Here is a 53,084-nt window from a genome sequence, read left to right as displayed (position 1 = left end):
TCACCGGCGGCTATCGCCCTTTCGTAGAGGGACTTCGCGTATTCCGGGTCGTCCTCCTCCACCAAGAGGGCGAGGCCGTTCGTGGCGTAGCGTTCGTCCCCGGCTGCAATCGCTTGTTCGTAGAGCGATTGCGCGTACTCGGGGTCGTCCCGCTTCACCAAGTTCGCGAGGTTGTTCGCGGCGTCGCGTTTGTTGCCCGCGGCAATCGCCTGCTCGTAGAGCCGTTCGGCTCGTTCCGGGTCGTCCTCCTCCACCAAGAGGGCGAGGTTGAAGGTCGCCCAACGCTCGTCACCGGCGGCTATCGCCCTTTCGTAGAGGGACTTCGCGTATTCCGGGTCGTCCTCCTCCACCAAGGCGACAAGGGCATTAATCGCTGGGAGACCTATTCCTGCAGCGATCGCCCTCTCGTAAAGGGATTTGGCAAAGCAGGGATCACTTGTTTCGGTCAAGCTAGCGAGAGTGTACGAAGCGTAGCCTTCTCCAGTTTTGTCTACTAATTGTTCGAATAATTGCTTCGATTTCTCCGGGTCGCTTGAATGAAGAAGAGCCGCAAGTCTCTCTAATGCATGGGGATGGCCCGCTTTCAAGGCTCGCTCGTAGTACAATGCGGACTGTCGAGGGTCTCTATCCCATAAAAGGTTTCCAAGCGAAAAGGTCGATCCGCGCTCATCGCCGGCGTCTGCTGCCATCTTGAATAGCTCGATTGCGCGTTGCGGGTCATCGATTTTCAGCATTTGACCAAGATAATAAGGAGCGAGACGCGTATTTCCTAGCTCGATGGCCCGCGAGTAGGCCTCTTTTGCTTTCTCGGGGTCTGAACCCTTTACGAGGTCCGCAAGCAGCATTGCGGCCTGCGGATCGCCCGCATTCATGCATTGCTCAAATAAAATTGCGGCGTGCTTCGGGTGGCTTTGCTGAATTGAAAAGGCGATATAATATGCCATCGAGTCATTGCGACCCGTCGCGATCGCAATCTTGGCCTTCTCGAAAATCAACTCATCCAGATTCTCTTTCGATAGTTCAGGCGAATCAAAATGCTCTTCTTCAGGCATAGCGTCTCCTCGAATACTTAAATGCGAATAGCAGTAGTCGAAACCGATGGGGTAAGATTGAAATAGTCCTCTATCCAGTTTAGCGAATAAGCAGACCAGACGCCAAACTGTTAGCTGCTAAAGTCAAAAGTCTTACTCTAATTCGGGTCTGATGATAATTCGAATGCGAAACGGTGGTCTCTTCGGGGGCTGCCGTTTTTCTTTTGCGCAGGTCGTTTCCCATATGTTAATTCTGTCCATCTGCGCCGATTTTCCCCAGTTGTGGTACTCTTTCTGCTCAGCGCGAACACTGCATTCATGCGCGACTTCGTCGCATACAGGAACGTATTTGGAGGAATGTATGAAGATCTTTGGTATGGGCACCCCGGAATTGCTCATCATCCTTGCGGTCATCCTGCTTATCTTCGGGCCGAAGAATCTCCCGAAGCTCGGCAGCGCTCTCGGCAAGACCGTGAAGAACCTGCGCGACGGCATGGGCGCCGGCAAGAAGGACAAGAAGGAAATCGAAGAGGCTGAAGACGAAGAAGAAGTCGAGGAAGTCGAAGAGGAAGAGGCGCCCGCAAAGAAGACCGTGAAGAAGACGGTCAAGAAGAAGAGCGAGTAACAGCCCATCCACATCGATGGATTTGCGGCGCGCGCGGTAGTGTAAGCGTGCGCCGCATTCGTATGTTTATTCCTAAGTAATAGGGATTGAACGGGGAAAACGGTGCATCGAACGATGCGCCGCTTCGTGTTTTTGAAGGGACTGACCATGGCAGACAGCAACTACATCCTGACGCCGGAGGGCCGCCAGAAGCTTGAAGAGGAGCTTCACTACCTCGAGACCGAGAAGCGCGCCGAAGTGGGCGAGCGCATCAAGGTTGCCCGCGAGTTCGGCGACATCTCCGAGAACTCCGAGTACGACGACGCGAAAAACGAGCAGGGCATGATGGAAGCCCGCATCGCTGAAATCGGCCGCATCCTCTCCGAGGCGACCGTCGTTGAGGCGCCGAAGCGCTCCTCGAAGGTGACCATCGGCTCCACCGTCACCGTTGATATGGGCGGACGCGAACGCGTCTTCACCATCGTGGGCGGCGCCGAGGCCGACGTGGCCGCCGGCAAGATCTCCAACGAGTCCCCCGTGGGCGCGGCGCTTCTCGGCAACAAGAAGGGCGACGAGATCGAGACCACCGGCCCCACCGGCCGCGTCATCAAGATGACGATTTTGAAGATCGAACACTAGGATAGGTATGGCTGACGAAACTACCAAGCAAGTAATCGAAGACGACCCGATCGAGGTTCGCAAGGCGAAGCGCGCGGCGCTTATCGAGGCGGGGGAGAACCCCTACGGCCACGCGTTCCACTACACGCACCACCTGACCGACCTCGATGAGAAGTACGCTGACCTTGAAGACGGCGCCTCCACCGAAGACGAAGTCGACGTGGCGGGTCGCATCATGGCCAAGCGCGTTCAGGGCAAGATCGCCTTCTTCGAGCTGCGCGACGCGACGGGCGACATCCAGCTGTTCTGCCGCATCAACGCACTCGGCGAGGAAGTCTTCGTCGCGATGAAAGACCTCGACGTGGGTGACTGGATCGGCGTGCACGGCACCATGATGCGCACGAAGCGCGGCCAGCTTTCCGTCGCCGTCACGGGCTACGAGCTTCTGTCCAAGTCGCTGCGCCCGCTGCCGGAGAAATTCCACGGCCTGGCCGACAAGGAGACGCGCTATCGTCAGCGCTACGTCGACCTTGTCATGAACCCCGAGGTCAAGAGCACGTTCGAGAAGCGTTTCAAGATCGTGGCTGCCATCCGCCGCTACATGGAGCAGCAGGGTTTCTACGAGGTCGAGACGCCGTTTCTGCATCCTATCTTGGGCGGTGCGAACGCAAAGCCGTTCGTCACGCACTTCAACGCGCTCGACCGCGACTACTTTCTGCGCATCGCGACCGAGCTGCCCCTGAAGCGCCTGCTCGTGGGCGGTTTCGAGAAGGTCTTCGAAATCGGCCGCCAGTTCCGCAACGAGGGCATGGACCCGTACCACAACCCCGAGTTCACCACGATGGAGGCATACCAGGCGTTCTCCGACCTCGACGGCATGATGGACCTCACGCAGGGCTTCATCCAGGCCGCCGCTATGGAGGCGTGCGGCACGCTGCAGGTCACCTACCAGGGCACCGAGATCGACCTGTCGGGCGAATGGCGCCGCGCAACCATGATGGAGCTCGCAAGCGAGCACGCGGGCGAGGAAGTGTCCTTCGACCGCACGCGCGAAGAGCTCGTCGCCATCCTAGAGAAAAACGGCGGGCATGCGGAAGACGCATGGGGCAAGGGCAAGCTCATCAGCGAGATCTTCGAGGCTGTGGCCGAGGAGAAGCTCGTGCAGCCCACCTTCGTGTGCGATCATCCGCTCGAGATTTCCCCGCTCGCCAAGAAGAAGACGGATAACCCCGAGCTCACCGAGCGCTTCGAGCTGTTCATCTGCGGACACGAGTACGCGAACGCCTTCAACGAGCTGAACGACCCGGTCGATCAGGCCGAGCGCTTCCGCGCCCAGGTCGAGGCGAAGGATATGGGCGACGACGAGGCCATGGGCTACGACGCCGACTACATCCGTGCGCTCGAGTACGGCATGCCGCCGGCGGGCGGCGTGGGCGTGGGCATCGATCGCTTGACGATGCTGCTCACCGACTCCGCCACCATCCGCGACGTGCTGCTTTTCCCCCACATGAAGGACGAAGCCCCCGCGAGCGGAAAGGCGGCAGCAGCTGCCGCGGCGGCGCGCGCTGCGAAGGCGGAGCCTGCCGAGGCGGCATCCGAGCCCGAGCCGATCGACTTCTCGAAGGTGGTCATCGAGCCGCTGTTCGAGGAGCAGGTCGATTTCGACACCTTCAGCAAGTCCGACTTCCGCGCCGTGAAGGTAAAGGAATGCGTGGCCGTTCCCAAGTCCAAGAAGCTGCTGCAGTTCACACTCGACGACGGCACGGGCAACGACCGCGTCATCCTGTCGGGTATTCACGCGTACTACGAGCCCGAGGAGCTCGTCGGTAAGACGCTCATCGCCATCGTGAACCTGCCGCCGCGCAAGATGATGGGTATCGACTCGTGCGGCATGCTCCTTTCCGCCGTGCATGAGGAGAAGGTCGAAGGCGACGCCACCGAGGAGCGCTTGAACCTCCTTATGGTAAGCGATCGCATCCCCGCAGGTGCGAAGCTGTACTAAGCGTTATCGAATCGCAGAGTCTTGAAAGGCCGTCTGGGCATTGTCCGGGCGGCCTTCTTCGTAACATGGCTGACCCGTCATGCGGTCTTGATGAATCCGAACCGCCTTCGATTTGTTTGGGTCTTGTTGATTTGCTTCGCGACGCTTTCTGTATTATGTATACGGACTTTCTCTGCATTAGCACTCACTTGACAAGAGTGCTAGTATGAATCGCAAACAAACGACCTTGTGAGAAACGAGGATACATGTCATTCGACAAGTTCACCGACAAGGCGCGCAAGGTGCTCGTGCTGGCGCAGGACGAGGCCCGCAGCCTTCACCAGCCCTATGTGGGCACCGAGCATATCCTGCTCGGGCTGATTCAGGAAAAGGAGGGCCTCGCCGCCCAGGCGCTTGAGCGTTTGGATATCAAATACGACGCGGTGGTGCAGGCCATCCGTCAAGTCGTCACAATCGATGAGAGCGCCGATGTGTCTGGCCACCTCTCCTTCACCCCGCGCGTGAAGCGCGTGCTCGAGAACTCCCTGCGCGAGGCCATGCAGATGGGGCAGTCCTACATCTCGACTGAGCATCTGCTTTTGGGCATCGTGCGCGAGGGCGAGGGTACGGCGCTCGACGTGCTCGGCCGCTTGGGCGTGAAGGGCGACGACATCCGCGGCGCCTTGAACGACCTGGTGGGGCAAAGCCCCGTCTATGCCGGCCGCAGCGCATTCGACGCGATGGGGGCGTCTCCCGACAGCATGCTCAAGGAGTTCGGCACCGACCTTACCAAGAAGGCATCCGACGGCAAGCTCGACCCGGTCATCGGCCGTGCGGGCGAGATTGAGCGCGTCATGCAGGTGCTCTCGCGCCGCCAGAAGAACAACCCGCTGCTCATCGGCGAGCCGGGTGTGGGCAAGACCGCCGTCGTGGAAGGGCTCGCGCAGCTCATTGTCGCGAACCAGGTGCCCGACCTGCTGCGTAACAAGCGCCTGTTCACGCTTGACGTGTCCGCGCTCGTGGCGGGCAGCAAGTATCGCGGCGAGTTCGAGGATCGCCTGAAGAAGTGCATCAAAGAGGTGCAGGACGCGGGCGACATCATCCTGTTCATCGACGAGATGCACACGCTCATCGGCGCGGGCTCGGCCGAGGGCTCCATCGACGCTGCGGCCATCCTGAAGCCGCCGCTGTCGCGCGGCGAGATCCAGGTCATCGGCGCAACGACCATCGACGAGTACCGTAAGCATCTCGAAAAGGATTCCGCGCTCGAGCGTCGCTTCCAGCCCATCACCGTCGGCGAGCCCAACGAGGAGCAGGCCATCCGCATTCTGGGCGGCTTGCGCGATCGCTACGAGGCGCACCATCAGGTGCATTTCACCGACGAGGCGCTTCAGGCCGCGGTGGAGATGTCCGATCGCTATATTCAGGATCGTTTCCTGCCCGACAAGGCGATCGACGTTATCGACGAGGCGGGCGCGCGCATGCGCATTCGCAACATGACGCTGCCCAAGGAGCTGCGCGATTTGGACGACCAGCTGCGCGAGGTTCGCTCCAAGAAGGACAAGGCCATCGGTGCGCAGGATTTCGAGACCGCAGCCGAGTTGCGCGACAAGGAGAGCAAGCTTAAAGCCGAGCGCGAGCAGGCCGAGAAGAAGTGGGAGGAAGACACCTCCAAGCAGGTCTCCCAGGTCACGGTGAAGGATATCGCCGACGTGGTTTCCATGACCACAGGCGTGCCGGTGTCCAACTTGACCGAGGCCGAAACCGAGAAGCTTCTGCGCATGGAGGGTGTGCTGCATGAGCGCGTCATCGGCCAGGACGAGGCCGTGACGGCGCTTTCGAAGGCAATACGTCGCAGCCGCGCGGGCTTGAAGGACCCGAAGCGCCCGGCAGGCAGCTTCATCTTCTTGGGCCCCTCGGGCGTGGGCAAGACCGAGCTTTCCAAGGCGCTCGCCGAGTTCCTGTTCAACTCCGAGGACGCGCTGTTGAGCTTCGATATGTCCGAGTACATGGAGAAGCACAGCGTGAGCCGCCTGGTGGGATCGCCCCCGGGCTATGTCGGCTTCGACGAGGGCGGCCAGCTCACGAAGGCGGTGCGCCAGAAGCCGTACTCGGTCGTGCTCTTCGATGAGATCGAGAAGGCGCATCCCGATGTTTTCAACATCCTGCTGCAGATCCTCGAAGAAGGTCGCCTGACCGACGCGCAGGGGCGCACAGTCGACTTCCGCAACACGGTCATCATCATGACGTCGAACGTCGGCGCACGCGAGATCGCGCAGACGACGCCGCTTGGTTTCTCTGGTAGCGACCATGCGGGGCTTTCCGATAAGGAGATCAAGAGCCGCGTGATGGCTGAGATGAAGAAGCTGTTCAGGCCCGAGTTCTTGAACCGCATCGACGAGATCATCGTGTTCAAGTCGCTCACCGACGAGCAGATCGCCCAGATCGTCGACCTCATGGTGGCCGATTTGCGTGAGCGCATGATTGCGCAGAACATGTCGATCAACCTGACGCCCGCGGCGACGAAGCTCATCGCGAAGGAGGGCACCGACACGACGTTTGGCGCGCGTCCCCTGCGCCGTGCAATACAGCGTCTTTTGGAGGATCCACTTTCCGAGCAGATTCTGGAAGGCAAGTGGCAGAGCGGCTCTATCGTGGACGTGGACGTGGACGAGTCCGGTGAGAACCTCGAATTCAAGCAGGGGTCGGGCGTCGTTCCCGCGCCGCGCAAGCGCGACAGCATCGCGCGCGATGCCGAGCTTCTGCTCACGAACTACGACTTGGGCCACGCGGGCTTACCGAGCGCGGGCTCAGGCGGCGGCACGGCATCGGGCGGCGCCGCAGACTAACGCGAGCGAGCGCTGCGTCGCGAGCACACGGCAAACCTATCAGGCGGGCACCTATCTCAGGTGCCCGCCTTTTTTCGTTCCGAGAGACTTTTGGGCTTGTGACGTGAATGACAGGAGGCGGAAAAGATGGGCAGGCAATCCTTTTCAGGGGCTGCATGGAGCAAACCCCCTCGTAGGTGGTCAACTGGACGAGTTGTGCGCTGTTTTTTTCGGGTTGCGATTTAGGGTGAAAATCGTGACCAGGCATTTTGCAGGGCGTTCTGGCTTAGGCCGCGTCTCTGCGTGCTCAGCGACCGCCAAAACGTCGCACAATTCGCTCAAGTGACCACGAACTGGCCTGTGTGCTCCCGCTGAGGGTTCTGAAGCGGTCGATGGACTTGCTTCTTGCCCGTTTCCCACCCGCGCCCCCAGCAGCCTCACGCCTCGCGCCCCGCACGCAGCCCGCAGCCTCTTTCAACTTGTTATGCGGAATGCCTCCGCTCGCTCGCTGCTTGCCGTAAAATAGCACGCAAACGATGCGTCGGGTCTCGGGCGCACTCGCACCCCCGCGGCCCGACGAACAAGGGAAGGACTCTCATGCCGAAAACGATCGACCCTATATACACGCCCTCCGTGCTCGATGTGCCGGACGCGATGTTCGATGACCTCGACTTCGATGCGCTCACGAAAACGGTGTGCGGCCTGCAGGGTGTTGTCGACCCCAAGCCGAAGACGGCTGCCATCATTCTGGCGGGCGGTTCGGGCGAGCGTTTCGGTCGCGAAGGCGGCAAGCAGCTCGTCGAAATCGCTGGGAAGCCTATTCTCACCTGGTCGGCAGAGGCCTTTGACGCCGTGGGCGACGTGGGGCTCATCGTCATCGTATGCCCCGAGGACCGCCAGGAGGAATACCTCAACCGCGCGATCAACCCGTTCCCGTTCGTCACGCCCATCGTGGTCGCGCCCTCGGGCCCCTCGCGTCAGGAGTCGGCGTTCTCCGGCCTCGAGTACGTCACCGACGAGTACGACTACGTCGTTTTGCACGACGGCGCGCGCCCGCTCGTTTCCCCCGAGCTCATCTTGCACACCATCAACACCTGCAAGGGCAACATCGATTGCGACGGCGTCATCGTGGGGCACCCCGCGGTTGATACGCTCAAGATTGTGGAAGACGGCGTCATCATGGGCACGCCCGACCGCCGCGTGTTCTGGGATGCGCAAACGCCGCAGGTCTTCCGCACGGGAATCTATCGCCGCGCGCACGCGAGCGCGCTTTCCGATGGCTTCGTGGGCACTGACGACTCCTCGCTTATCGAGCGCCTCGGCGGCAAGGTCCTCGTGGTGGAAGGCAAGCGCAACAACATCAAGCTCACGGTGCCCGAGGATTATATGATGCTCGCTGCTGCCGTGCGCGCGCTCTATCTGAAGCAGCCGGAGGAATAGCCGATGGATCCCAGGAACCTCCGGATCGGCCAGGGTTACGATGTCCACCAGCTCACGGAAGGGCGCAAGCTCATCATGGGCGGCGTGGATATTCCCCATACGCGGGGCCTTCTCGGGCACTCCGACGCCGACGTGCTCGCGCATGCGGTGGCCGACGCGCTTTTGGGTGGCGTTCGCGGAGGGGACATCGGCAAGCTGTTCCCCGACACCGACCCAGCCTACGAAGGCGCCGACTCCATGAAGCTGCTCGCCGCCGTGGCCGGTTTCGTGCGCGATCGCGGCTACGAGATCCTCGACGTTGACAGCGTCATTGCGGCCCAGGCGCCGAAGCTTTCCCCCTATCGCGATCAGATGCGCGAGAACCTGGCGCGCGCGATGGGCATCTCCCCTGAAAACGTGGGCGTGAAGGCGACCACGACTGAGCATTTGGGCTTCGAAGGCCGCGAAGAGGGCATTTCGGCTACGGCGGTGGCTCTTCTCGTTCGATGTACGGATTGAGTTTGCTATAATCCTACTTGAACAGAGGGGTTTGCTATGAATATTTTCAAGACGATCGCCGAAGATGTCCGTGCCGTTAAGGAACGAGATCCTGCTGCGCAAAGCTCGTTCGTCATCTGGCTCACCTACCCAGGCCTCCACGCGCGCTGGTCGCATGTGGTGGAACACTGGCTGTGGAATCATGGCCTAAAGAGCCTCGCGCGCATATCGTCGCAGTTCACGCGCTTCATGACTGGTGTGGAAATTCACCCGGGCGCCCAGATCGGCCGCCGGTTCTTCATCGACCATGCCATGGGCGTCATCATCGGCGAGACCACCATCATCGGCGATGATTGCACGCTCTACCAGGGCGTCACGCTCGGCGGTACCGGCAACGAGACCGGCAAGCGCCATCCGACTCTCGGCAACAACGTCATCGTGGGCGTGGGCGCGGCGGTGCTTGGCAACATCACCGTCGGCGATAACTCCAAGATCGGCGGCGGCGCGGTGGCGGTGAAGGACGTGCCGCCCAACTGCACGGTCGTCGGCATCCCCGGGCGCATCGTCAAGCGCGATGGCAAGCGAGTCACCAGCGAGCAGTCTGCCACCGCGAAGCGCATGGAGAACCTCCCCGATATCGTGGAAGAGCAGCATCGCTCCAACTGCGCGCGCATCGACTACCTGGAGGCGCAGATCGCCGCGTTGCGCGACGAGGTCTGTCCGCAGTTCAAGAAGGCGCTCGCCGATGTTGAGCCTGTAAGCCCGGAGGATTTGGAAGAGGACTAGGCGCCCGCCAAACGAGCGCTTTCCCAGCTATCACAAGAAAGTATCAGGAACCTTATGATTAAGATCTACGACACCAAGCTGCGCCAAAAAGTCGAGTTCCAGCCGAAGGAGCCCGGCAAGATCAGCATGTACGTCTGCGGCCCGACCGTGTACAACCGCATCCACATCGGCAACGCGCGCACGTTCATCAGCTTCGACGTGATCCGCCGCTATCTCATTTGGCGCGGCTTCGACGTGACGTTTGTGCAAAATGTCACCGACGTCGACGACAAGATCATTAAACGTGCAGGTGAAGAGGGTAAAAGTGCGGCAGAAGTGGCCGCTGAGTACACCCAGGCGTTCATCGACGACATGCACGCGGCTGGCGTGCTCGACCCCGACGTGCGCCCGCGCGCCACGGGTGAGATTCCCGATATGATCGCGCTCGTGCAGGAGCTCGTCGACGGTGGGCATGCCTACGAGGTCGAAGGCGACGTGTACTTCAGCGTGCGCTCGTACCCCGCTTACGGCGAGCTTTCCGGCCGCAACATCGACGAGATGGAATCGGGCCATCGCGAGCTTCGCGCCGACGGCCAGGGCCTTGAGGCGCGCAAACGCGACCCGCTCGACTTCGCCCTGTGGAAGGCGGCCAAGCCTGGCGAGCCTTCGTGGGATTCCCCCTGGGGCAAGGGGCGTCCGGGCTGGCACATCGAGTGCTCGGCCATGTCGCGCAAGTACTTGGGGCTTCCTTTCGACATCCACGGCGGCGGCGCTGACCTGGTGTTTCCTCATCACGAGAACGAGCGCGCGCAAAGCGAGGCCGCGTGCGGCTGCACGTTCGCGCGCCACTGGATGCACTCCGGCATGCTGCAGATCGCCAACGAGAAGACCGGCGAGATCGAGAAGATGTCGAAATCGCTCAACAACTTTCTGCTTCTGCATGAGGCGCTCGACATCGTGCGTCCCGAGACGCTGCGCATGCTCATGCTGCAGACGCACTACCGCAGCCCGCTCGTGTTCGGCGACGCCCGCTTGGCCGAGGCCGACGCGGCGCTCACGCGCATCGAGAACACGGTGAAGAACCTCGAGTGGCTGCTCGCGTCCGCGACGGCCGAGGGCGCGTGTTCGCTCGACGCTGCGGCAATCGAGGGGGCAACGCAGACGGCGCGTGCGGCCTTCGTCGACGCGATGGACGACGACTTCAACGCCCCCGCCGCACTGGGCGCGGTGTTTACCCTGGTCGGCGACGTGAACAGCGCGATCGCGGGCAAGGAGCCCACCGCTGCCGATGTGCCGGCGCTCATCGCCGCGCGCGACTCGATCGCCGAGCTCATGGGCGTGTTCGGCATCGACGTCGCGGCGGCTACTGCCGAGGGCGACACCTATCCCGTCGAGGTCGTCGACCTTGCCGCCGAGCTCGCCGGGTACGCGGGCGGCAACGCGACCGAGGCCGTTGAGGCGCTCGTGGCCCTTCGTGCCGAGGCGCGCGCTTCGAAGGATTGGGCCCGCGCCGATGCGGTGCGCGATGGCATGGCAGCGCTCGGCCTCACGATCAAGGACACGCCGCAAGGCCCTCAGGTGGAAATGGCGTAGCGCAGGCGCGCCTCAGACGAGCGGAAGAGCGTGATCATCTGAATACCCAACGCAACATGGAGCTCCTTGCGCCTGCAGGGGGTATCGAACAGCTGCGCGCTGCCGTGCGCTTCGGCGCGGACGCGGTGTACCTGGCCTCTGATCGCTTCGGCATGCGCGCCCGCGCGGCGAACTTCGCGCTTGAGGACATCCCCGCCGCAGTGGAAATCGCTCACGCTGCGGGCGTGAAGGTGCACGTCACTGCGAACATCCTCATGGAGCAAAGCGACCTGGCCGCGCTTCCCGACTACTTCCGCGCACTCGATGCGGCGGGGGTCGACGCCTTTATCATTGGCGATTTGGGGGCGGCCGCCATCGCCCGTCGCGTGGCCCCGCGCGTGGCGCTCCACGTGTCAACCCAGGCATCCGTCGCCAACTCCGAAGCGGCGCGCGTGTGGCATAGCTTGGGCGCGAGCCGCGTGGTGTGCGCGCGGGAGATGTCGCTTGACGATATCGCCCGCATGCGCGAGGACATGCCGGCAGACATGGAAATCGAGGCGTTCGCGCACGGTGCCATGTGCATGGCGGTCTCGGGGCGCTGTCTCATCAGCTCCTATCTCACCGGCCGCTCGGGCAACCGCGGGCACTGCACGCAGCCCTGCCGCTGGAGCTACACGCTCGAGGAGGAGAAGCGTCCGGGCGAGCATTTTCCCATCGAAGAAGACGACCGCGGCACGTTCATCATGAACGCGAAGGACATGAATATGCTCGCACACCTTGACGCGCTGCGGGCGGCGGGCGTGGACTCCATCAAGATCGAAGGGCGCAACAAGAAGGCGTTTTACGTGGCCAGCGTCGTGAACGCATATCGTCAGGTGCTTGACGGTGCGCCGATCGCCGATTTCGCCCCTGAGCTGGAGGCGGTGTCGCATCGCCCGTATGGGACGGGGTTCTTCTTTGGCGAGGCTGAGCAGGCTCCTAACTACGATGGCTATGAGCAGCAGGCGATGCACGTAGCCGACGTCGTCGCTGCCGACCCCGGGGACCGCACCATCGTTGCGCGCTGCCGCAATCGCTTTGCGGAAGGGGAGGAACTCGAGGTTCTCAGCCCGCGGGTGCCGATTACCCGTGTTGTCGTGCGCAATCTCACATGGCTGCCCGATCCCACGGAAAGCGATCCCGACCCTGCGCCGGTGCCCGTGCCCGTGGCGAACCGCTCGTGCGGTATCTATCGCTTCGCGTTTGGGGCAGGGGAAGGTGCAGTTGCCGCGACTGGGACCGAGACCGACGCCGAGGCTGGCGTTGCTCTCGAGGCGGGTACCAACGTTGCAGCCGACGCCGGGGCGAGCGATGCCGCTGCAGCTGGTGCCGATGCTGTTCCCGCGGCTCGCGCGGGTGCAGGCATCACCGGTCTCGCCCTTCCTGCTGCGGGGGACTTCCTGCGCGTGCGCCGCTTCCGGCGCTCGGCACGCTCGGGCGCGTAAGGCAGTGTGACGCCCGCGATCGGCGCGAGCTTTCGAGGGCGTCACGTTCCCATTTCGGGACACACGAGCCAAGCCCCTGAGGCGATTCCCGTCGCGCCGCTTCTCCCACTCCCGACTCATTTTCCCCTCCCTGATAGCTACGCCCGGGGGCGTGATATAGCCACTTTCACGTGGGATTTCGAAAAAGCGCCTGGTGCTCGCTAATTCTTCGCCCCGCCCTTAAAACTCCGCGCGCTTCTTGATATCATGTTCCCAAGGTAAACCCGATGAAAGGGGTCGCTTATGGGAACCAAGGCGGTCGATGCTCTCGAAATATCCTTTGAGGATATGCCCATGTACCTGCGCGCCAAGCATTCGGTGTACATGGACGTCAACGGAGCGAGCTATTACCTCACCGATGTGAACGATCGGTACTGGCGCGCGCAGGACACCTCCCAGAAAAACGAGAAGGGCCACTATGTCGATTGCAGCGAGCTTGTGCCGACGGTCGGCGAGTTCCTCGACATTCCCTTCGTCGATGGCAAGAGCCTGAAGGAAGTGTTCGACGACGCGACATTCTACGCATCGGAAAAGCCCGAAGACGAGTAAAAGGCGAGGGCCACTTCGACAATCAAATAGCAATACCTTAAGGCGGCTTCGGCCGCCTCTTTAATTGCTACTGTTGTGATACCATGTGACTCGTAACGGTGGTCGCGCCAGGGGGAGCGGCCTTTGGCTTAGACGACGAGAAAGAGAGAAGCCTTATGGCAGAAGAACAAGAGTGCTCGCATTCGTGCGGCAGCTGCGGCGTTGAGGGCTGCGGCGAGCGCACGGCACCTTCCAAGTACACGACCAACGCGGCGAGCAACGTGAATCACGTGATCGGCGTTGTGTCCGGCAAGGGCGGCGTCGGCAAGTCCCTCGTGACGAGCCTGCTCGCAAGCGAGCTGCGCAAGAAGGGTTTCAACGTCGGCATCTTGGACGCTGACGTCACCGGCCCTTCCATCCCGAAGACGTTCGGCGTGACCGACAAGCTGCATGCTGACGAGACGGGCATCTACCCGGCGCTCACCGACAGCGGCATCAAGGTCATGTCCGTGAACCTCATGCTTCCGAAGGGCGATATGCCCGTCGCATGGCGCGGCCCGGTCGTCTCCGGCATCATCAAGCAGTTCTGGGACGAGACCAACTGGGGCGACGTCGACTACATGCTGATTGACATGCCTCCGGGAACGTCGGATGTGTTCCTCACGGTGTTCCAGATGCTGCCCGTTGATGGCATCGTCACGGTTTCCGCACCTCAGGAGCTTGTTGCCATGATCGTCGGCAAGGCGGTCAACCTGGCGCACGACCTGGATGTCCCCGTTGTGGGCTTGGTCGAAAACATGGCGTACTTCAAGTGCGACGAGTGCGGCAAGGAACATCACATCTTCGGCGAGCCCCAGGGTGCCGCCGTTGCCGAGAAGTATGGCATTCCTGCGGTGGCAACGCTGCCGATCGACCCGAAGTTCGCAGCGCTCTGCGACGAGGGCAAGGTCGAGGAATACGACGTTGCCGGTGCGCTCGACGACATCATCGCCCATGTGGAGGCTGCAAAGCGCGAAGAGGCCGAGGAGAAGGCCGAATAGCACGCGCCCGAGGGTAAATGCCTAAGCGACATCCGATTCACCAAGCGCCGTCTCGCATGATGCGGGCGGCGCTTTTGTTTTGGGGTAGGGGAAGCTGGCGAGGTCCCCTGTACGAAAACGACGATAAGTTGTGCAGGAACTATGCAGGACTCCTCAAAAGAAGTGAATTTGGGGAATAACGTGACCTGGTTTCATCTTGAGTGCGACATTTTCGGTACAGACAACGAGGAAAAACAGGCGGCATCACCATTCCTTCACAACTTATCGTCAATCTTGTACATGGGCATCCGAGTAGGCGTGCCTGCCGGGATGCCAAGCTCGTTTCCCGCAGTGTCGTGCATCGGGCGGCGTCGTTCGTCGCGCATCGGGCTGTGCGCGTCGGGTGTCACGCACCGGGCGTCGTTCGTCGTGCGTTATGCGTCGTGCGCTGCGCTGCGTGCGGCTTTTGCAAGCTCGCTGAAAACTTTTTCAAAAAAGTGCTTGACCGAAATCGCCGTTCTGTTAATATAGTCGATGCACCTTTTACGGGGAATTAGCTCAGCTGGGAGAGCGCATGGCTGGCAGCCATGAGGTCAGGGGTTCGAACCCCCTATTCTCCACCATGAATTCAATCGCTGGTCGAACAATCGGCCAGCGATTTTTTTTATGTTCAGATTGAAGGGTCTGAATCCCGCTCGAGGGCCTTCCTCTCGGGATACCTCGGTTTTTGTGCCACATTCGCAAAACGGGGGTAGCGGGTTGTGTCCAGGATGCACATTGCGAGGGCAACCTGGTTTTCTCCATTGCTTTCCTGCTTGTTTGTTCCTGTCGCGCTGCGATCCTGCTTTCCCACTCGTCGCATTTACGAACTTTGTGGGATGTGGCGTTTGATTGCCTCCCTGTAGGCTTTCCCGTAGCGCGTTGGCGTGGTGTTTCTGCGGGTGATAATCCCGATGGTCATGGTCTCGTCCACGTCTAGCGGAACCGAGATGATGTTCTCGCCATTGAGCTCGTGCGATATGATCCCGCTGCACACAGTGTACCCATTCAGCCCCACTGCCAGGTTGAACAGCGTCGCGCGGTCGCGCACGCGGATGTTCTTGCGGCGGTCGAGCGTGCTGAGCAGCTCCTCGCTGAAGTAGAACGAGTTGAAATCTCCCTGCTCGTAGGAAAGGTAGGGGAAGTCGTCGAGGTCGTCGAGCGTTACCGACTCGCGCCCCGCAAGCGGATGCGCGCTCGAGATGAACACGTGCGGCTCGGCGGTGAACAGGGGCTCGAACACGAGGTCCTGGCTGCGCAGCATCTTTTCGATGACCTCGTGGTTTCGCTTGGAGAGATAGATGATTCCCAGTTCACTTTTCATGCGCGAGACATCCTCGATGATCTCGTGCGTTTGCTCCTCGCGCAGGGTGAAATCGTAGCGGAAGGCGTTGAACTCGCGTATGACGTCGACAAACGCGTTAACGGCGAACGAATAGTGCTGACAGGAGACGGCGAAGTGGGGGACTTGCTGCGTCTCGCCCTTGTATTTCTCCTCCAGAAGGTCGGCCTGCTCGAGCACTTGCCGGGCATATCCCAGAAACGTCTCACCCTCCGACGTCACCACGACGCCCTTGTTCGTGCGTTCGAAGATGACGACGCCCATCTCGTGCTCCAGGTCGCGGATCGCGGCGGTGATGGAAGGCTGCGACACGAACAGGCGCCTCGACGCCTCGGTGATGTTGCCCATCTCGGCGACTTTCACGACGTATTTCAGCTGCTGCAGTTTCATGGGCGCTCCTCGCCTGCGGGTCATCGGGGTTCAAGGATAGGGGAAAATGACGCTCTTGCAGGCGTTTCGCGCAAAGAATGCAAAAGGGGAGAGCTTGTCGCCCTCCCCTTTGGGGTCGCGTGCGGCGTGTGGCGGCGCGCTTGCGACTAGTCGCCCCACACTTCTTCGGCGATCTCGCGCACGAGCGCCACCTTCGCCCACTGCTGCTCCTCGGTGAGCTTGTTGCCGATCTCGCAGCTTGCGAAGCCGCACTGCGGGGAGAGACAAAGATTCTCGAGCGGTACGTACTGCGCCGCCTCATGGATGCGCGCGATAATGGCCTGCTTGTCCTCGAGTTCGGCGTGCTTCGTGGTGACAAGCCCGAGCACGACCTTCTTGCCTGCGGGCACGCTTGCAAGCGGCGCGAAGCTGCCGGAGCGCTCGTCGTCGAACTCGAGGAAGAACGCGTTCACGTGCTCGTTTGCGAGCAGCGCATCGGCGACGTCGTCGTAGCCGCCCTCGCAGGCCCACGTGCTGTGGAAGTTGCCGCGGCAGACATGCGTGTTGATGCACAGGTCGGCGGGCGCGGCGTCGAGCACGCGGTTGTTCACGCGCAGCAGCGTTTCCTTGATGCGCGCAAGCCCCGCCTGGTCGGTGCCGAAGAACAGTTCCGCCTTCGGGTCGACGAGGCATCCCCACGAGCAGTCGTCGAACTGCAGATTGCGGCAGCCCGCGGCGTGAACCTGCTCGATGAACGCCAGGTAGGCGGCGACGATATCGTCTTCGAGAAGCGCGTCGCTTTCGTACGCGGCGTCGGTCGCCTTGCGGTTCATGGGCATGATGAACTGCTCGATGAACTGCGCAGGCGCGGGGATCGTCAGCTTCGCTGTGGTGCTCTCGTCCTCGAAGGACTGGACGAAGCGGAAGTGCTCGACGAACGGGTGCTCGCCCGCGAGTGAGACCTTCCCCGTCAGGTAGGTGTCGTCGATCTTGGCAGCCTCGTCGTGAAACGGCAGGCCGTCCTCGGTCGCGGAGTGTCCGATGCCCTCGAATGCCCACATGAAGTCAAGATGCCAGGTCGCGCGGCGGAACTCGCCGTCGGTGATGAAGCGCAGGCCGGCCTTCTTCTCCTTCGCAATGAGGTCGGTGATGCACTCGTCCTCGATAGCCTTCAGCGCTTCGGCGTCGATCGCGCCCGCGCTGAAGTCTTCGCGCGCCTGCTTCAGCTTCGCGGGGCGAAGGAAGCTTCCGACGACGTCGTATCGATTCGGTCCATAGTTCATTGTCATTGTCTGCCTTTCGGTTGGATGTTTGCTCGGGCTCGTCTCGGTGCCTCTTTCATTCGGCACCTGATGTTTTGGCTATCGCTGCGTTTATGTCGGTGTGAAGTATAGTCACGCGCTCGGAAATCGGGAAATACATGAATTGATGCAATTGCTATAGGAAAAACCTATCGACAAATGCGGACATCGAAGAAATATGCGACGGAAACCGGGGCTTGGCCTGGCACGGGATGAGTCGGTCGGCAAGGCGGGTGGGGCTACGTTCGCTCGTTTGTCCTCGTCTTCGTGCTGGACTTTCCTTTCGGGCATCTCCGCCCGCAACCAGATCGAGGGCACGGTTGTGAAGGTCCAGGAAGGCGCCGTGAACGGCCATGTGACCATCGAGGACGAAGAGGGCGCGCGCATCTCCGGTTCCATCACCAACGAGTCCATCGAGGCGCTCGGCCTGAAGGAAGGCGGCAAGGCTGTCGCCATCATCAAGGCCACCGACGTCATGGTCGCCGTTGACTAGCGATTCTTCCGCCCGCGCGCATTGCGTGAGGTGACTCGAGAGCCTCAAGCCCTGGTGGGTTGGGGCTCTTTTGCTGTTAGGGGCCTTTTCGCCTGCTCAGCTGGGGCTTTCGCGGCTTATGGGCGCCGTGCCCCGCGACTTGCGTGTTTCCCTCTCGCGTCCCGCCGCCTGCGCTCGTCGCGCGTCTAGCTCTCGTAGACGATGGCTCCCGTGTTCGCCGCCTCGTAGCCCTCGATTGCGTCGATCGCGCCGCGGAAGGACTCGCTTTCCGCAACCTTGCGAATCTCCCGCACAAGCGGTGCGGTGCGCTGGCTCTTCTCGACGGCGATGTCGAGCCATTCGGTTTGCAGGGGAACGAAGGCGAGGCCAGGCAGCTCCTTCGCCAAACGCTCGACGCCGATCGCCACGTCGGCGCATCCCTTCGAGACGAGCGTGGCTGCTTCGAGCCCGGTTGCGCATTCCAAGTCGTAGCCCTCGACCATCTCGGGGCGCGCCTCGAGGGAGAGCAGCTTCTCGTCGAGCAGCACTCGCGTGCCGCATCCGCGCTCTCGATTGACGAGCCGCACGCCTTCGCGCAGGAGGCCTCCCCAGGTGGTGAGCTTTTTGGGGTTGCCCGCCTGGACGACGAACCCCTGCTTGCGCTTGAGAAGGCGAATCACCACGACGGGCATGCCCGCGCGCGTGTACGCCTCGACGTCGCACAAGGTAAAGCGCAGTTTTCTTCCCACGCGGTACGATGCGAGCTCGCCCGATTGCGCAAGGCGGTACACGGAGTTCTTCGAGACGCGGAGCATTTCCGCAACCTCTTCAGCGGTGAGCGCGTCGTCGTCGAATATAATCCTCCTCTGCAGTTAGTTTTAACTCGAGATAATAGCACTACCAGGATAAAGTGGCGACCGCGATTGGCATCTGCTTGGGCGATGACGCGGGGTTGTTCTCGCAACCACCTATCGGGTTGATTGCAACCCGCGGCAGATGGTTGTCGACCTGCAGGCGCAATGGGTCCGAAGAGGGCGGAGGCGGCGAGCTCGCGAGGAACTTTGTCGGCGAATGCTTGCGGGCAGGCAAACAACCTGCGGATGCCCCATGACTTCGTCTAATCCGACCTCATCGAGCGCGGCAAGCGGGGAGTTCTTCCTCGCAGTGCATCTGAGCCCATCGGTGCGAAGGGATCTGAACAGCACGTTCGGGCTTGTCGACTTCGGCGGAGTTCGTCTATAGCGGCGAGTGCTTCGAGCGCTACTTTGCCAACCCCCGGGCTACTTACGCCTGCATCAATTACGGCGAAGCCCACGCGCCGGCGCAGATAAAGGACCGCTCCATCCTTATCAATGCCGATAGCGACGCTGTGTTTTCGGAGCTTCTTGAAATTTATGTATCACGGGACGGCTTTCAGGTTCTGTGAAGCAATTTTGTCAGGGCCGCTCGCGGTGGATTTGATACTCACGACCCGTTTCGCCAAAAGAATGCGATTGCTATTCGAGTAAATCGCCGCCGTCTTTCATGAACGAAGCCATGTTCAGATGCTTAACCCCATCCCTTTCCTGGAGCAGGGGGTCCAGCGTGAAGAGATAACGGGGATACCCGTCCCTGATGTATCCAAACGGCCTGTACTCGCGCTCCTCGACGCCCCTGTCGACAATCGACATCGAGACCTGGATGTAGGCGTAGGCGTTGCGCCTGCGAGCGATGAAGTCGCACTCGAGCTTCCCGATGCGCCCCACGGAAAGCTCGTACCCGCGCGACGCGAGATAGAGGTAGAGCACGTTCTCCAGCGCCGGCCCGTAGTTGATCCTCGCATCCGTGTTCATGGCGAAATAGAAGCCTGGATCGGCCAGGTAGTACTTCTCCTCGCGGGTAAGCGACCGCCGAGACTTGAGGTCGAACCTCGAGCAGCGGTAGAGGATCTTCGCGTCAACAAGAATCTGGATGTAGCGATTGAGCGTTTCTCGCTTGATGGGAATCTTCTCGACATCATTGAAGTGCGCAAGGAGGTTCTTCAGGCTCGTCGGCGCGCCGAAGTTGTTGATGAGATACGTCTGGACGGCATCGAAGACCGAGACGTTCTTGATCTTGTTCGAACGCTTGACGTCCTTTTCAAAGATCTCCTGAATAACGCTTTTGATGTAGGCGCGCTTTTCGTCCTCGCCTTCGTACTCCAGCGCCTTGGGGAATCCGCCGAGAGCCAGGTACTCGGCAAATTCTCCCACGAGGACGTCGTTGACGGGCTTGCCGAGAAAGCGCTTCATATCGATATATTCCGCGAAGTCGAGCGGGAACACCTCGAACTCGAGATAGCGGCCCGTCAGCTTGGTGACGAGCTGCCCGGAAAGTAGATATGAGTTCGAGCCAGTAATGAAGATGGACCAGCCGCCGTCCGTCCGGTAACCGTTGATAAGCAGCTCGAACTCCTCGACGTTTTGGATCTCGTCGATAAAGAGATACTTCGTTCCCTCAACACCTGCGAGGGTCGACGCGTCGATCAGCTTCTCGAGATCATCGGCCGTCTTGACCTTCCTGTTCGACCGCGAGTCGAGGTCGATATAGATGATGCAGTCTTTCGGGACGCCGGATTCCGCAAGCTCGTCCGCGATCGATTGCATGAGGCAGGACTTGCCGCATCTGCGAACACCGGTAATTACCTTGATCATCCCATCATCGTGGTAGAAGCCGCGTATGCGCTTCAGATACTTTTCACGTTGGTATATACGCAAGATGAAATCCTTTCTCGAAGGGTTCCATCTTATCAGTTATGGGGGTATTTTTTCATAATCTGCTAAAAAGTACACCGTTAACTTACTTCTATTCGATGCTTCAATTCTGCGGTCTTGTCGTTCCGGTTGCACCAAGTTTTCGGCCGAAGCCTTCCCGACAAAAATCGAACTCCTCTTGCGGAAAAGTGTTCCACGCCTCATGCGTTACCGCAGGATGGCGCTCTATAGGCAAAAAGCCGCATAGAGCGGAATAGACCTGAGACCATCGTTCATTCCGAAGGGCTTGGTTGAAAGCCGGACAAGGCGCACGCCCGGATGGCTCTTTTTAAGTGAGGACAGGCTTCGAGATCGCGTGTTCTCACCCGCTTTGACCTCAATCGCGGACACGCATCCCTGTCTCTCCACGACAAAGTCGATTTCCGCACGATTGTCTCGAGCCCAATAATGCAGCGGATAGCCAATGGCCGAAAGCTGCTGAGCCACATAGTTTTCGGTAAGCGCGCCCATGAATGTGCCGCCGATGCCGGCGAGAATATCAGCTCGCTGAGCACCGGCTTTGGAGACGAGCAGTCCGGTATCCGCCTGATAGATTTTAAAAGACGAGGGATGAACGAATGCTTCTAGAGGACTTTCAATTTGCCCGACGAGGCTGCAGCGCGCCACAGTGCCCGACAGCACCAGCCAATCGAGAGCGTCCCCAAAAAGGGACGCGTTGCCACCCGCTCGTACCACCTTGTATTGGAATTTACGGTTCTCTTTGGCAAGCTGCTGCGGAATGGAATCAAAGCACGCGCGCGTTTTCGAGCTCAAGCGCTCATCAGCATATTTATTGGTGTCAGCAGAATACCCATCAAGAATAATCCGGTGCTTTTCGGCGACATCGATGACTGACTGAACCTTAACGTAGGTTTGAACAGCCTCGGGCATCCCGCCAACAACAAGATACTGTCGATAGAGCCCAAGTGCTTTGTCGTGAAGACTCGGAGCAAGAGGCTCCATTGATTCAAATGACGAGCGTATCTCGTCGGCCAGTTGCTCGCACCCCATCGCCCAAAGAAACTCTTCGAAATCAAGCGGAGCCATTTCGATTAAATCAGTCTTTCCAACGGGGAAGGAATACGACTGATGATTAATGGCGACCCCAAGGAGCGACCCGGCGGCCGCGACGTAATACTCGGGGGCATCTTCGCAAAAGTACTTAAGGGAAGTGAGCGCTTCCTCGCATGCCTGGACCTCATCGATGAACAGCAAGGTTTTGCCGGGCACGATGCGCTGCCCCGTTCGCGCCTCAATCGCGCGTACAATCGAGTGAGGGTCGAGACCGCCCGAGAAGTCCGCCCGCGCCGGCCGATCGTTCTCGAGATTGATGTAGACGACCGACTCGAAAAGGGTCTGCGCATATGTTCTGAGCAGATAGGTCTTGCCACATTGTCGTACGCCTTTGACTAACAGGGGCTTTCTATCAGCCTTATCTCGCCATTCCTTAAGGAGCCTGTCTGCCTTGCGACGCATAAACGACCTTTCTTATAGAGTACCGTTCGACAATATTTTAACGCAGAGTAATTGGTTTTCGATTACTTATCTGCGTTAAAATATTTTATGAAGTGCTACCTCGTGACTTCCCGAGAAAGACATCGAGGCTCGCGCATTACTAGATGCAGTCCTATAATGGATACCATTGAAAGCGAACAGAGAGGAGCATCCCCTTGCTTTTCACCGACATCGATATCCTCGACGAGAATCTCGACTACCAGGCCCATCAGTGGGTGGGCGTCAAAGACGGCACGATCGACTACATCGGCGACGCCGCCCCCGAGAACGCCGCCGACTACGGCGAGACCTATGACGGCCGCGGCCGCCTGCTCATGCCGGCGCTCTACAACGCCCACGCGCACCTGCCGATGACGCTTCTGCGCGGCTATGCGGAAAACGTGCCCCTGCAGGAGTGGCTCAACAACCTCGTGTGGCCCTTCGAGGGCAAGATGACCCCCGAGGACAACTACTGGGCGACCAAGCTCGCCCTCGCCGAGATGGCGCGCTACGGCTCGGTCAGCGCGTCGGACATGTACTACGCCACCGACGAGCGCGTGCAGGCGGTGGGCGAGGCCCATATGAAGATGAACGTCTGCGAGAGCGTGCTCTACTTCGAGCCGAAGCCGTTTGCGGAATACCCCATGTGCGAGAAGATGGAGCGCATCGTCAAGCAGTACCATGGCGCGCAGGACGGGCGCATCCGCGTGGACTACAACATCCATGCCGAGTACACGTCAAACCCCATCACCTGCACCGATATCGGGAAAGTGGCGAAAGCGGCGGGCCTTCCCATCCATATCCACATCTCCGAGACGAAAAGCGAGCACGAGGAATGCAAGGGCCGCCACGACGGCCTCACGCCCGTGCAGTACTTCGAGAGCATCGGCGTGTTCGACGTGCCGGTGATCGCGGCGCACTGCGTGTGGGTCGACGACAAGGACATCGAGATCCTCGCCAAGCGCGGCGCGACCGTTGCCTTGAACCCTGCCTCCAACATGAAGCTCGCAAGCGGGTTCGCGCCCGTGCAGAAGCTTCTTGATGCGGGCGTGAACGTGGCGCTCGGCACCGACGGCATGGCCTCGAACAACAACCACGATCTGTTCCAGGACATGTACCTCATGGGCACGATTTACAAGGGGCACGAGCTTAACCCCGCGATCATCTCTCCCAAGCAGGTCATCGCCGCCGCCACGCGCGGGGGAGCGCTCGCGCAGGGGCGCGAGGATTGCGGGCTTGTGAAGGTGGGCATGAAGGCCGACCTCACGGTGCTCGACACGACCGGCGCCGCGTGGTGCCCCATGACAAACCCCGAGGTCAACGTCGTGTTTTCGGGCCATGGCTCCGATGTCGTGCTCACCATGTGCGACGGCGAGGTGGTCTATCGCGACGGCGTTTGCCCGGGTATCGACCTCGAGCAGGTGAAGGCCGAGGTCTCCGCGCGCACGAAGCGCATCATCTCCGAGCTCTAAGGCAGACGGCTTGCAAGGCAGGAGCGCCCCTCTCATCGCGAGAAGGGCGCTCCTGTTGTTTTCGGAATCCAGGTTCGTCAAAAAACAAGATCGAAAAAGCGGATCGCAACGCAACAATTGACGAGTCAGAATATCAAAGCCTGCAGGTGCTAGGGTCCGCAGGCTTTTTTAGGCGGCCAATTAGGATCTGCAAGTTTAGAAGGCCTTACTTCCTCCACGGCTGGATTCTCGCGACCATCCCTGATTATAGGCAGTCCGTTTTATTATGTATTTCGTCGGGAGCATAATGGTTCATCCCTACGAACTTTCTGGATATCTTACAATGCCTATGGACTTTGGGTTTTCCCTCGGCAAGTTGCTTTACGTATTCGACATGCCAACGGCCCATCGTTGAGCTGCCGATGTAAATTGCGCTGTACAGAAGAATGCGCATAAACTCAATGATAAACTGAAATCGACGAGGAGAAGAGGGGAAATATGTGCTGTCCGTGCATTCACTGTGGGAAGTGCATCGAAAGGCAAGGTCGATGCCTGGTGTGCCACGAAAAGCTGCCCGACATGTTTGCATCCATCTGCCCTGCATGCGGTGCACCGCAACCTCCCGCCCCCGGTTCGTCTGCGGGGTTCAGCTCCCGAATGAAGCGCGGTGATATGCATGAGTAATTCGGCTCCCGCCATGCTCGTCGATTACGAATACTGCCTGGGGTGCCTGGACTGCGAAGTCGCCTGCATGACCGAACGCGGTGTCGGCCCCGACAAAATGGGCATCAAGGTTATGAAGCTCGGCCCTTGGCGCACTGAAGACGGCTCGTGGCAATACGACTTCGTGCCGATTCCCACCGATTGGTGCGACGCGTGTGCCGGGCGTGTGAAAAGCGGCGGTCAGGCCGCATGCGTGCGGCACTGCTCGTATAGCATCATCTCGTGCGGCGAAGCGGATGAGCTCGCCGATTTGGTGAAAGCAAAGCAGAAGATGTCCCTTTTCATCTTGCGCAAGCGGTAAACGGATCGAACGGGGGGAATCGAAATGGGGACAAGGGACGACAACAGGCGCGCAATGGAGCAGCGGCTCTACGATGCGGCTTTAACACTGTTTTGCGAGCTCGGCTACAAGCAGACCACGCTTTCGGACATAGCCGCAGAGGCGGGAACTTCCACAAGAACGCTCTACAACTACTTTCCGACGAAAGAATCCATCCTAAGGAAGTTCAGCCGCGAGAACATCGTCGAGCTGAAATCGTTCACAAGCTCTTTACCTGCGGATATGCCGTTGAAGGAAAAAGTGCTCGAAACGATGGTGCAGGACTACAAGCTCATGTTCGGGCTGTTCGACGTAAGCTATATCCTGCATACCGCGCGCGACGAATCGGGCGTTTTCAACCGCTTCGAGCTTGAAAACGTCATGATCGTGGAATCGCTGTATTGCACGATATTCAAGCACGCGCAGCTGAAACACGGCGTCGAGCCGAACGACATGGTCGCCCTGTGCGCCTCCGTCGTGCTGGGGCTGTATCGCAACTGCACCGATCTGTATAGATTCAGGAAAAAGGGCGTCCTCGACGAGAAGGACCTGCGCCAGTTCTACTTAAGCCATCTCGACGTTGTATGGGATTCCCTCGAGAAATCGCTTTTGTCCCAGCCCACGGGGCTCTCGAAGCTGTTCAGCGCCGACAGGCATCTGTTCGGGAGCTTCTAATAAATCATTCGGAAACTAACGGCTAAGCCTTAGGACCCGTTCGCTGCCTGATTAACGTCCGCTCTGGTTAGCCCAGGTTTTCGGGGGACGGGTTTTCCGCATGCGGGGCACTTTGCGGCATCGGGGGGCAAAGGAGCCCGACACATCGGGCACAGCCCCGCAAGCTGCTGCGACAACTCGCGGCATTTCCCGCAATTGTTGCAGCTGTAGCATGCGCCCATCGTTTCGCTCCCTTCCTTTGCCTGGTGCGAGCGTAGCAAAGAACGGGTAAGTTTCACCGCGGCGATCTGTTCGTTGTCCATGCCCCGACTTGCCTGAAAACGGCGCCAAAACGGCGTTTCCCTTCTTTCCTTAAAGCGTCAAAACTTACTTTTAGCCTGATAAGCTACTTGCGGGAGAAATGAGCGGAAGGGGGAATGGTTCGTATGGGGAAATCCATCTCTGTTGATTCGTCAAGCTCGGAGCGCGCGCTCTCGTTTTCGTGGCGTGCGGTAGAACGCGACTTCCACAACGACAACCGACTTTCCTGGTGGCTCGCGCATCTCTCTTTGCCGCTTACCTAGCGATTTTCTCGCAATTCATCCGAACGACCTAATTCAAAGGCGCGCGGGGCGTTTGCGTCCGTGCGCATCGAAACGGCACATGCCTTGGGGGTTCGTTGCCCGAAGGCTTGCATCGACACACCTGGATGAGGGAAATTATGACTGGAAAACAGCGTGGAGAGATAACCACCACCATCAAAACTATGGGCTTTTGCGGCCCCTGCACGGCATCGGATTCCGCCGAAATCGATGTGCGCGACGGGAAGATATTGCGCACAAGGCCGTTCAGCTACGTGAATCATCAAAGCGAAGACGGGTTGAATCCGTGGAGCATCGAAGCTCGCGGCAAGAAATTCAAGGCGAAGGAGAAAACAGAGCTCTCGCCGTTCGCGATTGCGTACAAACAGCGCGTCTATTCGCCGAACCGCATCCTTCACCCGATGAAGCGCGTCGATTGGGATCCCGACGGCGAAAGGAATCCCCAGAACCGCGGGAAAAGCAAATACGAGCGCATCAGCTGGGACGAGGCCACCGACATCATCGCCAAGGAAATTAGGCGCGTTAAGGAATGCTATGGGTTGAACTCCATCCTGGTTCAGTCCGACGGCCATCATCTTATCAAGACGATTCACGGGCCGCGCGGAACCGAGGGCTATCTGCTCGACCAGATAGCCGTTAAGGAAACGGGCGTTGAGCTGGTGAACGACTTCTGGATGCACGAAGACGAGCAGGGCTCGGTTCAGATCGGCCGCGCGAAGGGCGGTGGCTACACCATGCAGGCCCGCAACCCCGATAGCTGGGAAGGCTGGTACTGGGGCGCCAAGCACATCTGGGGGCAGGACCCTGTGGGCGAAGGCGACCAGTACAACCTGTTCAACGACGTGGCGAAGAACAGCGACTCGGTTCTGTTCTGGGGCTGCGATGTGGAAACCACCCCGTGGGGCTGGGGCGGGTGCTTCCCTAGCAGGTACTGCTTCTTCCTTACCGACATCGGCGTGGAGCAGATTTACATCTGTCCCGACGTGAACTACGGCGCGGCGGTGCATGCGGACAAGTGGATTCCCATTCTTCCGAACACCGATTCGGCGCTGCAGCTTGCGATTGCGTACGTGTGGATCACGGAAGACCTGTACGATAAGGACTACATCGAAACCCACTCGATTGGCTTCGACTGGTTCGTCTACCATGTGAACGGCGGAGACGATGGTATTGTGAAGACGCCCGAATGGGCGGAAGGCGTGTGCGGGGTTCCCGCGCGCATTATCAAGGCGCTCGCCCGCCATTGGGCCAAGCGCAACGTTTCCATCGCGCATTGCAACGGCGGCTCGATGATCAGATCGACCTACAGCCACGAACCAGCGCGCTTGGAAGTGGCGCTTCTGGGCATGCAGGCGCTGGGAAAGCCCGGGCGCAACCAGGTGAAGATGATGGAATGGCAGCTGTTCGGCCTGACGAGCCAAATGCCTGCGCCCCGTTCCGAAGTAATCCCGACGCTCAACGACATTCTGTGGCCTTACGCGGCCGATCAGCGCGAATCGTTCGTTCCCGAAACGCTTATCCCCGAGGCTTTGGCGGGCGATTACGACCATGAGCATCCGCTGGAATGGTACGGCGTGACCTGCGCGGGCCTGCCGACCGAAGACCAGTTCGTCAAGTACCAGTACCCGGTTGTCGGGAGCGAGCGCATCCATATGGTGTGGACCGATTCCCCCAAATGGACAAGCTCGTGGAACGGCGGCAACGAGTTCATGGACGCCATTCGCTCGGACTACATCGAAACCGTCATCGCGCAGCACATCTGGATGGAGGACGACTGCCTTTTGGCGGATATCCTTCTGCCGATTAACACCAAGTTCGAAGAGCGCGACATCAACTGCGACATATCGTCGGGCAACTACAACGTGCTCATGATCGAGGGCCAGTCCATCGAGCCCCTTGGCGAATCGAAGTCGGACTACGAGAGCACGCTTGAAATCGCGAAGAAGCTCGACATGTACGACGACATAACGGGCGGCGAGACCATCGACGACAAGATCAAGCGCGGCTTTTTGGGCTCAGGTATCCAGGATAGGATTTCCTTCGAGGAGTTCCTCGAAAAGGAATGCTACGTTGTGCCGACGGCGAAGGACTGGGAAAACGACAAGGCGGGCTTCCAGCGATTCTACGAGGATCCTGAACAGTATCCCCTTACCACGCCGTCGGGCAAGATTGAATACTATTCGCCGCGTTTGGCTGAGCACTTCCCCGACGACACTGAGCGCCCGCCTTATCCGCACTGGATCGAGAAGGGGGAAACGCATCCCGACGAGCGGCTCACCACGCCGCGCGGCAAGAAGTACCCCTTCCTTTTGGTGTCGAATCACCCGCATTGGCGTCTGCATTCCCAGATGGACGACTGCACGTGGCTGCGCGAGATCGAGACTTGCAAAATCATGGGACCTGACGGCTACCGCTACGAGCCCGTGTGGATCAACCCCGCCGATGCGAAGCGGCTTGGCATCGAACACGGCGACATCGTGCGGATCTACAACGAGCGCGGCTGGACGATGGGCGGCGCATATGTGACCGAACGCATAATGCCGCATTCTGTTCTGCAGGACCACGGGGCGCGCATCGACCCCATTGAGCCCGGCGTTTCCGACCGAGGGGGAACGAACAACCTCATCGCGCCGAAGGCGGTTGCCTCGAAGAACTGCGCCGGCGAGGTGACGAGCGGGTATTTGGTAGGTGTGGAAAAAGTCGACGTGTTCGAATTGGCCAAGCAGTATCCCGAGGCGTTCAACAGGCCTTACGACCCAGACTTCGGGGTTATGCAGGACGCATGGTTTATCGAGGAACGCTAGGGGGAGGTTGCTATGAAGGTATTCATGGTAGATGTCGCGAAATGCAGCGGGTGCTACAACTGTCAGATTGCGTGCAAAGACGAGCATAGCGGCAACGATTGGGCTCCTTACGCCGCGCCGCAGCCGAATTCCGGGCAGTTCTGGTGCGCGGTTAAGCAACGCGAACATGGTCAGGTTCCGAAGGTTCGCGTCGAATACTGGCCGGTGTTCGGGGGGCAGGATCCCGCCATCGCCGACTATGCGCCCGAGGTTTTGATGGAGCGCGAAGACGGGCTGCAGGTGATCATGCCCGAAAAGGCCAAGGGCCGTCGCGATATCGCGGAGCGCTTCGAGGGCGTGTACTACAACGAGAAGCTCGATGTTCCCCAGGCCTGCACGGGGTGCGCCCACTTGGTTGACGAGGGGAAACTTCCGCATTGCGTCGATCTGTGCGCAACGGGCGCCCTGCGGTTCGGCGATGCGGAGGAGTTCGCTTCCGAAATAGAGGCGGCGGAGACGCTGACGCCACCAAGCAAGGGGGCCCCGCGCGTTTTCTACCTCAACCGTCCGCATCTGTTCATAGCGGGTGATGTGTGGGACCCGAAGGACAACGAGATCATCGAGGGCGCGAAAGTCATGCTCACCATGCCGAACGGCGAGACGGTCGAAACGCTGACGGACGACTTCGGCGACTTCTACTTCCGCGGCATCGACGAAGGGACGTACGGCCTTGCCATCGAGGCGCGCGGCTTCGTGCCGGTTGAGCGAACCGCGATCGACGTGACGGAAAGCGTGAACCTGGGAGACTTCCCGCTCGAGCGCGCGTAAGAAGCCGAGACTGCGAGAAAAGGAGAGAGAAATGCCAACACTGCATTACAACGAATCCGCTTCGCCCGTGGTAACGACGTTGTCGGATGGAACGACGGTTCACCGCACGTGCTCTGCCGGCATCGGGTGCCACAACCTCGGGTGCGGCCTTAAAGTGCACGTTAAAGACGGCAAGCTCGTGAAGGTGGAAGGCGATGAGGAAAACCCCATCAGCAAGGGCCGTTTGTGCGTGCGCTGCCTGACGGCGAAGGAGTACTTCTACCACAAGGACCGTCTGCTCTACCCTATGAAGCGCGCCCGTGAAGACCGCGGTAAGGACAAGTGGGAGCGCGTGAGCTGGGACGAGGCGCTCGACACCATCATCTCGAAGTACAAGGAGACGGTCGAGAACTACGGCATCGGCGCGGTGAGCGTATGGTGCGGAACTGGCCGCGAGGCGAGCCAAATCCACTTCCAGATGGCCAACGACGTGTTCGGTACGGTGAACGCCGTGCACCCGAACAGCGGATGGTCGTGCATCGTCCCCCGAATGGCGGCGATGCTCTGGACCATGGGAAGTTCGTATATCGAGGCGGACAATTCTATCGGGTTCCCCGACCGCTACGACGACCCGCGTTGGGCGTGCCCGAAGTACATGCTCGTGTGGGGGCGTGACCCTCTGCGCTCGAACCCCGATGGCCTGTTCGGGCATTCCATCGTAGAGATGATGAAACTCGGGATGAAGCTCATCGTGTGCGATCCCCGCGTGAACTGGCTTGCCACGCGTGCGGAGGTTCATCTTCAGCTGCGCCCGGGCACCGACGGCGCGCTTGCCTTAGGCCTGCTCAACGTGGTGATCGAGGAAGATCTTTACGACCACGACTTCGTGGAGAAGTGGACCTACGGCTTCGACGAGCTTGCCGAGCGCGTGAAGGAATACCCGGTTGAGCGCGTTTCTGAGATCACCGAGGTCGACGCGGACGACATTCGCTCAGCGGCCCGCTGCATCGCTCAACGGCCCTCAACGCTCTCGATGGGGCTGGCTGTAGACCAGAACCCCAACACGCTGCAAATCGGGCACGCACTTCTTTCGCTTTTCGCCATCACGGGGAACATGGACATCCCCGGCGGCTGTTTCATGGGCCTGCCGCCGATCTTTGCGGGCATGGCGGAAAACGCGCCGACCGCCGAGGCGGAAGGCGAACCCGAAGGGCTTGCGAAGTTCGGCAACATCGGCGTCGAGCCACTCGGCCACGACCGGTACCCGGCCATGAGCGCCATCGTCAACACGACGCATCCCGACGCGACGCTCGATGTGCTAGAAACGAACGTGCCCTATAAAATCCGCTTCGCCTACGCGTTCGGGCACAATTCGATTTCCTGCATGGTTCCGCAGCCGAAGCGCTGGTACGAGGCCATGCGCAAGATCGATTTCGTCGCGTTCGCCGACCTGTTCATGACGCCGACCATCATGGGCGTCGCCGACGTCGTGCTCCCTGCGGCGACGTTCTTCGAGAAGAAGGGCTACGTTTCCAACAACAACGCGTCGCAGCCCGGGCAGATGGGCGCCATCATCCCCGCTCTCGAGCCCGTGGGCGAATGCCGCGCCGATTTGGAAATCATGCTCGAGCTGCATCGTCGCCTGTACCCGAACAGTAAGAAGCCCGGCTGGGCCGACCCCGAGGACTTCATCAACAGCCAGCTTTCCAAGATGCGCGACGTCGACGCCACGTACGCCGATTTGGAGCAGCACGTGATAGCCCAGTACGAAATCGAGTACAGGAAGTACGAGAAGGGGCTTTTGCGCTCCGACGGGCAGCCGGGTTTCAACACGCCGACCGGTCGCATCGAGCTGTATTCGACGGTGCTCGAGCGTTTGGGCGACGACCCGCTTCCGTATTACATAGAGCCGAAGTTCAGTGCGGTTTCCCGCCCCGATTTGGCCGAAGAGTATCCGCTTACCGTAACCACGGGTGCGCGCAGGTTCACGTCGTTTCATTCGGAGAATCGCCAGATCGAGACGCTGCGCGAGATCCATCAGTGGCCGACGGTACAGATTAACCCCCAAACCGCAGACGAGTACGGCATATGCGAGGGGTCGTGGGTATATGTGGAAAGCCCGCTCGGCAAGGTGAAGATGAGCGCGCATCTGACGCCCATCGTGAAGGAGTCCGTGGTGTCGTGCGATCACGGCTGGTGGCTTCCCGAATCCGACCCCGAGAACCTGTTCGATGTGTTCGACTACAACGTCAACCAGCTGATTCCCCACGAGGAAAACGGGCCGCTCGGCTTCGGCACGCATTACAAGAGCATGCCCTGCAAGATCTATCGAGCATAGGAGGAAAGACGATGAGCGAATTCGGATTGCTGATCGACAACCAATATTGCACGGGATGCCATTCGTGCGAGGTGGCGTGCAAGAATGAGCACGACCTGCCCCACGGCCAATGGGGAATCAAAGTGCTTGAACTGGGGCCATGGAAGCGCTCCGACGGAAAGCATTGGGAATACCGCTACATCCCCGTGCCGACGGCCGACTGCGATCTTTGCGCCGGGCGCGTCGGTGCGGGGAAGGACCCTTCCTGCGTGCATCATTGTCTGGCGAGCGCCATGGAATTCGGCCCGCTCGACGAGCTTGCCGCGAAGATGGCGCAGAAGGGGAAGATGGCCTCGATTTTCATCCCGTAACAACCAAAGGGATGCCTTCCGTAAGCGTGGGAAACTTACCTTTTTGCTTCTACACTTTGTAGAAGGGGATCGGGTTGCATAGGGCAAAGGCCTGCTTCGCATCTTTCGTAACCGAACTGTTTTTGCAAAGGCGCATGGCTGGGAAGCCGCCTTTGCAAAGGCCTTCGTCCCACGTTGGCGGTTGCGGACGGCGAAAGAGAAGGGGCCTTATGCCGAAAGGAGGTGATGGGCCGGTCGATGCAACCTGGATATCGTTTTTGCGATCCAATCACTTGAAAGGGGATTGAAATGTCTGAAAAGACGAAGATAAGTGCAGGTCAGATTGGCGTATTCGTAGCGCTTATGTGCATGTACTTCATCGGTCCTATGCACAGCGCCGTCAACGTTGCCTCGCAGGATTTGATGAACGTGTACGGCGTCGATGCGAGCGCCGTTTCGTATATGGTTTCCATCACCAACTTGCTCGAAATTCCGGCTGCGCTGGTGATCGGCCTCGTTGCGGGCCGCAAGCTCAGCTACCGCGTTTGCGCGCTGCTCGCCACCGCGCTCGTCGTCGTCGGCGGCGTGCCGACTATTCTGGGTTCCGCGCTTCCGTGGTGGGGCATCATGGCGACCCGCTGCATCCTCGGTCTTGGCCTTGGCTGCTTCATGCCGATCGTCATGGGCGTCATCTCGCTGATGTTTCAGAAGGAATCCGTCCGCGCCACCATGATGTCCATCGCAAGTGTCTGCTTCAACGTAGGCATGATCTTGCTCACCTCGCTTGCCGGCATTTTGGGCGCTATTTCGTGGAACCTGGCCTGGGGCATCTACCTCATCGCGCTCCTTCCGTTCGTGATGTGCATCTTCCTGCTCAACCCGAAGAACGTTCCCGCTGTTCCGCAGGAAGACGAGAAGGGCGAGAAGGTTAAGATTAAGCTCCCGGTTTCCGGCTGGGTTCTGCTCGTTTTGTTCCTCGGCACCATTATCATGAGCCAGTCGCTGTTCAACCTGGGCGGCGTTTCCATCGGCGCTGTGGTCGGCAACCCGGCCGTTATCGGCACCGTGTTCTCGCTGTTCTCCGTCGGTGCGATCGCATCCGCCGTGCTGTTCGGGCCTGCCTACAAGTTCTTGAGCGCCTACGCCATCCCGGTGTTCTGGATCATCGGCCTTGTCGGCTACGTCCTGTGGTTCGTTGCGCATGCGACGGGCAACGTGGTGCTGTTCTACGTGGCAATCATCCTGGCGGGTTTCGGCACGAACACCATGACCGTCGGCGTTCCGATGCTTCTGTCGACGTTCGTTGCCCCGGCCATCGTGGGCGCCGTCATGGGCTTCAGCTACGTGTTCCAGAACGGTGGTGGCTTCCTTGCCTCGCCAATCGACCAGGTTGTTCTCTCGATTGCGGGAACCGACGCCATCTTGAGCTCGGTGTGGATCTTCAACGTCGTGCTCGGCGTCATCCTTCTTCTGGGCATGTTCTGGGTTGCCAAGAAGGCCAACGCCGCGAAGAAGGCGGAAGTGGCCGAGAAGTAAGGCTCTCCTACATCCTATTCCCCTCCATGAAGCGGGCGGCTGCGATGTGCGGCCGCCCGCTTTTTTGCAACGGATCATGTTCGATGGCCGGGCGTCTTTATCGCCTCGGCGGCATCGGCCTCATCCTCTAAGCAGTTATGGCGTGTCCTTAGATTCTCGCCTGCAAATCTTCTGGCGTGGGCAAGTATTTTAGATACTCCTCGGGCAGCACGTCTCCCAGCTTGTACTCGCTGACTCCGATGGGCGCATTGATGTCTCTTAGCGAGTATTCTGCCACCACGTCGTTTTTTTCTTTGCAGAGCAGAAGCCCAATAGTCGGGTTGTCGTGCTCGCCGGCCAGCTCGCCGTCCACTGCAGCAACGTAGAAGCTGAGCTGCCCGGTGAACTCGGGCTTGAACTTATCGTTTTTAAGCTCGATGACCACGTAACAACGCAGTTTTGTGTTATAGAAGAGCAGGTCGATATAGAAGTCCTCTTTACCAACAACCAAGTGATACTGACGACCCATGAAAGCAAAGCCCGTGCCCAGCTCAAGCAACAGGTTGGTCACGTTGGCGACCATCTGTTCTTCGATGTCATGCTCCTTTTGCCCCTGTTTTGCGGTGATGAAGTCGAAGATGTAAGGGTCTTTGAGCGCCTGCTGGGCAAGCTCGCTGTCGGGCGCGGGTAGGGTGCGCGTGAAGTTGCTCACCTTGCCCGAAAGCACCTGCCGTTCATAGAGCTTGAGGTCGATTTGGTGGTCGAGCACAGCCAATGACCAACCGTTCTCAATAGCTTCTTTGCCGTACCAGTGGCGCTGCGCATCATCTTTGAGCTTGTCCATGAGCTTGACAGTGTGGGACCAGCTCAATTTTGCAGACACTGTCTGCAAAAACTCCTCGTTGCATTCGCGCGCGAACTTTGCCATATAGCGCAGATTGCGAGCTGAGAAGCCCTTGATTTGCGGAAACGCCACGCGTATGTCTTTGGACAGCGTGTCTATGACGCTGGCTCCCCAATCCTTTCGGCTGTTAAGCTCCGAGCCGATTCGCCAGTATAGGCAAATGAGCTCGCTATTCACCTTGCCCACAGCCCGTGCACGGGTTTGCGTTATCTCGGCTTTGATAGACTCAAGAAATGTGATGTATTCGTTCGTATCCATTAGCATGGCTATACCTCGATTTCTCTGGGCATGAGTTTTGGGCGGCAGGCGATTGCGCGCCTCGCGGGCAGCGCGATTTGGCCGGAAAGGCTTTCATTTCGTCAACAAAACCTTGTCGCGAATAGCTCGGGGCTTGTTTTGCCGAAGAACCGCGGCGTACACGGCAGACACTTGGTGTAGAGGAAGTTGTTGCCCACGTGCGGCATTAGGCCCATCGTGCCCGCTTCCCACAGTTCGTCTTCACTCTTTTTAATGTCGGCCATGCTAGCTGTCCTTTTCCGCAAGGTGCTCGATGAGGCTCATCTTCACGAGCGAGGTGAAGCTCACGCCCGAAAGCTCGGCGGCCTGCTTGGCTATATCACGCATGTTCTTGGGTATGCGAACCGTCACGGCCACGTTCTCGCCCCCGACTAGATAGGTTTTGAGCTCGCTTTTCGTAACGTTTCCATCGATGAGATCTGCGTACCTCACGGCGCCTTCTTACTTGCATAATGCAATACAATTATTGAATTGCATTTTAACAGATAGGTTGGCATGGAAATTGGAGGGGAAGGAAATGTAAGGCAAGAAGCGGGCGGCTGCGAACGTTCGGTCGCTCGTTTCGAGCCCTGGATCAACTGGAGGAATCTCTAGAGAAACAGCTGTTATTCAGGCGCAATGCGGTAATGTGCAACGGTTTTCCGTTCGTATGATTGCACCTAAGGGGAAAGCGCGCTCAGGCGTGTTTTCCCAGACGAGGAGCGTTATGCGAAAGGGGAGGGCATTATGGCGCAACTGCATTTCGATGAGTCTGCGGCACCGGTGCAAGTGAGCCTTGAAGACGGAACGAAGGTGTTTCGAACGAGCGCGTGGGCTCCTCCGGGGTGCCACGGCGTGGGCTGCGGTTTGAAGGTTTTCGTGAAAGATGGCAAGCTTATCAAGGTGGAAGGCGATCCCGACCAGCCGATCACGAAGGGCCGATTGTGCCCGAGGTGCATGGCGATCAAAGATTACGTCGAGCACCCCGATCGCCTGAAATATCCCATGAAACGCGCGCGTGAGTTCCGCGGACGCGCCGACAAATGGCAGCGCATTTCCTGGGACGAGGCGTACGGCATCATCATCGAGAAGTGGAAATCGATTCGCGAGCGCTTCGGAAAGAACTCGATCGGCGTGTTCGCGGGCACGGGGCGCGAGGCGAGCAGGTACCACTTCACTATGGCGCAGGACGTTTTCGGATCGAACACCGCCATTCAGTCGATTAGCGGATGGTCGTGCATCATTCCCCGCATGGCGGGCATGTCGTGGGTTATCGGCGCGCCGTATTTGGAAATAGACAACGCGATTGGTTTTCCCGAGCGCTACGATTCCGATAAATGGGAATGCCCGAAATACATTCTGAACTGGGGTCGCGACCCGCTGCGCTCGAACCCCGACGGGCTTTGGGGCCATTCGCTCATCGACATGATGAAGCGGGGGGCCAAGCTCATCAACGTCGACCCGCGGGTGAATTGGCTATCTACGAGGGCCGAATACTACTTGCAGCTGCGTCCTGGCACCGACGCCGCGTTGGCTCTCGGCATTTTGAACGAGGTGATCCAATCAGGCGAATACGACAAGGAATTCGTCGAACGCTGGACGTACGGCTTCGATGAGCTGGCGGCTCGTGCAACGGAATACCCGGCAGAACGTGTCGCGGGGATCTGCGAGGTCGACGCGAAGCTTATCAAGGCCGTGGCCCGATGCCTGATCGAGCGTCCCTCGACGCTTTCCATGGGGCTTGCCGTCGATCAGAACCCGAACAGCATTCAAATCGCCCATGCGCTTTTGGCCATCTTCGCCATCACCGGCAACATCGATGTTCCAGGTGGAGTGTTTTTGGGACAGCCGCTGCTGATGTTCCAGGCGCTTCAGGGCGAATCGTCCGTTGAAGAGGAACCCGGCGAACCCGAAATCGGCATTGGGCACGACGTGTATCCGGCGCTTCCTGCCGTTGCGAATACGCCGCACCCCGACATCGTCTTGGAGTGCCTTGAAACGGGTCGCCCGCAACGCATCGAGTTCGCCTACATTCTGAACACGAACCCGCTGGCCTGCATGCCCGCACAGCCTCAACGCTGGTACGAGGCGCTGCGGAAAATCGAATTCATCGCGTGCGCCGACATCTTCATGACGCCAACTATGGCCGCTCTCGCCGATGTGGTGCTGCCGGTGTGCACTTCGCTCGAGCGCGACGGAATCGTCACCAACAATCAGGCTTCCATGCATGGTCAGCTCGGTGCGATGGTGAATGCGATCGACCGGATCGGCGACACGAAAAGCGACCTTGAAATAGCCATCGACTTGCATAAACGAATCCACCCCGAATGCACTGAGGAAAAATGGCGCGATGTGGAGTCGTTCCTGACGAGCGATCTTAAGCCCGTGCGCGACTGCGACATCACGTTCCCCGAGCTCAAAGAGCGCGTATTCGGCCAGTACGAGCTTGAATACAAGAAGTACGAGAAGGGCCTTTTGCGCGATGACGGCCAGCCCGGTTTCAGGACCCCGACCGGCCGCATCGAGCTGTACTGCTCCATGCTCGTTTCCGTCGGTGAAGATCCGCTTCCCTATTACCTCGAGCCGCCGCTGGGCCACATTGCGCGCCCCGAATTCGCGAAGGACTACCCGCTCACGATGACGTCGGGCGCCCGTAGGTTCACGTCGTTTCATTCCGAGCATCGCCAGATCGAGCGGTTGCGCGAAATCCATCCGTGGCCGACGGTGCAGATCAACCCCGCAACAGCTGAGAAGCTGGGAATCGCTCAGGGGGCATGGGTGTACATCGAAACGCCATGGGGCAAGGTTAAGGAAGTGGCCGATTTAACGCCTATCGTCAAAGAGGACGTCGTGTCCTGCGATCATGGCTGGTGGTATCCGGAGCGGAAGGAAGAGGACCTGTTCGATATTTGGGAGACGAGCTTCAACCAGCTGATGCCGCATCGGGTTGTGGGAAAGACGGGCTTCGGTGCTCCTTACAAGTGCCTGCCCTGCAAAGTCTATCGTGCGGAATAGTCGGCTAAGGGGGATATTATCATGGGCGAACAGAATTACGGGATCCTGATCGACAACGAGTATTGCACGGGCTGCCATACATGCGAGCTCGCTTGCAAAAACGAGCATGACCTCCCCAAGGGGCAATGGGGCGTGAAGTTGCTGGAAATGGGGCCTTGGCAACTTGAGGACGGATACCATTGGGAGTACCGATTCGTTCCGGTCCTCACGCAGACGTGCGATCTGTGCGCGGAACGGGTGAGCAAGGGGGGAATTCCCAACTGCGTGCAGCATTGCCCTGCCAACGTTATGGAGTACGGCACGCTTGACGAGCTTGCGATCAAGATGCGGGAAAAAGGCAAGATGGCGTCGGTGTTCATTCCTTAAACGAAGGCGTTGGCGCATCGATTGGTGTAATGCCGGCGGAACAATGCAACCATTGAAAGCGGGCGGGCTTTATGGCTTGCCCGCTTTCATTCTCTGTACGGGACTGGAAAACTTACTTTTTTAATCATACCTTCGGCTCATTTCGCTAGAGGAATCTCCAGTTGCGCTAAGGGGCGATTGCCGATGAATGCCGAAAGAACGGAATACGAGCCGTTTTCCTTTACGCTTGAAATGTTGATAGACTACCTTCGGGAAAACGGTTTCGCCGTGCTAAGGCGACCTGACAAACTGGCGCTGTTCGCGGATGCGCTTTTCGCAGGGAGCATTCATGTAGGCGATATGGGCGACATCCTTTCCTGCACACAGAAAAAGGCCCTGGTCGTTTGCGAGGATTGCGCGGGCAAATCGCTTGAGAAGGCGCGCGCGGCGCTTTCGATGGGCGCTCCGGTGGTGGTTTTCGCTGCATCGCGCGAGAGTTCCCAATGGCGAGAGGAAGACCTCGGCGAACCGTTGTGCATCGTGTCGGGTTCTCGGGAAAAGGCTGGAAGGCTTAAGGAATGCGTGTTGAGGTTTCTTCTCGATAAGCGATTGCTCGTCAGCCGTTTGCGGATTGCGAGCGGGGAGAGAGGATCGTTTCAGGCGCTTATGGACGAGGCGGAGCGGCGTTTCGGCTGCTTCATGAACATAACCGATGCCCACTACCGTCTTCTGGCGTATACCAAGCACCATATGCCCGAAGACGAGATCAACCGATCGCTCATCTCCATGGGCTACCATAGTGAAGAACATTTGCGCAGGCAGCACATGACGGGCTACCTGTTGGACAGCGTCGCCAATCAAACCGGCGTGAGGGTGTGGGCGCCGAGCGAGGCCTTTCCCTACCATCTTGTAACCGGCGTGATGAGGACTTCGCAGCAGTATGCGGGACATGTGCTCATGGCATACCTGGATAAGCCTTCGCAGGGCACTGTCGACGAGTTCGACATCTTCTTGCTGTTTTGCGAGCGCTTGGCAAGGCGGCAGGTCGCGTCGCCGACCTTCAAAGATTCGCCGCAGCGCGCATTCGTAAGCAAGCTGGCAGTGACGCGCGGGCTCGATGGGGCATACGTCCGCGAGCGCGCCGAGTTGCTCGGCTTGCCTTCCGCTGGTGTGTTCGTGCTGGTGAGAATTGCTTCCAAGGGCGCGTTCGGCGAACAAGCCGGGCATATGGCGGAAGATCTTGACGGCAGGTTTCCCCTAGGGCATGTGACCTTCGTTCGGGAAGGGCATGCGAACGCGCTTCTATGGGCTAACACGGTTCGCGAGCTTTGGGAAGCGGTCGTTTCAGCTAGCAAGACGGAATACGGATCGACCCGCGCTGCCCTGCATCTCTCCGATCCGTTTTACCGCCTGACGGGGCTTTACTACGCTGCGCAGGAGGTCGATGCGATTGAGCGTTACCAGGGCGAGATCGCGCTGACGTTGCGGGCGGCCTCATCGGATGCGAGCCGCGTATTCGAGAAGGGCCGAACGCTCATCATCTCGTTTCGGGATGCGTTCGCCTTTTTCTGGCGCGACGCGCGCGCTGACGAGGGGTTCGCGAGCTTCGTCCTTTCCCATCTTCTCGTCACGGCGATCGCCAAAGGCGGCGCGAAGGAATCTCAAGCGCGCCCATCGTCGGGAATGGACGATCTGGCGCTTCTGTTCGTTTATCTTGCGAACGAGCGCAAGGCCACGAAAGTCGGGCAGATGTGCGGGCTTCACCGAAACGGGGTGCTCTATCGCATCGAGAAGATGGAAAAGCGCTACGGGCTTGACTTGAACGATCCGCTGACGCGTGATTACCTGCGTGCGAGCACGAACGCGAAGCTTGTTTCATCGTGCGATTTCAAGAACGTTTTCGAGGAGTCGCTTCGCCGCCTTCTGGGTGAGGAAACGTAAGCGGGCCTGAAGGCGCGCCGGTAATCGCGCAAGGCACAAGGGATTCTGGTATCCATTATGCGAAACGAGGCGCTTCCGATAAGGGGAAGCGCCTCGTTTTCTGTGGAGGGAAGAACAGGGGGGATGGCGAGCGGGCCTTTACGGGAGGAAGATCACGGCCTTCGATCCCTTTTCATCGAGTTTTTTGGAAAGCTCTTCAACAGGACCCCATTCGATGACGTTCGCGAGGCAGTGGAGGGCGCAAGTGGGGATACCGCCCTTCTCAACGCGCTCTTCGCACATGTCGCAGAAGCTTGTAGGGAAGGGGAGGTAGTTCCATTCAATCTTGCCCTTCTCCATTTCGAAGGGACCGAATTCAGTGACCTTGATTCCCCATTTATCCATGGGATAGCCGTGCTCGTTTTTGCAAGCGAGTTCGCAGCTTTGGCATCCGCTGCAGTATTCGTAATCGATAAGCAATCCGTTGTTTGCCATGACTGCCTCCTATCCTAGAGAACGCATTCTTCGTTGGGCGTTTTGAACACTTTGACGGGAACCTGCTTGTAGGGGGCACCGAATCCCATCTTGCCCAGCACGCGATGCGGGATGAGGCTGTTCACGTTGGACTTCCAAACGCCGAACAGATGCGGTTCTTCGGCGTCTTCCTCGGGGAACCACCAGCCGTGCGCCGCCGCCACGACGTCGCGGCGGACGATCGGGGTGAGCTTGGCGATTTCGTGCGCTACGCCCCAGGGGTTCTCGATGGTGACTTCGTCGCCGTCCTTGATGCCGAGCTCCGCCGCGGTATCGGGGTGGATTTCCAGATACGGGTCGGGCGTCAGCTGACGGAGGCTGGGAATCTGGCGATGCTCCGAGTGGAACGACGCGAAGTATCTGGCGCCCGTCGTGCACATGAGCGGGTATTCCTTGGCAAGGTCGGGGCGCGCCTCTGCGCCGAGCTTCGGCGGGAAGTAGTACGGCAGCGGATCGTCGTCGAGGGCCTGGTATCCGGTCGACCACAGCTCGATGCGGCCGGTGGCCGTTTGGAAACCAGGCTGGCCGTCGGCGCGGATAAGCCCGCGCTCGGCTTTGTGGTAGCCGCCGATGTCGTTGGTCGCGACGACCTTCTCGGAAAGCTCTTCCCAGGTGGTGTCCATTTTCCCGACGTCGTCGGTCAGGTATTCCTCAACCGTCTTGAACGGGTATTCCTCATGGAAGGCCTTCTCGTAGAAGGCATTGCCGAAGTGGATGAGCATTTCGAGGTCGGACTTGCATTCGCCCACCTGAAGGCCCTTGTTGATGGCGCCTGCGATGCCCATTTGGCATCCTTGGTTGGTCATGACGATGCCGTCGTGCTCGGCCCAGGTTGCCAGGGGAAGCACCACGTCGGCGAGCGCCATGACAGTCGGGGTCATGAACATTTCCTTCGCCACGACGAACTCCATCTTCATAAGGGCGTCGTGCCAGCGCTTGGGTTGCGCCGAGCAGGTGGGGGACAGAAGGTTCGTTGAGTCGAACCAGGCCATCTTCAGCTCGTAGGGACGGCCCGTCTCCAGGCACTCGAGCGTGATGTCGGGGTGCGTGGTGTTCAAAAGGACTTTGACGATGGGGTAGGTGTCCCAGCCGATGCACTTGTTCTTCAGCTCGTCGCTCATGAAGTCGGTGGCGCCGGTCATCTCGAACTGCATCTGCACGCCCACGACGGTGCCGCCTGGCACGTCGAGGTTGCCCGTGATGGCCGCCATCGCGATGAGGCACTGCGTGACCTGGCACCCGTTGGGGTTCTGGTCAACGGCAACGCCCATGAGCAGGCTCCAGTGGTGCACGCCGTCGTAGCCAAGCTTGCGAGCTGCGGTGACGATCTCCTCTTCGGTAAGGCCGCATTCCTTCGCCGCGAACGCGGGGGTGTATTCCTGCACGCGCTCCTTCAGCTCGTCGAAGCCGTAGCACCACTTCTCGACGTAATCGTGGTCGATGAGGTCCTCGTTGATGAGCACGTTCAAGATGGCCAGGCAAAGCGCGGCGTCGGTGCCGGGGATGAGTTGGAGCACCTGGTCGGCGCGGCTGGCAAGCCAGTTCACGCGGGGGTCGACCATGATGAGCTTCGAACCGCGCTTCATAAGCTCGATGAGCGCATGGCCCCACAATCCGTCGGGGTTCGACTTCAACGGCTCTTTGCCCAGGCAGAACACGTAATCGGGACGCGTCCAGTCGGGGTCGTCCCAGGCCTCGATTGACCCGCCGTTGTAGTCGAGCTCGATGTAGGCGCTGCCGAGCATCATGGTCATTGCGGTTTGGCGCGGGCCCATGCACGACCAGCCAGACTGAGCGTAGCAGTTGTTCGGCGTGCGAAGCACCTTGGAAGACAGCGTGAAGCCGTAGCGGACGGCCTCACGGCCGGTTCCCATGTACACGCAGATGGATTCCGAGCCGTATTTCGCGCGGATTTCCTCGGTCTTGTTGACGATGAGCTCGGTTGCCTCATCCCAGCTGATTCGCTCCCATTTGTCCAGCCCGCGGTCTTTCGGGTCGCGCTTCATGGGGTACAGAAGGCGGTCGGGGTGGTACACCGCTTCCTTCAGCGCGAGGCAACGGGGGCAAAGGCGCCCGCGCGTGAGCTGATGGTCGGGGTCGCCTTCGACCTTGACGAGCTCGCCGTCTTTGACGAACAGGCGGATGCCGCATCCAACGGCGTGGCATCCCGGGGGAGACCACGCGCAGGTGCGAATAATCTCGGTGCCGTCGTCGAGGACCGTCTTTTTCGGGGCAGGATGCTCTTTGAAATGGAAGGCCATCCTTCTCTCCTTTCCAATCGCATTGCGTGCAATTCGGTGCGCGCAACTCGTCTTCATGCTTTCTGGTCGTTGAAGGAGATGGGGTTGTTTCAGGGAATCTTTTCAGGACGCTTTGCAGCATATCGGCCAACAAGTAAGTTTTGCAGCCGTTTGAGATGACGAGATTTCGGTTGTATGCGCCGTTAGCCAAGAAATCCCCCCCGCTTACCAACTTACTTTTTCCTGCCCATACTTACTTCACGCATTGGCGACGCGCCTCGTTGAGCGGTCGCATGCAGGGGAAACGAATCTTCATCAGGGTAAAAGCGGTAATCGTACCGGAAAAACCCAAGAGGGGGCCTGAAGCTTTGAAGCTGAAAGGCGCCCGCTTCGGGGCACGAGGGAAAGCTTGCATGAAAGCTTTGGAGAGGAGTGAGGTATGACGAAACGCATTGACATGGAAGTCGAGCAGGGCGGCACCAACGAGGTGCGCCCGGACTTTTTCCGCGAGCCGCCGGTTAAATACACGGGCGGAGATCTGCCGTGGCAATGGGAAGAGGACGGCGTGATCTGCACCCGCACGGGCGCATGGGCTGCTCCCGGCTGCCACGACGGCTGCGGCGTCATCGTTTACACCGATAAGGAAACGGGGAAGTTCATTAAGGTCGAAGGCGACGAGGAGAGCCCGTACTACCAGGGCCGCCTCTGCGCTCGCTGCATCGCTTTGAAGGAGGCGGTGTACCACCCCGGCCGTGTTCTGTACCCCATGAAGCGCGACCCGAAGGACCGCGGCAAGGCGGACAAGTGGGAGCGCATCACGTGGGACGAAGCCTACGCGATGATCAAGGAAAAGTTCGACACTATCAAGCGGGAATCGGGCGCGAAGGCCGTCGTGTTCCATCTGGGCACGGGCCGCGGCACCGCTCCCTACATGACGCGTCTTCAATACGCATTCGGTTCGGTGCAGTACGCCTACATGCTTTCCGGCAACAGCTGCTACGTTCCCCGCGTCGCTGCGTGCAACGTGCTCATGGGAACCTACACCGTGCCCGACTGCTCGCAGAACCACTACGACCGCTACGAGCATGACGGCTGGGTTCCCCCGAAGAACATCTTCGTGTGGGGCAACAACCCGCTCGTCTCAAACGCCGACGGCAACCTGGGGCACTGGGTGGTCGACTGCATGAAGCGTGGCAGCAAGCTGGTCGTCATCGATCCCAAGCTCACTTGGCTCGCCGCGAAGGCCGACCTTTGGCTTCAGGTTCGCTGCGGCACCGACGCGGCGCTCGCGCTGGCCATGGGCAAATACATCATCGAAAACGACCTGTACGACCACGAGTTCGTCGACTGCTGGTGCTACGGCTTCGACGAATATTACGAGGCGACGAAGGAATGGACGCTCGAAAAGGCATCCGAAGTTACGTGGATTCCCGAAGAGAAGATTGCCCGAGCTGCGGAAATGATGGCTGAAAAGCCCTCCGCGGTGCAGTGGGGTCTCGCGCTCGACATGACGATGGAATGCCTTGCTGGCTCGGCGGCAGTGGTCGATCTGTGGTCCATCACCGGGCAGATCGACATCCCGGGCGGCATGGTGACGGTTCACCAGCCTTTCAACATCCAGACGTGGAATCCGCCCGACCCAGCCGAATGCCTGACCCCCGAAGAACAGGCGCAGCGCATCGGCGGCGAGGATTTCCCCGCGCTTAAGTACTCTGGCGTCGTTTTGACCCAGGCGGACATGACGGTTGACCAGATGCTCTCCAACCGCCCGTACAAGATTCGCGCCAACTGGATTCAGTCGACTAACCCGCTTTCCTGCACGGCTCAGGAGCCCAACACGCGCATGGAGCGCGCGTACTGCAACGCCGAGTTCAACGTGTACGTCGACCCGTTCATGACCCCGACGGCGCAGGCGTGTTGCGATGTGTTCCTTCCGGTGTGCATGTACCCCGAGCGCAACGGCATCCGTTCCATCTACTACCACGTGCAAACCACGAACAAGGCCTGCAAGGCGCTCGGCGAGAGCAAATCCGACATGGAAATCTGCTGGGAACTGGGTCGTCAGTGGAACGACACGCTGTGGCCGGGCGAAACGCTCGAGGAGTTCTTCACCTTCACGATGAAGGAGACGGGCATGACGTTCGAAGAGGCCCGCGAGGAGAACTGGATCTACCCCGAGTACCACTATCAGAAGTTCCGCACGGGCGAGCAACGTCCCGACGGCAATGTTGGCTTCAACACGCCGACTGGTCGCGTCGAGCTGTACTCCACCCTGTTCGGGCAGTGGGGCCAAAAGCCCGTTCCGCACTATGCCGAGCCGCCGTACAGTCCCAACCAGGTTCCTGAGCGCTTCGACAAGGAAGAGTACCTGGAGAAGTACCCGCTCATCATGACGACGGGTGCGCGCCAGTGGGCCTCGTTCCATTCCGAGCACAGGCAGATTCCGCACCTTCGCGCGCTGCACCCGAACCCTGAGTTCGAAATCGCGCCCGAAACGGCGGAAAAGTACGGCATCAAGCATGGCGATTGGTGCTGGATCGAGAACCACCTCGGCCGCGTCCAGCTGAAGGCGAACGTATCGCCGGTGCTCGACCCGTCCACCATCTCGCTCGACCACGCGTGGTGGTTCCCCGAGCGCGACCCCGAGGACAACGGCAACGGCTGCTTCGACACCTACATCTCGAACGCGAACGTTGTCATCGAGGCAGGCTGCGGCGAGAGCGGATTCGGCAACAACTGCAAGTCTCATATGTGCCGCGTGTATAAGTGCGAGCCCGAGGAAATCATCGGCGACACCGATATGCAGATGATCTCCGAGCGCTTCGCGATGAATGAGGAGCTGGTGTAAATGGCAAACGAAGTTGCATACGGCCTTTTGATCAACTACGAATTCTGCACCGGATGCCATTCGTGCGAGGTTTCCTGCCAGATGGAGCATGATTACCCCGTCGATCGCTGGGGAATCAAATTGCAGAAAATCGGTCCCTGGCAAATCGAGGGCGATAAATACCAGTATGATTTTGTACCGGTGCCGACCGACCAGTGCGATTTGTGCGCCGAGCGCGTGGGGAAGGGGAAAAAGCCCCTCTGCGTGAAACATTGCCAGAGCCTGGTTATGGAATACGGCTCGGTTACCGAGCTTGTCGCCAACGCCGATGGGAAGACGAAATATACGATCTTCGTTCCTAAAGCGGGCACGGTGAAATAGCCTTCGAATCGTTTTGGGGGATGCTGGGCGTCCTTCGATGGGCACCCGGCATCACCGCCTTTTCGAATGTGCCGATTTAGGATACTTTCGAAAGAATAGAAAGAGGAGGGGATTCCTCATGGAGAGTGCGGCGAAGCGCCAGCAGGGCGCAACGTTCGGGGTATATGCGGTTATCCTTGCGGTTTACTTTGTCATTCCCGATATGGGTTATATCGCGCCGAGCCTTTCCGCGATCGCCGAGCAGTACGGCGTGGATGCGGGGTCGGCGTCGTATCTGTCGACCATCGTCTCGCTGACGCAGATTGTATCGGCGCTCATATGCGGGCTTATCGCCGGGAAGTTAGTCAGCCGCAAGCTGCTGCTTTCTATCGCGGTGACGGGCATGGCCGTCTTCGGCGTGATGCCGGTGTTCTTCTCGCCTGCCGCCGTGCCGTTTTGGGTTCTGATGGTCGACCGCGCCGTCTTCGGTTTGTTCCTGGGCTTTTTGCAGCCGATCATCTTCGCGTTCGTCGCGAACGTGTTCAGCGACGAGAACAAGCGCGCTAACGGTTACGGCATCGGCAACGTTGCGTTCAACGTCGGCGCGGTGTTCGCCTCTTCTGTTGGCGGCATTTGCGTGGGCATCGGTTGGAACACCGCATTTTGGCTGTATGCGATAGGCCTCGTGGTTTTGGTTTTCGTCATCGTCTTCTACAAGGAACCCCTTGTGAAGATGGACGACGAGTCCAAGTCCGAAAAGGCGCGCATCACGCCTTTGGCCTGGTTCTACACGTCGATCATCTTCGTCGCGATGGTTTTGGACTACCCGTTTTTCACGGTGTTCATCAGCGCGCTCATCGACCACGGCGTGTGCGACGGTGTTATGGGCGGGCAGCTTCTGTCGCTGTTCACGCTGGTAGGCATCGTCGTCGCGGCCATCTTCGGCCTGCTGTTCAAGAACCTTCGCATGAAGACGCTGCCCGTGGCGTGCCTTCTGTGCGCTATCGGCCTTGCGGTGATCTTCCTGGGCATCGCCGTTACGAAGTCTTTGCCGGTGGTAGTGGTGGGCGTGTGCATCATCGCGTTCGGGCATATGGCGATCACCGCCGGCGTACCGCATTACGTGAGCATAACGTGCACCCCTGCCGTTGCGTCGGCCGCGCTCGCGTACACCGCCATGGCGATGAACCTGGGCGGGTTCGTGTCGAGCCCGTATGTGCAGCTGGTCACGTCGATTGAAGGGTCGGGAGACTACGCTGTGGTGTTTTTGGTGTCGGCCGTCCTTATGCTGGTCTTCGCCTTCGTGGTGAACACGGTTGTCGGCAAGAAGCGAGGTGGCAAGGATGTGGAAGTACGGTAGCACTGCGACGGTGCGCTATCGCGGGACGCTGCAGGACGGCACCGTGTTCGACAGCACCGAGGGCATAGATCCGCTCGAGTTTCAAATCGGGTCGGGCATGGTCATCCACGGTTTCGACGAAGCCGTTCAGAGCATGGCGATCGGCGAGAAGCGAACGGTGACGATCGCTCCCGAGAACGCCTACGGCGCCTACAGCGACGTGCGCATCGAGCACAGTCCCATGTACGCCATTCCCAGTGCGAAGGACATCAAGGTCGGCAAGCTGTTCTACTTCGTGACCGAAGAGGGGCTGAAATTCCCCGCGCGCGTGACCTCGATCGACGAGGGCATGGCGACGATCGACTTCAACCATCCCTTGGCGGGCATGGAGCTGACCTTCGACATCGAGCTGCTTGACGTGAAGGATTAGCGCGCCGGGCGCTCTCGCGCTGCGCGCCCCGAGGGCTCGTGCTGCGGGTCTGATGTGCCCGGCTGGATGCCCGGGCGTTAGGCGCAGGATGACGAAAGCCGTGTTTGCGGGAAATTCCGCGAGCGCGGCTTTCGCGCCGAGGGGGCAAGCGAGCGATATGGTGCGATTGAAGCAACGTCGTAGAGAGGAGCGAGCCTTATGTCATCCGGTGCGACGAGCAGGAGCGAGTGATTTTTCGCGTGGGCGTCCGTTGCCCCTATAAGATAATTGGAGAAGATTTTTCCTGGCAGCCAGCAAGGGACCATCGGCCTTGCGTTTCTTCGGCATCGATCCATGCGACAGCGGGGTTGTCTCGAACTGCCGCGAGTTTTGATTCGATATCCGCGCTCGAGCCCGACGGGCATGGACGCGGAAAGAGGAGCACCCTCGTAATGGGGCTGTCATTTTTCACCGCATCCGTCAAGTTTCCAAATGTCAGCAAGCTCGAACGTGGGAACAAGGGGCGCTTCCAAATCGTCAGGTTGCTTGATGGCGGCAGGGGAGCCTTTCAGGTCGACTGACATATCGAGTCCAAGGGCGGCGAGGATCTTAAGGTAGTTCTCGAGCCCGAAATTCCTGCTTTCTCCTTGCTCAAGGGCATATATCGTTCTTGTTCCGATACCGGTTTTGGAGGAAAGCTCGGCGTGCGCGACTCTCGATTCGCCCGCATTCACTTCACGGTGCCATCCCCCTGGCTTCCCCCGCTTGCGGCTTTCCGCCCGCCTCGGCGAGGGATCTCCTCTCCGGGAATGTCGCCCTCGCCCGGCGATTGGCGGCCCTGTTCGTCGAGCCGCGCCTCTTGCAGCAGGTCATGGGCGGCTTCCGGGCTTTTGAAGCGGATGCTGCAGTCGTCTTTCCTGGGAAACGCGAGCAGGGGAAGCGTCCCGTACCAGACGGTTTCCTCGTCGAAAACCGCCAGCCCCGCATGGGCTGTCGAGGCGGCAGCATGCACCGTTGCCCCCATCTTCTCGAGCACACCGGCAATCTCCGGGGCGGGGTTTCCCGCGAGCGTGCACGAAACGCGCAGGCCCCTTGCGATAGCGTCCGACAGCGACGCCCCCAAAAGCTCGATGGTCTTTCGGGACGCACGCGGCGCAACGATCGCGACCGAAGAAGACGCTGCGCGGATGTCCTCGGCGAGCATTCGCACGGCGTCGCCGGCCGTGACGAATTCCGCGCGCTCTTCTTCGCGTCCCGGTTGCGCCAGCTCGACTTCATATCCGAGCTTCGCGTACGTCTTCAGTCTCTTTTTGTACATGCGCTCCAACATGGGGACGCTCGAATCAACGTAATCCCAGATGGCGACCTGGCTCTTCCCCTCGTGGGTCCGATGCAGGCGCCCCGCTTGCTGGGTCACGTTGCCGTCCCACGATATGGGCGTCGTCAGGAACAGCGCGTCGAGCTTCGAGAAGTCGAAGCCCTCGCCAAGGTAGCCCTCCGTCGCGACGATGATGGAAGGCCCTTCCGCCTCTTCGCGGGTTGCCTCCGCAATCAGCTTGCGCCGCGCGGCGGCGGTCCCTTCCCCGATCAAAAGGTGGACGGTACGGCCTTCGCCCGAGATGAGGCGCGCCAGTCTGCGCGCGTGCTCTTTGCGCTTCGTGAGCACGAGAGGGGTGCCGCCGCGCCTCGCCACCTCCACGACATCGGTCGCGATGAGCCGGTTTCGCGCCTCGTTGGCGCACAGCTTGTCGAGAATCTGGTTGTACGACGCCCCGTCGCCGCAACCCGGCACCCGAACCCTCGTGAACACGGGGCGCAGGATGCGCTTGAAGCCCTGCTGCGCCGCCTGCTCCTTCGGGTCGATGGTGCACCGGATCGGGCCGCAGAGCATGTAGAGCGCGCAATCGAGCCCATCGGAGCGCTTCGGCGTCGCCGACAGGCCGAAGATGCGCCGCGCGGGCGTCGCCTTCAGGATCATCTCGAGGTGCGAAGCCGCGGCGTGGTGGCACTCATCGCAGATCACCAGGCCGTAGCTCTTCACAATTCCCTTCGCGCGCGGCTCGCCCGTGTCGGGGTCCTTCTCGATGAGGGCTTGGGACGTGGCGATGTCGATTATCCCCGATATCTTTTTCTTGCCAGCGTCGATTTGCCCTACGACGAGGCGCTTTCGCTTGCTCGGCTTTCCGGAAAGGGTCAGAAGCGGTCCGTCCGGGTGCTCGACGCTAAGGAACTCGGACAGCTTTTCGGCCCATTGGGAAACGAGCGCGCAGCGCGGCACGATGACGAGCGTCGGCAGCCGAAGGCGCGAGATGAGGTACGCCCCGATCACGGTTTTGCCGAACCCGGTGGGCGCCGATAGGATTCCGTCGTCGTGTTCGAGCATCCGCTCGGCGGCCTTTTCCTGTTCCGGCCGAAGCAGTCCTTTGAACTGGGCGGATATGGCGGGACCCGCGTGCCTTTCGTCGTGCAGTCGAAAGCTTGCGCCGGCGTCGCTTAGAATCTTCAGGAGCCTGCGCTTGCAGCCGCGCGGAAGAGCGATGAACCCTTCGCGCTCCTCGCCGAGGCATATCACGCGCTGCTTCCCGTAAACCGACTGGTGCATAGCTTGCGCGCGGAAGAAATCGGGGTTCGCGAACGCCGCGGCCCGCTTGACCGCGTTCGCGGCTTCGGCGGAAAGGGCCGACTCGGGAACGTAGATCATGTCGGACTCGACGATGTCGAGGAACCCCGTGAAGCTCTCGCGAAAGCGGCTTCTCGGCGCGCCCCTTCCAAGGGACACCGTGCTCGTCCTGGAGGCTCCCGAGAGGCGCTCCCGCATGCGAGTCGACGACCGCGCGGGCCGCTTCCTCGCTCAATTTGCCGGCCTTCGACAGGAAGAGCCATTGGTCGGGGTGGGGGCGAAGCTGCTCGTCGACGAAGACGCTGTTGCCGCGGTGCTGCGCCCGACCCTGGAAGGGCGCAGCGATCAGGTTCCCGAACCCTCCTTCGGGAATGGTCGTTTGAGCGGGGAACATGCGGTCGTAAGCATCGAATCCGACCGATTTCGCATGCGCCATCGCCTCCGAGATGAGCGCGCTGCCGAAGTCGCGCGCGAGCTTCGCGCTTACGGGACTCTCGAAGAAGAACCAGATGTGGCAGCCGTTGCCCGAGCGCGACTGCTCTACGCTCGCCTGCAGGCCATGCGACTTCGCTGCCTCTCTGACGGCGCGCGCGGCGTCTTGCCACTCGCCCTCGTCGAAGTCCATGACGAGAAGCGACGTGGTCGAGTCCTCGTTGAGCACGTAAAGGCCGAAAACGTCGCGGAACCGGTCGTCCAGGCCCTTGAAATGGCTGATGATCGCGGAGTCCGTCAAGGGCGCGAACGCCTGCTTCTCGCAAAGGGAGCACTTCGTATGCGCGTTCTCGACGCGAGGGCACACCCCGCGCTTCCATTCGTTTTCGCAGGCGGGGACGTAGCCGATGCCGTCGTCTTTCCTGCGGAATCCGTGTGCATGGACGTCGGGCCTTCCTTTGAAGAGCGACCTGAACAGCGCAATCTTCTCGTGCGCCGGGCTTTGCGATGTGACGAGGCCGCGCGACCTCGCGGTTTCGTTGACCGCGGAGGCGGCTTCGAGCCAGAGCTGCTGTTTGACGTAGCGCTCCTCGGCTTCGGCGGCGTTGTCGCTTGCGCGCCTGCAAACGATTGCGGCGTCGCGGCCGGTCGTCGGGACAGGCTCGATCGCCTTGATCGAGACATAGAGCTCGTTGTTGAAAAACGCGTACTTCGGGAACGGCTGCTTCATGGCCTTGCCTTCCGTTTTGCCTGGTCGTTGGCTTTGGGCGAAGGCGTTGTCGGGGGAATGATACCACGGGGCGCGCCTCGGCGGTGCTGCGCAGGCGAACGCGGCGTGGCACGACAAGCTCGACTTCGCCGATACGGGCGAAGCCGACGAACCTGCGCGCGAGGTAGTTCGAGTTTTTTCAGCTTGCGGCGTTTTTCAAATAACGGCGTTTGCGGGGATAATTCCCATCGAAATACTAGGTTGAAGGCACGTGCGCCGAAGCCTAGGCTTGGAGTCGAACCAAAGGCGTGGGACATCGGGTGTCTCGTCCCGCTTTTTCTGTCTCGCTTCGATTAGCGGGACAGCCGAATCAACGGGTTGTGGCAAACGCGCCGCAACGGCAAATGGAAAGGATCCTCATGAACGTGTTTATTCCCGATGGCCGCATCGACCAGTTCATTTTGGAGGACATGCCCTACATCGACCTCACAACCGAGATTCTCGGCATCGGGGACGTGCCAGGGGAAATCGAGTACTTCACGCGCGAAGACTGCGTGCTTGCCGGCGTGGAGGAGGCAGCTCGCGTGCTCGGGAAGACGGGCGCGCGCGTCGTGTGGTCGCGTCGCTCGGGGGAGCGCCTCGCTGCGGGGGAGCCGTTCCTTCGCGCGGAGGGCGCGGCGGCGGCGCTACATATGGCGTGGAAGGTGTCGCTCAACCTGTGCGACCACCTGTCGGGCGTGGCGACTAAGACGCGCGCAATCGTGGACGCAGCGCACAGCGGAAACCCCGCATGCGAGGTGCTCACCACGCGTAAGAGCATGCCAGGGGTAAAAGATCTGCTCACAAAGGCGGTCACTTGCGGCGGTGCCTTCCCGCACCGTTTGGGCGCGTCCGAGACCGTGCTCGTGTTCGACCACCACATCACCTTCATGGGCGGCTTCGAGGCGTTCTTGGAAGCGCTTCCCGCCCTTCGTTGCCGCTGCGTGGAGAAGAAGCTGTTCGTGGAGGCAGGGCCCGAAGAGGCGCGCCGCCTCGCGGAAGCGGGCGTCGATGGCATCCAGCTCGACAAGCTGCCGGTGGACGATTTGGCCGCGCTTGTGCCCGAGCTGCGTGCGATCGACCCGCATCTCACGCTCATCGCGGCGGGAGGCATCAACCTGCAAAACGCCGCGGCGTACGCGGCTTGCGGCGTCGACGGCCTGGCCACCACAGCGCCCTTCACCGCCAAGCCCATCGACATGAGCGTCCGCATGAAGCGAGCAGAATAGTCGCACGCAAAGCGGGACAGGGGCCCAAGCGAGACAAATCACCCAATCCCGCCCTTTCCCCGCCTTCCCTTCATGGCAACGCGCGGGGGCGTGTAGCACGCATTTCCCCATAAAATGCAAGTGCTTTCCAAAGTGCGGGGCAAATCTTGGGGCAAGCGGCCGAAAAATGCCGAAAGTACGTTACACTGGTT

The 53,084-nt window shown here is 59.9% G+C and carries 44 protein-coding genes and 1 tRNA gene; 31 read left to right on the top strand and 14 right to left on the bottom strand.

All coding sequences use genetic code 11. The annotated features are described in order from the left end of the window. Positions 1–1,052: hypothetical protein (locus Q0G18_RS01290; protein ID WP_297148778.1), on the bottom strand; the 1,052-nt coding region annotated here is incomplete at its 3' end. 340 nt (positions 1,053–1,392) lie between these two features. On the opposite strand from Q0G18_RS01290, the gene tatA reads away from it, so the two are divergent. The 13 genes from tatA (at position 1,393) to Q0G18_RS01225 (ending at position 15,009) form a co-directional block, all read left to right on the top strand. Next, the gene (gene tatA / locus Q0G18_RS01285; RefSeq protein WP_158050355.1) at positions 1,393–1,656 is read left to right on the top strand and encodes a twin-arginine translocase TatA/TatE family subunit; all 264 of its coding nucleotides are present in this window, start codon (positions 1,393–1,395) and stop codon (positions 1,654–1,656) included. A 147-nt stretch (positions 1,657–1,803) separates the two neighbouring features. Next, entirely contained in the window at positions 1,804–2,274 is a 471-nt protein-coding gene (greA, locus tag Q0G18_RS01280; protein ID WP_276997304.1) for a transcription elongation factor GreA, read from the top strand. 7 nt (positions 2,275–2,281) lie between these two features. After that, complete coding sequence (gene lysS, locus Q0G18_RS01275; RefSeq protein WP_297148775.1) at positions 2,282–4,255, top strand: lysine--tRNA ligase; 1,974 nt, start codon at positions 2,282–2,284, stop codon at positions 4,253–4,255. 245 nt (positions 4,256–4,500) lie between these two features. Continuing rightward, positions 4,501–7,083 carry an ATP-dependent Clp protease ATP-binding subunit gene (locus Q0G18_RS01270; protein WP_297148772.1) on the top strand — a complete coding sequence of 861 codons (2,583 nt, stop codon included), beginning with the start codon at positions 4,501–4,503 and terminating at the stop codon, positions 7,081–7,083. 576 nt (positions 7,084–7,659) lie between these two features. Further along, a complete protein-coding gene (ispD, locus tag Q0G18_RS01265) occupies positions 7,660–8,502 on the top strand; it encodes a 2-C-methyl-D-erythritol 4-phosphate cytidylyltransferase (RefSeq protein WP_158050347.1) in 843 nt (280 codons plus the stop codon). Positions 8,503–8,505: 3 nt separating this feature from the next. Further along, positions 8,506–9,000: a 2-C-methyl-D-erythritol 2,4-cyclodiphosphate synthase gene (ispF, locus tag Q0G18_RS01260; protein ID WP_296062595.1), complete on the top strand. Its 495-nt coding sequence runs from the start codon at positions 8,506–8,508 to the stop codon at positions 8,998–9,000. A gap of 36 nt (positions 9,001–9,036) precedes the next feature. Beyond that, on the top strand, positions 9,037–9,765 hold the full coding sequence (gene cysE, locus Q0G18_RS01255; protein WP_366768858.1) for a serine O-acetyltransferase: 729 nt from the start codon (positions 9,037–9,039) through the stop codon (positions 9,763–9,765). A gap of 54 nt (positions 9,766–9,819) precedes the next feature. After that, positions 9,820–11,337, top strand: a complete 1,518-nt coding sequence (gene cysS, locus Q0G18_RS01250) for a cysteine--tRNA ligase (protein WP_297148769.1) — start codon at positions 9,820–9,822, stop codon at positions 11,335–11,337. Between the two features lie 56 nt (positions 11,338–11,393). Continuing rightward, positions 11,394–12,800 (top strand): peptidase U32 family protein, encoded by a 1,407-nt coding sequence (locus tag Q0G18_RS01245; protein ID WP_297148767.1) that lies wholly within the window; start codon positions 11,394–11,396, stop codon positions 12,798–12,800. Between the two features lie 282 nt (positions 12,801–13,082). After that, entirely contained in the window at positions 13,083–13,388 is a 306-nt protein-coding gene (locus Q0G18_RS01240; RefSeq protein ID WP_276998991.1) for a CDP-alcohol phosphatidyltransferase, read from the top strand. Between the two features lie 155 nt (positions 13,389–13,543). Beyond that, positions 13,544–14,407: an Mrp/NBP35 family ATP-binding protein gene (locus Q0G18_RS01235; protein ID WP_297148765.1), complete on the top strand. Its 864-nt coding sequence runs from the start codon at positions 13,544–13,546 to the stop codon at positions 14,405–14,407. A gap of 168 nt (positions 14,408–14,575) precedes the next feature. Beyond that, positions 14,576–14,917 (top strand): hypothetical protein, encoded by a 342-nt coding sequence (locus Q0G18_RS01230; RefSeq protein ID WP_297148763.1) that lies wholly within the window; start codon positions 14,576–14,578, stop codon positions 14,915–14,917. Positions 14,918–14,933: 16 nt separating this feature from the next. Continuing rightward, a tRNA-Ala gene (locus Q0G18_RS01225) sits at positions 14,934–15,009 on the top strand. A gap of 239 nt (positions 15,010–15,248) precedes the next feature. On the opposite strand, the gene Q0G18_RS01220 is transcribed toward Q0G18_RS01225, so the two are convergent. Together Q0G18_RS01220 and Q0G18_RS01215 are read right to left on the bottom strand one after the other, a co-directional pair. Continuing rightward, a complete protein-coding gene (locus Q0G18_RS01220) occupies positions 15,249–16,157 on the bottom strand; it encodes a LysR family transcriptional regulator (protein WP_297148760.1) in 909 nt (302 codons plus the stop codon). 146 nt (positions 16,158–16,303) lie between these two features. Further along, on the bottom strand, positions 16,304–17,419 hold the full coding sequence (locus Q0G18_RS01215; RefSeq protein ID WP_297148758.1) for a 5-methyltetrahydropteroyltriglutamate--homocysteine S-methyltransferase: 1,116 nt from the start codon (positions 17,417–17,419) through the stop codon (positions 16,304–16,306). 196 nt (positions 17,420–17,615) lie between these two features. On the opposite strand from Q0G18_RS01215, the gene Q0G18_RS01210 reads away from it, so the two are divergent. Then, a complete protein-coding gene (locus Q0G18_RS01210; RefSeq protein ID WP_297148755.1) occupies positions 17,616–17,930 on the top strand; it encodes a molybdopterin-binding protein in 315 nt (104 codons plus the stop codon). Between the two features lie 185 nt (positions 17,931–18,115). On the opposite strand, the gene Q0G18_RS01205 is transcribed toward Q0G18_RS01210, so the two are convergent. From Q0G18_RS01205 to Q0G18_RS01195, 3 genes are all read right to left on the bottom strand, one after another. Beyond that, positions 18,116–18,766 carry a helix-turn-helix transcriptional regulator gene (locus Q0G18_RS01205; RefSeq protein ID WP_297148782.1) on the bottom strand — a complete coding sequence of 217 codons (651 nt, stop codon included), beginning with the start codon at positions 18,764–18,766 and terminating at the stop codon, positions 18,116–18,118. Positions 18,767–19,405: 639 nt separating this feature from the next. After that, positions 19,406–20,644, bottom strand: coding sequence for an ATP-binding protein (locus tag Q0G18_RS01200; protein WP_297148753.1), 1,239 nt, complete (start codon positions 20,642–20,644; stop codon positions 19,406–19,408). Between the two features lie 222 nt (positions 20,645–20,866). Beyond that, positions 20,867–22,156: an AAA family ATPase gene (locus tag Q0G18_RS01195; protein ID WP_297148750.1), complete on the bottom strand. Its 1,290-nt coding sequence runs from the start codon at positions 22,154–22,156 to the stop codon at positions 20,867–20,869. Between the two features lie 194 nt (positions 22,157–22,350). Between Q0G18_RS01195 and Q0G18_RS01190 the strand changes: the two genes are divergently transcribed. The 3 genes from Q0G18_RS01190 to Q0G18_RS01180 all read left to right on the top strand — a co-directional run bounded on the left by Q0G18_RS01190 (position 22,351) and on the right by Q0G18_RS01180 (position 25,342). Further along, positions 22,351–23,646: an amidohydrolase gene (locus Q0G18_RS01190; RefSeq protein WP_297148748.1), complete on the top strand. Its 1,296-nt coding sequence runs from the start codon at positions 22,351–22,353 to the stop codon at positions 23,644–23,646. 655 nt (positions 23,647–24,301) lie between these two features. Next, positions 24,302–24,649 (top strand): oxidoreductase, encoded by a 348-nt coding sequence (locus Q0G18_RS01185; RefSeq protein WP_297148746.1) that lies wholly within the window; start codon positions 24,302–24,304, stop codon positions 24,647–24,649. A gap of 24 nt (positions 24,650–24,673) precedes the next feature. Next, positions 24,674–25,342 (top strand): TetR/AcrR family transcriptional regulator, encoded by a 669-nt coding sequence (locus tag Q0G18_RS01180; protein ID WP_297148744.1) that lies wholly within the window; start codon positions 24,674–24,676, stop codon positions 25,340–25,342. Positions 25,343–25,371: 29 nt separating this feature from the next. Here Q0G18_RS01180 and Q0G18_RS09475 read toward each other — a convergent pair whose 3' ends face one another. Beyond that, positions 25,372–25,488 carry a hypothetical protein gene (locus Q0G18_RS09475; RefSeq protein WP_366768862.1) on the bottom strand — a complete coding sequence of 39 codons (117 nt, stop codon included), beginning with the start codon at positions 25,486–25,488 and terminating at the stop codon, positions 25,372–25,374. A gap of 279 nt (positions 25,489–25,767) precedes the next feature. Here Q0G18_RS09475 and Q0G18_RS01175 point away from each other — a divergent pair, with 279 nt between their 5' ends. The 6 genes from Q0G18_RS01175 (at position 25,768) to Q0G18_RS01150 (ending at position 33,716) form a co-directional block, all read left to right on the top strand. Continuing rightward, complete coding sequence (locus Q0G18_RS01175; protein WP_297148742.1) at positions 25,768–25,905, top strand: hypothetical protein; 138 nt, start codon at positions 25,768–25,770, stop codon at positions 25,903–25,905. Between the two features lie 137 nt (positions 25,906–26,042). Beyond that, entirely contained in the window at positions 26,043–28,727 is a 2,685-nt protein-coding gene (locus tag Q0G18_RS01170) for a molybdopterin-dependent oxidoreductase (protein ID WP_297148740.1), read from the top strand. Between the two features lie 12 nt (positions 28,728–28,739). Then, positions 28,740–29,534 (top strand): carboxypeptidase regulatory-like domain-containing protein, encoded by a 795-nt coding sequence (locus tag Q0G18_RS01165; RefSeq protein WP_297148738.1) that lies wholly within the window; start codon positions 28,740–28,742, stop codon positions 29,532–29,534. 31 nt (positions 29,535–29,565) lie between these two features. Continuing rightward, positions 29,566–31,851 (top strand): molybdopterin-dependent oxidoreductase, encoded by a 2,286-nt coding sequence (locus tag Q0G18_RS01160; protein WP_297148736.1) that lies wholly within the window; start codon positions 29,566–29,568, stop codon positions 31,849–31,851. Between the two features lie 11 nt (positions 31,852–31,862). Further along, positions 31,863–32,201 carry an oxidoreductase gene (locus tag Q0G18_RS01155; protein ID WP_297148734.1) on the top strand — a complete coding sequence of 113 codons (339 nt, stop codon included), beginning with the start codon at positions 31,863–31,865 and terminating at the stop codon, positions 32,199–32,201. Positions 32,202–32,489: 288 nt separating this feature from the next. Continuing rightward, entirely contained in the window at positions 32,490–33,716 is a 1,227-nt protein-coding gene (locus Q0G18_RS01150; RefSeq protein ID WP_297148733.1) for an MFS transporter, read from the top strand. Positions 33,717–33,864: 148 nt separating this feature from the next. Here Q0G18_RS01150 and Q0G18_RS01145 read toward each other — a convergent pair whose 3' ends face one another. From Q0G18_RS01145 to Q0G18_RS01135, 3 genes are all read right to left on the bottom strand, one after another. Beyond that, on the bottom strand, positions 33,865–34,857 hold the full coding sequence (locus Q0G18_RS01145) for a PDDEXK nuclease domain-containing protein (RefSeq protein ID WP_297148731.1): 993 nt from the start codon (positions 34,855–34,857) through the stop codon (positions 33,865–33,867). Positions 34,858–34,958: 101 nt separating this feature from the next. Next, positions 34,959–35,120, bottom strand: coding sequence for a hypothetical protein (locus tag Q0G18_RS01140; protein WP_297148728.1), 162 nt, complete (start codon positions 35,118–35,120; stop codon positions 34,959–34,961). 1 nt (position 35,121) lies between these two features. Then, positions 35,122–35,328: a hypothetical protein gene (locus Q0G18_RS01135; protein WP_297148727.1), complete on the bottom strand. Its 207-nt coding sequence runs from the start codon at positions 35,326–35,328 to the stop codon at positions 35,122–35,124. 294 nt (positions 35,329–35,622) lie between these two features. Here Q0G18_RS01135 and Q0G18_RS01130 point away from each other — a divergent pair, with 294 nt between their 5' ends. The 3 genes from Q0G18_RS01130 (at position 35,623) to Q0G18_RS01120 (ending at position 40,176) form a co-directional block, all read left to right on the top strand. Continuing rightward, positions 35,623–37,890, top strand: coding sequence for a molybdopterin-dependent oxidoreductase (locus tag Q0G18_RS01130; protein ID WP_297148726.1), 2,268 nt, complete (start codon positions 35,623–35,625; stop codon positions 37,888–37,890). A 21-nt stretch (positions 37,891–37,911) separates the two neighbouring features. Next, on the top strand, positions 37,912–38,256 hold the full coding sequence (locus tag Q0G18_RS01125; RefSeq protein ID WP_297148725.1) for a 4Fe-4S dicluster domain-containing protein: 345 nt from the start codon (positions 37,912–37,914) through the stop codon (positions 38,254–38,256). Positions 38,257–38,439: 183 nt separating this feature from the next. After that, a complete protein-coding gene (locus Q0G18_RS01120) occupies positions 38,440–40,176 on the top strand; it encodes a helix-turn-helix domain-containing protein (RefSeq protein ID WP_297148724.1) in 1,737 nt (578 codons plus the stop codon). A gap of 138 nt (positions 40,177–40,314) precedes the next feature. Here the strand turns inward: Q0G18_RS01120 and Q0G18_RS01115 are convergent, their stop codons facing one another. Both Q0G18_RS01115 and Q0G18_RS01110 read right to left on the bottom strand, forming a co-directional pair. After that, positions 40,315–40,650, bottom strand: a complete 336-nt coding sequence (locus Q0G18_RS01115) for an oxidoreductase (RefSeq protein ID WP_297148722.1) — start codon at positions 40,648–40,650, stop codon at positions 40,315–40,317. Positions 40,651–40,664: 14 nt separating this feature from the next. Further along, complete coding sequence (locus Q0G18_RS01110; RefSeq protein ID WP_297148720.1) at positions 40,665–42,950, bottom strand: molybdopterin-dependent oxidoreductase; 2,286 nt, start codon at positions 42,948–42,950, stop codon at positions 40,665–40,667. Positions 42,951–43,368: 418 nt separating this feature from the next. On the opposite strand from Q0G18_RS01110, the gene Q0G18_RS01105 reads away from it, so the two are divergent. The 4 genes from Q0G18_RS01105 (at position 43,369) to Q0G18_RS01090 (ending at position 47,885) form a co-directional block, all read left to right on the top strand. After that, positions 43,369–45,777, top strand: a complete 2,409-nt coding sequence (locus Q0G18_RS01105) for a molybdopterin-dependent oxidoreductase (RefSeq protein WP_297148718.1) — start codon at positions 43,369–43,371, stop codon at positions 45,775–45,777. Then, positions 45,778–46,137, top strand: a complete 360-nt coding sequence (locus Q0G18_RS01100) for an oxidoreductase (RefSeq protein WP_297148716.1) — start codon at positions 45,778–45,780, stop codon at positions 46,135–46,137. A gap of 118 nt (positions 46,138–46,255) precedes the next feature. Further along, positions 46,256–47,476: an MFS transporter gene (locus Q0G18_RS01095; protein ID WP_297148714.1), complete on the top strand. Its 1,221-nt coding sequence runs from the start codon at positions 46,256–46,258 to the stop codon at positions 47,474–47,476. Next, entirely contained in the window at positions 47,460–47,885 is a 426-nt protein-coding gene (locus tag Q0G18_RS01090; protein WP_297148711.1) for a peptidylprolyl isomerase, read from the top strand. Before Q0G18_RS01095 ends, Q0G18_RS01090 begins: the two co-directional genes overlap by 17 nt. A gap of 77 nt (positions 47,886–47,962) precedes the next feature. Here the strand turns inward: Q0G18_RS01090 and Q0G18_RS01085 are convergent, their stop codons facing one another. Both Q0G18_RS01085 and Q0G18_RS01080 read right to left on the bottom strand, forming a co-directional pair. Continuing rightward, entirely contained in the window at positions 47,963–48,190 is a 228-nt protein-coding gene (locus tag Q0G18_RS01085; protein ID WP_297148780.1) for a HipA domain-containing protein, read from the bottom strand. Positions 48,191–48,594: 404 nt separating this feature from the next. Further along, entirely contained in the window at positions 48,595–50,247 is a 1,653-nt protein-coding gene (locus Q0G18_RS01080; RefSeq protein WP_297148709.1) for a DEAD/DEAH box helicase family protein, read from the bottom strand. Positions 50,248–52,044: 1,797 nt separating this feature from the next. Here Q0G18_RS01080 and modD point away from each other — a divergent pair. After that, on the top strand, positions 52,045–52,893 hold the full coding sequence (modD, locus tag Q0G18_RS01075; RefSeq protein ID WP_297148706.1) for a ModD protein: 849 nt from the start codon (positions 52,045–52,047) through the stop codon (positions 52,891–52,893). Positions 52,894–53,084: the final 191 nt, after the last annotated feature.

The organism is uncultured Ellagibacter sp. (assembly GCF_934636505.1).
GTDB lineage: Bacteria > Actinomycetota > Coriobacteriia > Coriobacteriales > Eggerthellaceae > Ellagibacter.
This window is presented reverse-complemented; position numbering and strand designations above follow the sequence as displayed.

Coding starts and splice junctions, on each gene's coding strand:
- tatA (WP_158050355.1), top strand. CDS start 1,393: ATGAAGATCTTTGGTATGGGCACCCCGGAATTGCTCATCATCCTTGCG.
- greA (WP_276997304.1), top strand. CDS start 1,804: ATGGCAGACAGCAACTACATCCTGACGCCGGAGGGCCGCCAGAAGCTT.
- lysS (WP_297148775.1), top strand. CDS start 2,282: ATGGCTGACGAAACTACCAAGCAAGTAATCGAAGACGACCCGATCGAG.
- Q0G18_RS01270 (WP_297148772.1), top strand. CDS start 4,501: ATGTCATTCGACAAGTTCACCGACAAGGCGCGCAAGGTGCTCGTGCTG.
- ispD (WP_158050347.1), top strand. CDS start 7,660: ATGCCGAAAACGATCGACCCTATATACACGCCCTCCGTGCTCGATGTG.
- ispF (WP_296062595.1), top strand. CDS start 8,506: ATGGATCCCAGGAACCTCCGGATCGGCCAGGGTTACGATGTCCACCAG.
- cysE (WP_366768858.1), top strand. CDS start 9,037: ATGAATATTTTCAAGACGATCGCCGAAGATGTCCGTGCCGTTAAGGAA.
- cysS (WP_297148769.1), top strand. CDS start 9,820: ATGATTAAGATCTACGACACCAAGCTGCGCCAAAAAGTCGAGTTCCAG.
- Q0G18_RS01245 (WP_297148767.1), top strand. CDS start 11,394: ATGGAGCTCCTTGCGCCTGCAGGGGGTATCGAACAGCTGCGCGCTGCC.
- Q0G18_RS01240 (WP_276998991.1), top strand. CDS start 13,083: ATGGGAACCAAGGCGGTCGATGCTCTCGAAATATCCTTTGAGGATATG.
- Q0G18_RS01235 (WP_297148765.1), top strand. CDS start 13,544: ATGGCAGAAGAACAAGAGTGCTCGCATTCGTGCGGCAGCTGCGGCGTT.
- Q0G18_RS01220 (WP_297148760.1), bottom strand. CDS start 16,157: ATGAAACTGCAGCAGCTGAAATACGTCGTGAAAGTCGCCGAGATGGGC.
- Q0G18_RS01215 (WP_297148758.1), bottom strand. CDS start 17,419: ATGAACTATGGACCGAATCGATACGACGTCGTCGGAAGCTTCCTTCGC.
- Q0G18_RS01210 (WP_297148755.1), top strand. CDS start 17,616: ATGCGACGGAAACCGGGGCTTGGCCTGGCACGGGATGAGTCGGTCGGC.
- Q0G18_RS01195 (WP_297148750.1), bottom strand. CDS start 22,156: ATGCGTCGCAAGGCAGACAGGCTCCTTAAGGAATGGCGAGATAAGGCT.
- Q0G18_RS01185 (WP_297148746.1), top strand. CDS start 24,302: ATGAGTAATTCGGCTCCCGCCATGCTCGTCGATTACGAATACTGCCTG.
- Q0G18_RS01180 (WP_297148744.1), top strand. CDS start 24,674: ATGGGGACAAGGGACGACAACAGGCGCGCAATGGAGCAGCGGCTCTAC.
- Q0G18_RS09475 (WP_366768862.1), bottom strand. CDS start 25,488: ATGTGTCGGGCTCCTTTGCCCCCCGATGCCGCAAAGTGCCCCGCATGC.
- Q0G18_RS01175 (WP_297148742.1), top strand. CDS start 25,768: ATGGGGAAATCCATCTCTGTTGATTCGTCAAGCTCGGAGCGCGCGCTC.
- Q0G18_RS01170 (WP_297148740.1), top strand. CDS start 26,043: ATGACTGGAAAACAGCGTGGAGAGATAACCACCACCATCAAAACTATG.
- Q0G18_RS01165 (WP_297148738.1), top strand. CDS start 28,740: ATGAAGGTATTCATGGTAGATGTCGCGAAATGCAGCGGGTGCTACAAC.
- Q0G18_RS01160 (WP_297148736.1), top strand. CDS start 29,566: ATGCCAACACTGCATTACAACGAATCCGCTTCGCCCGTGGTAACGACG.
- Q0G18_RS01155 (WP_297148734.1), top strand. CDS start 31,863: ATGAGCGAATTCGGATTGCTGATCGACAACCAATATTGCACGGGATGC.
- Q0G18_RS01150 (WP_297148733.1), top strand. CDS start 32,490: ATGTCTGAAAAGACGAAGATAAGTGCAGGTCAGATTGGCGTATTCGTA.
- Q0G18_RS01145 (WP_297148731.1), bottom strand. CDS start 34,857: ATGGATACGAACGAATACATCACATTTCTTGAGTCTATCAAAGCCGAG.
- Q0G18_RS01140 (WP_297148728.1), bottom strand. CDS start 35,120: ATGGCCGACATTAAAAAGAGTGAAGACGAACTGTGGGAAGCGGGCACG.
- Q0G18_RS01130 (WP_297148726.1), top strand. CDS start 35,623: ATGGCGCAACTGCATTTCGATGAGTCTGCGGCACCGGTGCAAGTGAGC.
- Q0G18_RS01125 (WP_297148725.1), top strand. CDS start 37,912: ATGGGCGAACAGAATTACGGGATCCTGATCGACAACGAGTATTGCACG.
- Q0G18_RS01120 (WP_297148724.1), top strand. CDS start 38,440: ATGAATGCCGAAAGAACGGAATACGAGCCGTTTTCCTTTACGCTTGAA.
- Q0G18_RS01115 (WP_297148722.1), bottom strand. CDS start 40,650: ATGGCAAACAACGGATTGCTTATCGATTACGAATACTGCAGCGGATGC.
- Q0G18_RS01110 (WP_297148720.1), bottom strand. CDS start 42,950: ATGGCCTTCCATTTCAAAGAGCATCCTGCCCCGAAAAAGACGGTCCTC.
- Q0G18_RS01105 (WP_297148718.1), top strand. CDS start 43,369: ATGACGAAACGCATTGACATGGAAGTCGAGCAGGGCGGCACCAACGAG.
- Q0G18_RS01100 (WP_297148716.1), top strand. CDS start 45,778: ATGGCAAACGAAGTTGCATACGGCCTTTTGATCAACTACGAATTCTGC.
- Q0G18_RS01095 (WP_297148714.1), top strand. CDS start 46,256: ATGGAGAGTGCGGCGAAGCGCCAGCAGGGCGCAACGTTCGGGGTATAT.
- Q0G18_RS01090 (WP_297148711.1), top strand. CDS start 47,460: ATGTGGAAGTACGGTAGCACTGCGACGGTGCGCTATCGCGGGACGCTG.
- Q0G18_RS01085 (WP_297148780.1), bottom strand. CDS start 48,190: ATGGTCCCTTGCTGGCTGCCAGGAAAAATCTTCTCCAATTATCTTATA.
- Q0G18_RS01080 (WP_297148709.1), bottom strand. CDS start 50,247: ATGCTCGAACACGACGACGGAATCCTATCGGCGCCCACCGGGTTCGGC.
- modD (WP_297148706.1), top strand. CDS start 52,045: ATGAACGTGTTTATTCCCGATGGCCGCATCGACCAGTTCATTTTGGAG.